This is a genomic window from Microbaculum marinum, assembly GCF_037855135.1.
GTDB classification, from domain to species: Bacteria; Pseudomonadota; Alphaproteobacteria; order Rhizobiales; family Tepidamorphaceae; genus Microbaculum; species Microbaculum marinum.
The window spans coordinates 1-56,564 of sequence record NZ_JAZHOF010000002.1 but is presented as its reverse complement, the minus strand read 5'-3'; the positions used below and the strand labels follow the sequence as shown (position 1 = coordinate 56,564).

Sequence of the window (56,564 nt, the reverse complement as noted above, 5' to 3'; positions counted from 1 at the left end):
CATGGGTGTCGAGCCGCCGGGCGTCACCGTTAGGATCGTCGACGACAATGACGTCGACGTTCCGGTCGGCGTGGCGGGCGAGGCGCTGATCGGTGGACCGGACCTCTATGCCGGCTACCTGAACCGGCCCGAGGTGACGGCCGAGGCGAACCGCGGCGGCTGGTACCATTCCGGCGACGTGGTGCGCCGCGACGAGCGTGGACTGCTCTACTTCGTCGGCCGCAAGAAGGAAATCATCCGCCGCTCCGGCGAGAACATTTCCGCCGCCGAGGTGGAGGGCGTGCTGTGCGCCCACCCGGCCATATTGGAGGCGGCCGTCTTGCCGGTTCCCGACGACCTGCGCGGCGAGGAGGTCAAGGCCTACGTCCAGCTCAGGGCGGGCGAAAGCCCGGAGACGCTGCCGCCGGAAGCGATCCTGGCGCACTGCAAGGCCAATCTCGCCGCCTTCAAGGTGCCGCGCTTCATCGAGTACCGGCTGACCGACTTCGAAAGGACACCGTCCATGCGTGTCCAGAAACAAAGCCTTCTGAAAGAGAAACCGGACCTGCGTACGGGGGCATGGGACAGCGAAACCGGCACAGTGGGGGAATGACCGGCCCCTCACAGGGCGGACCGGCGGCAGCCGACGGCGCGCCGGAGCCCTGCGACCTGCTGATCGTGAACGGCTGCGTCCTGACCATGGACGGCGACCGGACGATCTACCGGGACGGCGCCATCGCGATCCGCGGCAGGGACATCGTTGCGGTCGGCCCCAGACGCGAGATCGAGGCCGCCTGGACGGCGGAGCGGCGCCTAGACGCCCGCGGCGGCACCGTGCATCCCGGCTTCATCGACGGGCACTACCACGCCGGCCTGCACCTGTGCCGCGGCTCGATCACCGACGACCCGAATCCTCCCAAGGAACTGACGGCGGGCGGCAACCTGTTCGCCCGCTGGATCAACGCACTCACCGACGAGGACGAGTACGCCAGCGCCCTGATGGCCTCCAGCGAACTGGTGCTGAACGGCTACACCGGCTTCGTCGACGCCGCGACAAGCTTTTCGCCCGACGCGATCGTCGCCGGCGCCGAGGCGGTCGGCATCCGCAGCTCGGTTTCGGACTGCATGCTTTGGGACCTGGTCGGCGGCGAGCCGATGGCGGCCGAAGTGCCCCGGGCGCCCTGCGACGGCGAACGCTGCCGCAGGGAAATGGGCGGCCAGCTCCATCGCAACGCCGACCCCGACGCGCTGGCGCGCGGGCACGTCGCGCTCTACGGAGCCGGCAGCGCTACCGAGGAACTGATGCGCGAGGCGAAAACGCTGGCAGACCGCGAGGGCGTCGTCTTTCACCAGCACCAGAGCATCGTTCCGGAAGATGCCGCCTACGACCGGGAGCGCTTCGGCGGCCCGCCGCTCGTACGCATGCTGGAGCGCGGCCTGATCGGCGAGAACAGCGTCTTCACGCACATGAACATCCTTGACCCGGCCGAGGTCGACGCCGTCGCCGAGAGCGGCATGGCACTGGTCTGGCACCCCGGCAACCTCATGTACTATTCGATCTCGCAATCGGCGAAGAGCGCGTTCCCGACGCTGTACCGGCGCGGCACCTCGGTCGCATTCGGCACCGACATCGCCAAGGCCTGGGCATTCGGCGACCTCGGCTTCATTGCCTATCTCGTCAGCCGGGAATGGAACGACTACCTGCCGAGCGAGGCGATCCTGGAGATGTTCACGCTCGGCGGGGCGCAGGCCATCGGCATGGCCGACCGGCTGGGCGCAATTGCGCCGGGACGGCGGGCCGATATCGTCATCCGCACCAGCGAGCTGCCCGACGCACAGCCCAATATGGACGTGGTGCGGCAGCTGATGCAGATCTCGCGCACCAAAGGCGTCCACACGGTGCTGTGCAACGGCGAAGTGGTGGTGCGCGGCGGCCGGCTGGTGCGAACTGACGAATCCGAGATCTACGCGATCGCACGACGGTCGGCGGAACGAATGGCCGAACGCGCCGGCACGATGCCGATCGTGCGCTGGCCGACGGTCGACTGACGCGATGGCAGCGCTGACACCAGCCAGTGACCGGCGAGGCCTGAGCCCATGACCGAAGTGCGGTTCACCGGCGTGACCAAGGCATACGGGTCGATCAAGGCGATCGACGACGTGACGGTGTCGGTCCGCTCCGGCGAATTCGCGACCGTGCTCGGGCCGAGCGGATCCGGCAAGACGACGATGCTGTCGCTGATTGCAGGCATCTCGCGGCCGACATCTGGCCGGATCGATCTCGGCGACCGGGAGATCACCAACGTTCCCGCGGCAAACCGCAACGTCGGGCTGGTGTTTCAGAGCTACGCGCTGTTTCCGCACATGTCGATCTTCGACAACGTCGCGTTCCCGCTTCGCGTCCGCAGGATCGGCGCGGCGCGGCTGCGCGACATGGTGATGGACGCGCTGCGGCTGGTGCGCCTCGACGGGCTCGAAAAACGGCGGCCGCACCAGCTCTCCGGGGGACAGCAGCAGCGCGTCGCCCTCGCCCGGGCGATCGTCTTCGAACCCGAGATCCTGCTGCTCGACGAGCCGCTCGCCGCCCTCGACCGCAAGCTTCGCGAGGAGGTGCGCTTCGAGATCCGCGCGCTGCAGCGCAAGCTCGGCATCACCACCATCATGGTCACTCATGACCAGGAGGAGGCGCTGTCGCTGTCGGACCGGGTCGTGCTGCTGTCCTGGGGCCGGGTCGTCCAGGTCGGCACCCCGGAGGAGATCTACCACCGGCCGCGGACGCGCTTCGCGGCCGATTTTCTCGGCATCGCGAACTTCGTCGACGGCACCTACGCCGACGGCCACATCACCGATGCGACCGGACAGCGGTTCGCCTGCGGACCGCGCGAGGAGCGCGACGGCGAGACCGTCTGCGCCATGCTGCGGCCGGAGGACATCCGCATCGGCCTCGAAGGCGGCTTTCTCAAGGGCGTCATCTGCGACGTGGTCTTCCTCGGCGAGCTGGTGCGCTACGTCATCGAACTGCCGGGCGGCCGGCGGCTCACGGCCAACACCTCCGGCGCCTTCGGCCTGCACGAGACAGGCGCCGAAGTGATGCTGTCCTGGACTCCCGAACGGATCTGGATCGTACCAGACGGCGCGGCGGACGCCTGAGGCGAGAAATGCCGCCGTGGCAGAGCGGCGGTCGCAAGGAACACTCTGCCGAATAAGAAAGGAAGGTGCTCCAATGAAGATACGAACAGGCAAGGCGGTGCTGCTGTTTGCCGCGTCAGTGGCCGTGGCCGCCTGGGCCGGCAGCGCCCAGGCCGAAGGCGAACTCCACGTCATGAACTCCGGCGGCGAATATGGCGATGCGCTCGACAAGTGCGTGAACGAGCCGCTGCTCGCCGACGAGGGCATCAAGGTGATCACGGAATCGCCTGGCGGCTTCGCCAAGCTGCAGGCACAGGCGAAATCGGGCGTGATCACCAACACGACGACCGACGGCTCGACCGGCGACCTCTACCGGATGATCGCCGCCGACCTGATCGAGCCGATCGACTGGACGAAGCTGGACCCCGAGCCGATGTTCGACGAGGCCAGGAACGAACACGGCTTCGGCGCGCAGTACTACTCGACGATCATGGCCTGGCGGTCCGACGCCAAGGCGCCCAAGGACTTCGCCGAGTTCTTCGACACCGAGAACTTTCCCGGCCGCCGTGCGCTGCCCGACTACCCCGAGTTCGTGCTGGCGTTTGCCGCGATGGGCGGCGGCATGACTGCCGACGAGGTCGCCGAGGGGATCGACCTCGACAAGGCCTTCGAGACGCTCGAGCGGATCAAGGGCGACACGATCTGGTGGCAGTCCGGCGCGCAGCCCGCCCAGCTCCTGAAGGACAACGAGGCGCAGTACGCGATCGCGTGGTCGGGACGCGTGATCGACCAGGAAGGCGTTGAGCACAGCTTCAACGACGGCATGCTCGACATCTCGTGGTGGGTGGTGGCCAAGGGCATCACCGACGAGGAGCGCGACATGCTGTACAAGTGGATGGCGGCGCAATCGAACGCCGAAAAGCAGGCCTGCCTCGTCGAGGCGATCCCGTACCCGGGGCCGAGCCCCGACCTGGCCAGCCTCGTATCGGAGGATGTCGCGAAGAACTTTCCGACCTATCCTGCCAACAAGGACGTGCAGTGGCTGATCAACGGCCAGTGGTGGCATGACAACGCTGCCGAAGTGGAGCGTCGCTGGAACGACTTCAAGCTGAACCAGTAGTCGTCGGCGGCTGAGCGAATGCAGGGCCGATGAGAGTTGAGGCGACATCGACGCAGGACGCCGCGGCACGGGTTGCCGCGGCGTCCTCGCGTCCGCGCCGCGCGGAGCGGCGCTGGGAGCTGCTGGTGCTCCTCATGCCGATGCTGCTGCTCGCGCTGTTCGTTTTCGACCTGCCGATCCTGAACACCGCCTACTGGAGCATCACCGATCCCGCGACCGGGGGGATCACATGGCGGCGCTTCGGCGACTTCCTGGCCACGAGTTCCTACGGGCGGGTGATCTGGCGGACGTTTCTGATCTCCCTGGAGGTCACCCTGATCTGCGTCGTCCTCGGCTATCCGCTGGCCTACTGGGCGACGAAACTCGGGCCACGCGGACGGATGGTGGTCCTCGGCCTGGTGGTGACGACGTTCTGGGTGTCGATCCTGGTCAGGACATACGCCTGGATCGTCATCCTTGGCAGCGCCGGGCTGGTGAACCGAAGCCTGCAGTGGGCAGGCCTCATCGAGACACCGATCGCGTTCCTCTACAACGAACTCGGCATACTGATCGGCATGGCGAACGTGCTGCTGCCGTTCCTGATACTGCCGGTGTTCGCGATGATGATGAGCGTCGACAAGCGCCTGCTGCAGGTTGCCGAAACGCTCGGCGCGAGCCGCATGCGGATCTTCTGGACGGTGTTCTTTCCGCTCACCGTCCCGACGCTCGCCGCTTCGGCGATCCTCGTCTTCATACTGAGCCTCGGCTTCTACATCACGCCTGCCGTGCTTGGCGGCGGCCGGGTACCGATGATCGCCAACATGATGGACCTGCTGATCAACCGGTTCGCGCGCTGGGAGATGGCAGCCGTCGTCTCTGTGGTGCTGATGGCGATCACCCTGTCGCTCTATGCCGTCTACCAGGCCCTGCGGGAGCGGCGGCAATGAACCCGCTCCGGCACCTCGCGCGTTCCTGGCTTCCCGTATACGGCCTCCTGGTGCTGACCTTCCTGTTCCTGCCGGTGCTGATCGTCGCGCCGATGTCGTTCTCGGACGCCAAGTCGCTGGAGTTTCCGCCGCCCGGCTTCTCGCTGCGCTGGTACCAGTCGCTGTTCGGGACGTCGGTCTGGGTGGATGCCGGCATCAACTCGCTCGTGCTTGCCACCCTGTCGAGCAGCATCGCCCTGATCTGCGGCACGCTGGCGGCCTACGTGCTGGTACGCGGCCGCTTCTTCGGCCGGCGGCTGCTGGAGGCCAATTTCGTGGCGCCGATGATCGTCCCGGGCATCATCACCGCCGTGGCGCTCTACATCTTCTTTGCCCGCATCGGCCTGCTCGGAACCTTTCCCGGTCTGGTGCTGGGCCACACGATCCTGGCCGTGCCCTACGTGGTCCTGCTGATGCAGGCGGCCATCCGCGGCTTCGACATCCGCATCGAGCAGGTCGCCGCCACGCTCGGTGCCTCGCAGTTCCGGATCCTGACGAACGTGGTCCTGCCCAACCTGTGGCCGAGCGCCGCGGCCGCCTGGATATTCTCGTTCGTGCTGAGCTTCGACGAGGTGGTGGTGACGCTGTTCATCTCCGGCGCACACCTGACCGTCCCCAAGCGCATGTTCAACGAACTGATCATCCAGGTGAATCCGACCATCACGGCGGTGGCGACGCTGCTGATCGCGTTCAACCTGCTGGCGCTCGTGATCCTGCTCGTGGTCGCGCGGCGCGGTCGGCTCTTCGAGCAGGCTGCGTGATGCCCAGGGTCGGAGAGATCCTGGGGACCTGGGACTGCCGTGTCGAGGCTGGCAAGCTCCGCGAGTTCGCCCGCGCCGTCGGCGACACGTCATGGCGGGACGACACGGTCACCGCACCGCCGACCTTCACCGTCGCCTGTTCCGCCGAGTTCGTCGAGAGGCTGGTGACGGAGATCCTGCCGGTCGACCGGTCGCGAACGGTGCATGGCTCGCAGAGCTACGAGTATCTCGCACCGATCCGCGCCGGAGACAGGCTGCATGGCGAGGCGAGGCTGCTGTCCGACGAGATCAAGACGGGGCGACGCGGCGGCACGATGCGCGTCATCCGGGTCGCCATCGAGTACCGCAACGCCGACACCAGCGCGCCGGTCTGCCGCGAAATCATGACCACGATCGAGACGGAGGCGGCGGGGCGATGAACGCCAGCGACCTCGAGCCCGTCGAGTTCGCCGCGCTGACGCGGACGGACTTCGTACGCTACGCGGGGGCCTCCGGCGATTTCAACCCGCTCCACCACGACGCCGAGTTCGCCCGAGAAGCAGGCCTTCCCGACGTCATGGGACACGGGATGCTGTCGGCGGGGCTGCTGGCGACGGCGCTGACGAGATGGTTCGGGCATGGCGCGATCCGGGCCTATGCGGTGCGTTTCCAGACGCCGGTCTGGCCGGGCGACCGGCTGGTCGCGCACGGCACCATCACCGGCGACACCCGCGACCACGCGGATTGCACCGTTGCGGATGTCGAACTGGTCCTGTCCAGAGCCTCCGGTGACATCGTCATAACCGGCACGGCGCGTGTCTTGCGCGCAGGCGGTCAGGACCGGTCGGAAGATGAGGGAGAACGTACGTGACGGCAGATCCAAGCCCGGTCCGCGCCGCGCGCCAGGAAGATCGGGCCGCCTTCCTGGCAATGTGGGAGGACTTCATTTCTCTCGACCCCGGCGAGCCGGGCAATCGCGCGATGGGGGACGTGAACTGGGCGCGCCTGATCGACCCCGGCCATCCGCTGCGGTGCCTGATCGGCGTGGACGAGGACAACGTGCCGCGCGGCTTCGTGCTCTACCTCGCCCTGCCCTTCACCTGGAGCGCCGGCGACATCTGCTATCTGCAGGACCTCTACGTTCATCCGGATGCCCGCGGAACGGGGCTCGCCCGGGCGATCGTCGACGCGCTGACGGCGATCGGCCGCGAGCAGGGGTGGTACAAGGTCTTCTGGATGACGCAGCACCACAACGTCGCTGCCCAGCGCTTCTACGACAAGTTCGCCGAGCGCAAGGACTACGTCAGGTACGACCTGACGATCGGCACGCCTTGAGACGGCCGTTGTTCACGCCATGCAGCCCGCCAGTTCGCCGGTGCGGGCGCCGTCCCTTTCAACGGTCGGGACAGGACGTCGTGCCCAGCCGCCGTCCGGCGCCTTGCCTGCGGTAACGTCGCAGACGCCGGGCATCACCTGAAGGCGCGCGACGAAGGTCGCAGGATCGAGGTGACCGGCGGTCCGGTAAACGACCTCGATCGACGACAGGTCGGAGTCGATTGAATCCATCACCACGCGGTGCACCTCGAAGCCCATGCGCCGAAGCGTATCGAGCATCCGGGGCATGTGATCGCAGGGCGGCGACGACCGGAAACGGGCAAAATGCATAATGGCCTCCATTTCCCGAAACCATATCCCGGATTGCGGATCATATCCTTTTGAATCTCTTCATTGTATGTCGGATTGGCAGATCACCCTTTTGCATTTCGGTGGAGAGGCAGTATGATCTTTCCTTACTCAAACGGATTGGAGCCGACTATGCCGAAGCCGCCTGACCGGATCGACCGTCGCATTCTCCAGGCGCTGGTCGCCGATGGACGGCTGACCAACAACGAACTGGCGGAGCGGGTCGGGCTCTCGGCCAGCCCCTGCTGGCAGCGGGTGCGCCGCCTGGAGCGTGACGGGTTCATCCAGGGCTACACGGCGGTGCTCGACCAGAGCCTGCTCGGCGCGACGGAAACCGTAATCATCGAAGTCACGCTGGAACGCCACGACGACGAGATCCTCGAGGTCTTCGGCCGCGCCATGGCCGAGATGCCGGAGGTGCTGGAGGTTTATCTGACGACCGGCGAGTACGACTATTTCGTCAAGGTCGCGGTGAACGGGACCGCCGGCTACGAGGCATTCCTGCGCACCAAGCTGTACAAGGTTCCCGGTATACGCCACTCGCGGTCGAGCTTCGCCCTGCGGTGCCTGAAACGGACCCACTCGATCGTGCCCGACGAGGAGTGATGCTCTCCCATCTGACAGGGACGAGTGGACCCATCGCCGTGGGTGCGGGACCGGGATCTGCCGCCAAATTGACGGGCCCGGACGGTATTAGTAAATAACCGGTTAGTGAATCCGGGACGCCGATGGCAAAACGACAACCAGAACAGACCTATGAGCGGATACTGAACGCTGCGGCGTTCGAGTTCGCAGACAAGGGCCTCAGCGGTGCCCGGGTCGACGCCATCGCGGAGCGGGCCGGCGCCAACAAGCGCATGCTCTATCACTATTTCGGCAACAAGGAAGCGCTGTACCTCGTCGTGATGGAGCATGCCTACGAGGCTATCCGCACCGCCGAACAGGAGCTCGAACTGGAAAGTCGCGAGCCAGTCGACGCGATCCGGGAACTGGTGCGGTTCACCTTCAACTATTTCGTCGAGCATCCCGAGTTCATGCGGCTGCTCAACAACGAGAACCTCTACAACGCCCAGTACATCCGGCAGTCGAACAGGATCAAGGCGCTGCACTTTCCGCTGGTCGGCTATATCGGCGAGGTTCTCGAGCGCGGCGAGCGCCAGGGACTGTTCCGCAGCGGCGTGGACCCGGTCCAGCTCTACATCTCGATCGCCGGCATCGGGTACTTCTACCTCTCGAATTCGGCCACGTTGGAGACCATCTTCGACCGCGACCTGCACAGCGAGCAGGCGCTGCAGGTTCGCCTGGACCACATCACGGCGATCATAGTCGACTATCTGACGACGACGTCAGGCGACCGCCGCGACACCTCCGAGGCCAGCCCTCTCCCCGGGATAGCCGCCTCCCCCGCCTGATGACGATACGACTGGTCCGGCCGCAGAAATGGGCTTGACTCGGGTAGTAACCAACCAGTTAGTTATTAGCGTCGTTACCCATCAAAAACGCGGACGCCCTCATGATCCGCAACGGGAGGAAACACATGATCCTGAAATCCATCGTCACCGGCGTGGCGGCGCTTCTGCTCGCCGGCAGCGTCCATGCCCCGGCTCAGGCGCAGTGGCAGCCTGAAAAGCCGCTTCGCATCATCGTTCCGTGGGGCGCCGGCGGCTCGACCGACCAGGTCGTCCGCCTGCTTGCTGCGGACATCGAGGATGCGCTCGGACAGACCGTGGTCGTCGTCAACCAGCCCGGTGGCGCCGGCGCGGTCGGCACCAAGGCCGCCCTCGACGCCGATCACGACGGCTATACCTGGACTGCCGGCGCCGCCAAGGACCTCGGCACCTACGGGGTCACCGGCGCGATCGATACGCACCTGAAGGACTGGAATCTCTACCTGGCCCTGGTGAACTTCACGGTGATGTCGGCCAATCCGGACTCAAAGTTCAAGTCGGTGGAAGACGTCGTCGCGGCGATGAAGGACGATCCGGACAGCGTCACGATCGCAACCGGCGGAATCAACTCGGCAAGCGGCGCCGCGGCCGAAGCGCTGAAGGCGGCGACCGGCGGTGAGTACAAGATGGTCACCTACGACGGCGGCAATCCCGCGGTCATGGCGACGGTCGCCGGCGAATCCCAGATCACCACGCAGCTCATCTCCGAGCAGTTCGAGATGCTGCGCGCCAAGAAGCTGACGCCTCTGGCGGCCTTCACCAACGAAGCCGTGACCCTGGAGGGAATCGGCACGATCCCCTCGATCAAGGATGCGGTGCCGGATGCCAAGGTCGGCCCGGTCTACTTCGGCATCTGGATTCCGAAGGACGGCACCCCGGAGGACGTGATCGCGACGATGGACCAGATCTGGGACGACAAGATCGCCAACTCGCAGAAGCTCAAGGAATACGCGGATTCCAAGGGTCTGTCGCTGAACGTGAAGCACGGCGAGGAAGCCTACGAACAGGCGTTTCCGAGCACGCAGATCAATGCCTGGCAGATCCACGACGGCGGCAAGTCGAAGGTCAGCCCGGACACGATCGGCATCCCGAGGCCCTGACCCGACCTCCAACCGCAGGGGGCCGCGGCGGCGGCGCCCGCCCGGGTCTCCTGCGGGACCGTCTCGCGCGCACATTTTCCATCGGGTAGCATGTGATGGCCACATCGCGGATGCACGCTGCCGATTTCTGGGCATCGATCTGCTTTTTCATCGTCGGCGTCTACATGGCCGTCTCCGGCCTGGGGATGCCCGGCGCCGGCGGCTTCATCGAGGATGGCGGCGAGCCCGGCCGCGTCCCGATACTGCTGGGCGTCGTCATCGCGCTGCTCGCCCTGACGCTGCTGGTGCGTTCGGCTCTCGCGGGGGGCTTCCGGCCGTCGGCGATCCGCACCGAAGATCCCGCCGAGCGCGCGGGTCTGTGGAGATGCGGGGTCACCGCGGCAGGCTGCAGCGTCTATGCCGTTGGCCTGGTCGGGGCCCGGATCGGCGGCTGGCACGTCCCCTATGACGCCGCGACCGCCCTGTTCGTTTTCCTGTTCGTCGTCATCGCCGAATGGCCGCTGGCCACGGAGCACGGCGCCCGCCGCTGGCAGCGGCTCAGCGAACGATGGCCGGGCATTGCGGCCGTGGTCGCAGGAATCGGCGCGCCGTTGCCCGCCGCCTGGCGGCCGCGGGCATGGCTCGTGGTCAATGCCGCGCTGATGGCGGTCATCGTCAGCGCGCTCGTGACGATCGTCTTCGAGCGCTACTTCTTCGTCGCCTTGCCGTGACAGGGGAGCGGGCATGAACGCGATCAGCGCCATCCTCGACTACCTGGCGACGACGCTCGGCTACATCGGATCGGCGATGGCCGGGTTCGGCGAGCCGATCATCCTGCTCTACGTCGTCGGCGGGACCCTGCTGGGCATGTGCATCGGCATGCTGCCGGGCCTGACCGCGACGATGGGCGTCGCCCTTCTGACGACTCTGACCTACCGAATGGACCGCGACGCGGCGCTGATGATCCTGATCTGCCTCTATGTGGGGGCGATCTACGGCGGCAGCCGCAGCGCCATCCTGCTCAACATTCCGGGCACGCCGGCGAACGCCGCGACCACGCTGGACGGCTATCCGCTGGCCAGGATGGGCAAGGCCGGGCCCGCCATGGGCATCGCAACGTCCGGATCCTTCCTCGGCACGCTGATCGGCATGTTCTTCCTGGCCACCATCGCGCCGCTGCTTGCCGACTACGCGCTCAAGTTCCAGACGCACGAGTTCTTCTGGCTCGCGATCTTCGGCATCCTGATCTCGGGCCAGCTGACCGCGCTGGACGATCCGATCAAGGGATGGATCGCCGGCTTCCTGGGGCTCGGCGTGGCGATGATCGGCCAGGAAGGCCTCTACATGACCGACCGCTTCACCTTCGGCTACACGGAGATGCAGGGAGGCATCGCCCTGATCCCGGCGATGGTCGGCGCCTTCGGCTTCTCGGAGGTGATCATGGTGATGTTCAACCGGCGCGCCGAGATCATCAAGGCGACGACGACGCTGCGCGACGTCATCCCCGATCCGCGCGACATCTTCCGCTATCGCCGCACCATCGGGCGGTCCGGCATTCTCGGCACGCTGATCGGGGTCATTCCCGGCGTCGGCGAGGACATCGGCGCCTGGGTCTCCTATGCCGCGGCGCGGCGCGCCTCGAAGGAGAAGGCAAAGTTCGGCAAGGGCTCGGTCGAAGGCCTGATGGCGGCGGAGACCGGCAACAGCGCCGCCCCGCCCGGCGCCCTGATCCCGGTGCTGACGCTCGGCGTGCCCGGCTCGGCGCCGGCCGCCGTGCTGCTGGCCGCCATGGTGCTGCACGGCGTGCGGCCCGGCCCGATGATCATGATCGAGTCGCCCGAGTTCGTGTATCAGGTCGTGGTGATGATGCTGTTTGCGGCGATCGCCATCGTCGTCCTGGGAATCCTGCTGACGCCGGTGCTGCTCAAGGTGCTGTCGATCCCGCGCGAGCGGCTGATGCCCGTCGTCTTCGTGCTGTGCGTGATCGGCTCCTACGCGATTTCCCAGCGCATGTTCGACGTGTGGGTGATGGTGGTGTTCGGCATCCTCGGCTTCGTCCTGCGCCGCATGAACTATCCGATGGCGCCGCTGGTGCTGGGCATCGTGCTCGGCGACATCTTCGACAAGAGCTTCCGCCGCTCGCTGGTGATCACTGGCGGCGACTTCGGCTTCTACTTCACCCGGCCGATCTGCGTTGTGCTGATGCTCCTGTGCCTGGGCACGCTGATCATGAGCTTCGGCCCGACGCGGCGGCTGGCGATGCGTCCGTTCAGCATGCTCGGCCACGCATTGCGACGACCAAAGGGAGAAGCGGGTCGATGACCGCGGGCATGATAGGCGGCATAGGCCTGACCCACCTCAAGGTCTACGACCAGCGCCCCGGACCGGACGGCATGATGGCGGGCTGCGCGCACGTGCACGCGCTCACCGAGGAAGCCTATCTGTGCATCGCCGGCGAGGGCGCAATCGAGCTGCACGACCGCAGGCACGGCTTCCGCACGATCCCGCTGAAGAAGGGCGACTACGTCCAGTTCCCGCCCGGCACCCTGCACCGCTCCGTCAGCACCGACGCAGTCGAGGTGATTGCGGTGATGGGCAATTCGGGCCTGCCCGAGCGCGGCGACGCGCGGATCTATTTCGGCCCCGAGGTCGATGCCGACCCGGCGGAGTTCCGGCGGCTCAAGGGCCTCGTCTCGACCGGGCTCGACGGCGCGCTTGACCGCCGCGACGCCTCGGCGCGCGCCTACATGCGGCTGCTCGACCTGTGGGAGCGCGACCGCAGCGGCTACGAGGCCGAACTCGACCGGTTCCTTTCCGTGCATCGCGCCGACCTTGCCGGGCGCAAGGAGGCGTTTGCCGATGCCGTACTGCACGGAGCCGCCGAGTGGGCGAAGCGCGACGCCGCACGGCTCGCCGCCCTTCCCGACGCGGTCGACGAGGCCGATCCGGTGCTCGCAGGGGAGGCCGGATCGCGCGGCATCGTCTACGGCATGTGCGGCGTGCTGCGGCAGGTCGACCATCTGGCGGCGGGTCTGTGAGCGCCATGCGGATATCGCTGTGCAACGAGGTCATTCGCGAGAAGCCGTTCGCCGAGCAATGCGCGTTCGCCGTCGCACTCGGCTATGACGGCCTGGAGGTCGCACCGTTCACGCTTGGCGAGGCGCCGCACCGGCTGTCCGCCGCCGAGCGCGGGGAAGTCAGGAACATCGCCGAGGACGCCGGGCTGCGGATCACCGGACTGCACTGGCTGCTGGTGACTCCGGAGGGCCTATCGATCACCAGCGAGGACGGCGCGGTCCGCCGGAAAACCCTCGACGTGCTGCTCGCGCTGGTCGACCTGTGCGCCGATCTCGGCGGCTCGGTGATGGTGCACGGCTCGCCGAAACAGCGGGACGTCACCGGCCTGGATCCGGAGGAAGCATTCAGGCGTGTGGTCGACCTCATGGGCCCGATCGCCGAGGCGGCCGAATCGGCCGGCGTCACCTACTGTTTCGAGCCGCTGGCGCGCAACGAGACGACCTTCGTCAACACGGTCGAGGATGCCGTCCGCCTCGCCGACGCTGTCGGCAATCCGCATTTCCGCACGATGATCGACACGTCGGCTGCGGCCCAGACCGAAGCAGAACCCGTCGCCGGACTGATCCGCCGATGGGTGCCGACGGGCAAGATCGGCCACGTCCAGGTCAACGACCGCAACCGCCGGGGGCCGGGCGAGGGAAGCGACGAGTTCGCGCCGATCCTGCGGGCCCTGCGCGACACCGGCTACGACAGGGTCGTCGCGGTCGAGCCGTTCGTCTACGCGCCAGATGGCGCCGCTGTGGCCGCGCGGGCCATCGGCTATCTGCGCGGGCTTCTGGAGGCGTGATGAGCGTGGCGCCGAAAATTTGGCTGGAGGAAGCCCGGCTCTACGAGCGCGACGTCAGGCTGCGCCTGCCGTTCCGGTTCGGCGTCGTGACGCTGGACACCGCACCGCAGGTCTTCCTGCGGGTGCGGATCCGCACCGACGACGGCCGGGAAGGCTGGGGCACGACGGCCGAACTGATGGTGCCGAAGTGGTTCGACAAGGACCCGTCCCTGTCGAACGAGGACAATTTCGAGCAGCTGCGGCGGTCGATCCGGCGCGCCGTCGAGGCCTACCGGGCGGCCGGACCGGCGACCGCGTTCGGCCTGGCGGCGGCGACCTGCCGCGATCTCGCCGGGGTCGACGACATGCCGCCGCTGGCCGCCGCCTTCGGCGGGGCGGAGGTCGACAAGGCGGTTCTCGACGCGCTGTGCCGGATCGAGGGAGCGAGCTTCGCCGACGCGATCCGGGTCAACCTGCCCGGCCTCGACGCGTCCCTGACGCCGGACCTGCAGGGCTTCGACATCGCCGGCTTCCTGGGCCGGCGGGACATGCAGAACTCGATCGCAGCGCGCCACACCGTCGGCATGCTCGATCCGCTCGCGACGGCCGAAATGCCGCAGGGCGCGCGCCTGCACGACGGACTGCCGCAGTCCCTGGAGGAGGTGATCTCCGCCTACGGCCAGACCTACTTCAAGCTGAAGATCGGCGGCAACCTGTCGGCCGACCTCGACCGCCTGATCCGGATCGCCGAAGTGCTCGACCCGGTCGACTACCGGGCGACCCTCGACGGCAACGAGCAGTATGCGGACGCCGACGGCATCGTCGAGCTGTGGCGGGCGATCCTCGCCGAGCCGCGCCTCCGGAAGCTCGCCTCCCGCGTCCTGTTCATCGAGCAGCCGGTGACCCGGGCGACGGCGCTGTCGCGCGACATCTCGGCCCTGGCGACGCTCAAACCCGTCATCATCGACGAATCCGACGCGACCCTCGATGCCTTCCGCTGGGCGCGCGACCTCGGCTATGCGGGCGTCTCCAGCAAGGCGTGCAAGGGGCTGTACAAGTCGTTGCTCAACGCGGCCCGCTGCAGCGCCTGGCGGGCGGCCGATCCGGCGGCCGGCTTCTTCCTGTCCGGCGAGGACCTCACCTGCCAGGCCGGCCTCGCCGTCCAGCAGGATCTCGCCCTGGTCTCGCTGCTCGGCATCGGCCACGTCGAACGCAACGGCCACCACTACGTGCTCGGCATGGCCGGCGCGCCGCCGGACGAGCAGGCCGCCTTCCGCGACGCGCACCCGGATCTCTACCGCGACGTCTATGGCAGTACCTGCCTGACGATCGCGGCCGGCAGGATCGCGCTGGGCTCGATCGACAGACCGGGCTTCGCCTCCTCCGCCCTACCCGATTTCGCCGCGATGCGGCCCGTTTCCCTCACAGCGACACGAACATCCCTACCAGGAGAATAATCGATGGCAGTTCAGCGGCTCGGCATCGTCATGCACGGCGTGACCGGCAGGATGGGTATGAACCAGCACCTGATCCGGTCGATCCTGGCGATCCGCGAGGATGGCGGCGTCGTGCTGCCGAACGGCGACCGCGTGATGCCGGACCCGATCCTGGTCGGGCGCAATGCCGAGAAGGTCGCCGAGCTGGCCAGACGCTACAACGTCGCCCGGCACACGGCCGATCTCGACGCCGCCCTGGCCGATCGCAACGACACGATCTTCTTCGATGCCGGCTCGACGCAGATGCGTGCCGGTCTGCTGCGCAAGGCGATCGACGCGGGCAAGCATGTCTACTGCGAGAAGCCGATCGCCGAGACGCTGGACGCCGCATTGGAAATCGCCCGCTACGCCGCCTCGAAAGGCGTCAAGAACGGCGTCGTGCACGACAAGATCTACCTGCCCGGCCTGATCAAGCTGAAGATGTTGCGCGACGCCGGCTTCTTCGGCCGCATCCTGTCGGTGCGCGGCGAATTCGGCTACTGGGTGTTCGAGGGCGACTGGCAGAGCGCGCAGCGGCCGAGCTGGAACTATCGCAAGGCCGACGGCGGCGGCATCATCATCGACATGCTGTGCCACTGGCGCTACGTGCTCGACAACACGATCGCGCCGGTCAGGGCGGTAAGTTGTCTCGGCGCCAACCACATTCCCGCTCGCTGGGACGAAGCCGGCGAGGAGTATGCCGCCGATTCAGACGACGCGGCCTACGCGACCTTCGAACTGGAAGGCGGCATCGTCGCCCAGATGAACTCGTCCTGGTGCACGCGGGTGCGCCGCGACGACCTCGTCACCTTCCATGTCGACGGCACCCACGGCTCGGCGGTCGCCGGACTGCACAAGTGCCTGACTCAGCATCGCGTCAACACGCCGAAGCCGGTCTGGAACCCCGACGTGCCGCAAGCCATGGACTTCTTCGACGACTGGGAGGAGGTCCCCGACAACTTCGCCTTCGAGAACGGCTTCCGGTCGCAGTGGGAAGAGTTCATCCGCCACGTCTGCGCGGACACGCCGTGGAGGTACACGCTGCTGGAAGGTGCCAAGGGCGTCCAGCTTGCCGAGCTGGGGCTGAAGAGCTGGGCGGAGCGCCGCTGGCTCGACGTTCCCGATCTGACCCTTTGACCTGCCCGGGAGGCATGCGATGACCGGTCTTTCCCTTCCCACGTCCGATGGCGGCGTCGAGCGCTATTCGCTGTCGGATCCGCGCAGCTTCCCGGCCGTCGACGGCACGCCGCTGCCGCGCATCGCCTATGGCGCCGCCCACGTGGTGCGCGACCCGATGGCAGACAACGATCCCTGGCTCGACGAGGCCATCGACTGGGATGCCACGCTCGCCTTCCGCCGCCATCTGTGGAGCCTCGGGCTCGGCGTCGCCGAATCGATGGATACCGCGCAGCGCGGCATGGGCCTGTCGTGGCCGAACGCGCTGGAGCTGATCCGCCGGTCGGTCGACTGCGCCCGCGACTTCGGTCCCGAGGCGGTCATCGCCTGCGGCGCCGGAACAGACCATCTTCCGGTCACGCCGGGCGTAACCATCGATGACGTCATCGCGGCCTACGAGGAACAGTGCTCGGCGGTCGAGGCCGCCGGCGGGCGGATCATCCTGATGGCGAGCCGGGCGCTGGCCGCCTGCGCCAGCTCTCCCGACGATTACGCACGGGTCTACGGCCGCATACTGTCCCAGGTTCGCGAGCCGGTGATCCTGCACTGGCTCGGCGAGATGTTCGACCCCGCACTTGCCGGCTACTGGGGACACGACGACCACATGGCGGCGATGGAGGTCTGCCTGAAGGTGATCGCCGACAACGCCGACAAGGTCGACGGCATCAAGATCTCGCTGCTGAGCAGCGAGAAGGAGATCGCCATGCGCCGCCGGCTGCCCTCCGGAGTCCGGATGTATACCGGCGACGACTTCAACTATGCCGACCTGATCGAGGGCGACTCGGAAGGATTTTCGCACGCCCTCCTCGGCATATTCGACGCGATCGCCCCGGCGGCGAGCGCTGCGCTGGTGGCGCTGAGACGCAACGACACCGCGCTCTACCACGACACGTTCGCACCGACCGTGCCGCTGTCGCGCCACATCTTCAAGGCGCCCACACGGTTCTACAAGACCGGCATCGTGTTCATGGCCTATCTGAACGGCCACCAGGACCACTTCACCATGCTCGGCGGCCAGGAGAGCGCGCGCTCGGCGGTACATCTGGCCGAGATCGTGCGGCTTGCCGACAAGGCCGGGCTGCTGCGCGATCCTTCCCAGGCGGCCGACAGGGCCGCCCGTGTCATGGCGACCCACGGAATCGGAGTCTGAACGACATGGCGGATTCTTCGAAGGCCTCGCTCAACAGCGCGACGGTGGAGGGCTGCGACCTGCGGCAATGCGTCGAGGGCTGCGTCCGGCACGGCTTTGCCGGCATCTCGCCCTGGCGCGATCTGGTGCAGGCGGCCGGCATCGGTGAATCGGCGCGGATGATCCGCGACTCCGGGCTGGAGGTCACCGGCCTGTGTCGGGCCGGGATGTTCACCGCGCCGACGCCGGCCGGGCGCCAGGCGGCGCTCGACGACAACCGGCGGGCGGTCGACGAGGCGGTGGCGATCGGCGCCAACTGCCTGGTTCTCGTCGCGGGCGGGCTGCCGGAGGGATCGAAGGACCTTGCCGACGCTCGGGCCCAGATCGAGGACGGCCTCGGCGCGCTGCTCGACCATGCCCGGCCGGCCGGCATGCCGCTGGCGATCGAGCCGTTGCACCCGATGTACGCGGCCGACCGGGCGTCGGTGAACACGCTGGGGCAGGCCAATGACCTGTGCGACCGGCTCGGCGACGGCGTCGGGCTGGCCGTCGACGTGTACCACCTGTGGTGGGATCCCGAACTCGAGGCGCAGATCCGGCGCGCGGGCAAGGAGCGGATCCTCGCCTTCCATGTCTGCGACTGGCTGGTGCCGACGAGGCATCTTCTCACCGACCGCGGCATGATGGGCGACGGCGTCATCGATATCCCGAAGATCCGCTCCTGGGTGGAGGGCGTCGGCTACGACGGTCTCTACGAGGTCGAGATCTTCTCCGAGCTCGACTGGTGGACGCGTGATCGCGACGAGGTCATGGCAACCGTCAGGAGCCGGATCGAATCCGCGGTGTAGCAGGCGGCGATTTTGGCGGCCGCCCTCCACAGGCTGTCACCGTTTCGCAATCAAACTGCAATCGGTCCGTCAGGCGGCGGTGATAACGCCTGCCTCCTTGGGGCGTCGAGCGGGACGCCGACCCGAAGGAGGATCTCCATGAACATTTTCCGGACCGCCGGAAGCATCGCGCTGACGGGCGCCGCGCTGGCCGGTGTGGCGCTCGGTTCCAGCGCCGCCCATGCGGCCACCGAAGTCGTATGGTGGCACGCGATGGGCGGCGAACTCGGCCAGAAGGTCGAGAAGATCGCAAGCGACTTCAACGCCACCCAGTCCGACTACCAGGTCGTGCCGGTCTACAAGGGCAACTACACCGAGACGATGACGGCGGCGATCGCGGCGTTCCGCGCCAGGGAGCATCCGACCATCGTCCAGGTCTTCGAGGTCGGCACCGGAACGATGATGGCCGCCAAGGGCGCGATCTATCCGGTCTACGAGCTGATGGAGAAGTCCGGCGAGCCGTTCGACCCGAACGCCTATCTGCAGGCCGTCGTCGGCTACTACACCGACACCGACGGCAACATGCTGTCGATGCCGTTCAACTCCTCGACGCCGATCCTCTACTACAACAAGAACGTCTTCGAGAAGGCAGGGCTCGATGCGAACACGCCGCCGAAGACCTGGGGCGACGTCGAAGAGTTCTCCAGGAAGATCATCGATGCCGGCGCGGCACCGTGCGGCTTCACCACCGGCTGGCAGTCCTGGGTGCAGCTCGAGAACTTCTCGTCCCTGCACAATGTGCCCTTCGCCTCCAACGCCAACGGCTTCGGCGGTATCGACACCGTTCTGGAGTTCAACGGCCCGCTGCAGAAGCGGCACATCGCCAACATGGCGGAGTGGCAGAAGTCGAAGATATTCGACTACGGCGGCCGCCGCTCGGATTCGGCGCCGAAGTTCTATTCGGGCGAATGCGCCATGTACATGAACTCGTCCGCCGCGCTCGCCGGCATTCGCACCAACGCCAAGGACTTCGACGTCGGCGTCGGCATGCTGCCCTACTACGAGGACGTCGACGGCGCGCCCCAGAACTCGATCATCGGCGGCGCCACCCTGTGGGTCCTGTCCGGCCACGGCGACGAGGAATACAAGGGCGCGGCGAAGTTCTTCACCTACCTGTCCTCGCCGGAAGTGCAGTCCTGGTGGCACGAGGAGACCGGCTACCTGCCGATCACAACCGCCGCCTACGACCTCACCAGGGAGCAGGGCTACTACAAGGAGAACCCGGGCGCCGACACCTCGGTTCTGCAGATGAACCTGAACCCGCCGACCGAGAACTCCAAGGGCTTGCGCCTGGGCAACTTCGTCCAGATCCGCGACGTCATCAACGAGGAGCTCGAGGAGGTCTGGTCCGGCGCGAAGTCCGCCGAGCAGGGGCTCGACGACGCCGTCGAGCGCGGCAACCGGCTGCTGCGCGAGTTCGAAGACCAGAACGCGTCCTGAGGCGGTTCCAGCTCCGGACGGCGGGCCGGTGCCGGTCCGCCGTCCAGGGTCCCTGCAATGACGGACAAGCGCGTCAGTTTCGCCGGCGTCTGGCTGCCCGCCGCGCTGCTCGCCCCGCAGCTTGCAATCACCGGCGTGTTCTTCCTGTGGCCGGCAAGCCAGGCGATCTATCAGTCGGTGCTGCGTCAGGACGCCTTCGGCCTGTCGGTGAAGTTTGTGGGCCTCGACAATTTCGTCCGGCTGTTCGAGGACCCGAATTATCTCGCCGTCGTCCGGGTAACCGTGGTGTTCTCCGCGGCAACGGCCATCCTGTCGATGGGTCTCGCGCTGCTGCTGGCGGTCGCCGCCGACCGGGTGCTGCGCGGATCGACCGTCTACAAGACCCTGGTGATCTGGCCCTATGCCGTCGCGCCGGTCCTGGCCGGGGTGCTGTGGTGGCTGATGTTCAATCCTTCGATCGGAATCATCGCCTATCTCCTGAGGGGTCTCGGCGTCTCCTGGAACCACGTGCTCGACGGCGAGCAGGCGATGATCCTGATCATCGTCGCGGCCGCCTGGAAGCAGGTTTCCTACAACTTTGTCTTCTTTCTCGCCGGCCTGCAGTCGATCCCGCGCTCGCTGCTGGAAGCCGGTGCCATCGACGGGGCGGGGCCGGTGAAGCGATTTTTCACGATCACGCTGCCGCTGTTGTCGCCGACAACGTTCTTCCTCGTCGTGGTGAACCTCGTCTACGCCTTCTTCGATACCTTCGGCATCGTCCACGCGACCACAAATGGCGGGCCGGGCCAAGCGACCACGATCCTCGTGTACAAGGTGTTCCGCGACGGCTTCATCGGCCTCAACCTCGGCTCCTCGGCGGCCCAGTCGGTGATACTGATGATCGTCGTCATCGCGCTCACGGTCATCCAGTTCCGCTTCATCGAGCGGCGCGTGCACTACTGAGCGCCGGAATGGTTGAACGCCGCCCGCTACTGACCGTCCTGACGCACCTGACGCTGGTGCTGGGCGCCGGGTTCGTGGCGCTGCCGGTGTGGATCGCCTTCGTCGCCTCGACGCACGGGCCGAGCGACTTCCTCTCCGGGCTGATGCCGATGTGGCCCGGCGACCGGCTGCTTGAGAACTACTGGCAGGTGCTGTCCCGGGGCGAGTCGACCGCCGGGGCACCGCCAATCGGCCTGATGCTGGTCAACAGCACGATCATGGCGCTCGGCATCGCGGCCGGCAAGATCACGGTGTCCCTCCTCTCGGCATTCGCCATCGTCTACTTCCGGTTCCCGTTCCGGCTGGCGGCCTTCTGGATCATCTTCCTGACGCTGATGCTGCCCGTCGAGGTGCGGATCCTGCCGACCTACGAGGTCGCAGCCTCGCTCGGCCTGCTGAACAGCTATGCGGGCCTCATCATGCCGCTGGTCGCCTCTGCCACCGCCACCTTCCTGTTCCGTCAGGTCTTCCTGACGATCCCGGACGAACTGACGGAAGCGGCGCGCATCGACGGCGCCGGGCCGATGAAGTTCTTCCGCGACATCCTGCTGCCGTTGTCGCGCACCAACATCGCAGCGCTGTTCGTGATCCTCTTCATCTACGGCTGGAACCAGTACCTGTGGCCGCTGCTGGTGACCACGGACGCCAGCTACTACACCGCCGTCATGGGTATCCAGCGGATGGTTGCGGTGCCCGATTCCGAGCCGCTCTGGCACCTGATCATGGCGACCGCGATCCTCGCCATGCTGCCGCCGGTCGTCGTGATCCTGCTGATGCAGCGGCTGTTCGTGCAGGGCCTCATCGAACAGGAGAAATAGCATGGCCGAGGTTGGCCTCAGCGGCGTCCGCAAGGTCTATCCGGGTGGCTTCGAAGCGGTGAAGTCGGTCGACCTCCGGATCGGGGATGGCAAGCTCTGCGTCCTGGTCGGGCCGTCCGGCTGCGGAAAGTCGACGCTGTTGCGGATGATTGCCGGGCTCGAGGCCGTCACGGCCGGCGAGATCTCGATCGGCGGACAGATCGTCAACGACCGCGAGCCGGCCGAACGCGACATCGCCATGGTGTTCCAGAACTACGCGCTTTATCCGCACATGTCGGTCTACGACAACATGGCCTACGGCCTCCGCAACCGGCGAGTGCCGAAGCCCGAGATCGACCGCAAGGTGCGCGAAGCTGCAACCGCTCTTTCCATCGAGGCGATGCTGTCGCGCAAGCCGCACCAGCTGTCGGGCGGTCAGCGCCAGCGCGTCGCAATGGGCCGCGCCATCGTCCGCGATCCGAAGGTTTTCCTCTTCGACGAGCCTCTGTCGAACCTGGACGCCAAGCTGCGCGTCCAGATGCGGATCGAACTGAGGCGCCTGCAGCGCCACCTGGGCACCACCAGCGTCTACGTGACCCATGACCAGCTCGAGGCGATGACGCTGGCCGACGAACTGGTGGTCATGAACGCCGGGAGGCTGGAGCAGATCGGAACGCCGATGGAGGTCTACGAGAAGCCGGCAAGCGCCTTCGTGGCGGGCTTCATCGGCTCGCCGCCGATGAACCTGATTCCGGCGCAGGCGGGACCCGACGGTTTGCGCTTGTCCGGGGCCGCCCGGCCGATTGCGATGCCTATTCACGGAGACATCGTCCGGCCGTCCCTGCTGATCGGCGTCCGGCCGGAGGAACTGCAGCCGGGCACCGGAGGCCCGGGAGCCGTCGCGTTCGATCTCACCGTCTCCGGCGTGGAGCCGATCGGGGCGGAATCGCTGATCCACGGACAGGTCGGCGACGGCCACGATGCGACCGTTCGCGCGGCGGGCTATGTCGAGCACGAGGCCGGCGCGGTGCTGCCGGTCCATACCCGCCGCGGGTCAGTCCACCTGTTCGACGCCGAAACCGGCCAGCGCATCTGATCATCGGGTGCGTCTCCCGGCAGTGCGGCGGGTGCCTGCATCGGGCCGGTTCGACGACATTCTGCGCGACATGAATCCGCGCCAGGACCAGCCTGTTCCGGACTTTGGCCAGGCCACGCGCCGTGCGGCCTGCGGTCTGCGACCGGCCCCTCGCCATCGCTTGAACGCCTGCCTGAGCAGCACCATATCGTAGTCAACCGGAGGACCGAAGGTCGCCGGGACCGGGTGCCGGATGGGCCCGCCACAAGGTCGCTTGATCACGAGGACTTTGCACGAAATGACACGCGTACCTACCTTGAACAGCCCGTATCTGCTCGGTTTCGACGGCATCGAGCGCCTGATCGACCGCGCGTCCAGGAGTGCGGGGGACGGTTACCCGCCCTACAACATCGAACGGCTGCGAAACGGCGACGGCGGACCTGCGATGCTTCGCATCACGCTTGCAGTCGCCGGCTTTTCCCGCGACGAACTGGACGTGACGCTTGAGGAAAGCCAACTCGCCATCCGCGGTCGCCAGAACGACGATCCCGAACGCGAGTACCTCCACCGCGGCATTGCGGCCCGTCAGTTCCAGCGCACGTTCGTTCTGGCAGACGGCATGGAGGTGACCGGCGCATCGCTGGAAAACGGACTTCTGACCATAGATCTCGAACGGCCGGAGCCCGAGCGGGTTATCCGCACCATCGAGATCCGAAGCGCCCCGTAGGGAGCACTCGATACAGGGAGGTAAGCGCCCGCACGCTCGGATGCGGGACGGCAATCGAGCCGAGTAACAGCAAGAGGTACGAGTAGGATGGAACACAACACCAATCACCGGGACGACCACAAGCCCACCATCTCGCCGGAGATGCTGGCAAAGATCGGCGGCGGGCGGATCGCCTATGTGCGTCCGATCATGTCGGAAGTCCTGAAGGACCTGTTTCCCGAGGCGCCCGAGATGGCGCCGGGCATCCGGTTGTTCATGCTGAGCGCCGCCGACGGCACCCCGATCATGCTGACCGACAGCGAGGATGCGGCACGCGCCGGTGCCGTCGAGCACGAATTGCAGACCGTCAGCCTGCACTGACGCCATGCGGCAGGACCAGAACGCAAACGCCGGGCTGTTGCCCGGCGTTTGGTTTGTCTGGTGATACCATACGACTCTTCCGGCTCAACCTGCGGCAATAACCTCGATTTCAACGAACCAGTCGGGTGACAGTGTTTCGGCAACGATTCCGGTCGTCGGAACGACGCGCCCGCCGAGCGCGGCGACCCGTGCCGATGCGTTGGCCTGAGCAAAGGCGCCATCCCTCAGATAGCTGGTCACCCGGACGATATTGTCCACGCTCATGGCGGCGCTTGCCAGTATCGTGCGGATGTTGGCCCAGATCAGGTCGAGTTGCTCCTCGAGCGTCCTGCCGGCTGCCCCGTCCGCATCGAGCCCCATAGTACCGCTTACAAAGAGGAAGCGTTCGGGATTGCGGACCTCCATGGCATGCACATAGTCGTCAGTTGCTGCATAGATGCCGGAAATCGGGTTATGCGATATCGTTTCCATTTCCGATCCCTTCGTTCGAATACAGAAGAGCCCGCCGGCCTAAGCGGCGCTGGTCATCGTCGCACGGAGGCGACGGCGGCATCTGGCGATGAAAAAATCGGTGACGCAGACAGAACGCCGCCGGGACGCGGTACTCAGGCCGCGTTCGGCTCGGCAGCGCGGTTGAGCACCGCGTAGATCGCCGCGGCGTCGCGCGAGGCGCGCAGCTTCTGGGCCATGCCCGGCTCGCGCATGCGCCGGGCGATGCGCGCCAGCGCCTTCAGATGATCCGCACCGGCACTTTCGGGCGCCAGCAGCAGGAAAACGAGATCGACGGGCTCGTCGTCGATGGCGTCGAAGTCGATTGGCTTGTCGAGACGGGCGAACATGCCGAACAGACCGTCGATCTTCGAAAGTTTGGCATGCGGAATGGCGACTCCCTGACCGATGCCGGTCGAGCCGAGCCTTTCGCGCTGCAGGAGATGATCGAAGATGTCCCGGGCCGGGAGGTCGAGCAGTGTCCCCGCACGCTCGGCAAGTTCCTGAATGACCTGCTTCTTCGAGTTCGCCTTCAGCCCAGGAACGATTGCGTCCTGCTGAATGAGATCACTAAGGTCCATATCTCACCGTCACGGGCCTGCGGCCGGGCCGAACTTGGCCCGGGGCCGTTATCCCCGTGCCTTATGTTCACCGGATTCGGTCGGGTCGATCCAGCCGATGTTGCCGTCCCCCCGCCGATATACAACATTCATGCGGCCGCTGGCGATATTGCGGAACATGACGACAGGCGCTTCGGACAGGTCGAGCGCCATGACCGCCATGCCGACCGTCATCCGCCGTACCTTCGTTTCGGTTTCGGCGATGACGACGGGATTGTCGTCGGTCGACTGCGCTTCGGCCGGTTCCTCGTCCGAGGTCGCGGCGATCACGTAGCTGGTCGCGGCCAGCGCCTCTTCGACGTTGTGCTCCAGATGGTGGTCCTTCAGCCGCCTCTTGTAGCGGCGCAGCCGCTTCTCGAGCCGCTCGGCGGACTGATCGAAACTCTGATAGGCGTCCTGGGCCTTGCCCCGGCTCTGCAGGTCGATGCCGGAATCCAGATGAATCCGGCATTCCGTGCGGAAGCCGGAGCCCTCCCGCTCGACCGTTACCTGGCCCGACCAGCCGCCGTCGAAGTACTTCTCCAGGGCCGCGCCGAGACGCTCCGTGATCTGGTCACGAAGTGCGTCGCCAACATCGATGTTCTTTCCGGTGACCCGAAGCTGCATGATCTCTTATTCGTTCGGACTGATAACAAGAAACAGACCTAGTCCGGGCATCGTGTCTTGCGCCAACTGCAGGTCCCGCGTCGTCCTGTTTGCGACGCCGCCATGCCGCGCCAATGGTGTCATCGACAAATCCCCTCGCGGCGGTCGGAACCTAAGGAGGCGATTGCGCCAAGTCAATCGCCTGCCGACATCGCGCGATCACAATCCGGCCCGCTTCTCCCGACGCCTTTGAACGGATGAGGGAATTTTCATCCACTCCCGGTACTTGGCCACCGTCCGCCGGGCGATATCCACACCCGAGGCCCGCAGCACCCGCACGATCGCGTCGTCCGACAGAATGTCCTGAGCCGATTCGGCATCGATCAGTTCCTTGATGCGATAGCGCACGGCCTCGGCCGAGTGGGCGTCGCCGCCTTCGGTTGCGGCGATGGCGGTGGTGAAGAAGTACTTCAGCTCGAAAATGCCGCGCGGCGTCGCCATGTACTTGTTCGAAGTGACCCGGCTGACCGTCGACTCGTGCATGCGGATGGCGTCGGCGACCGTGCGCAGGTTGAGCGGCCGCAGCGACTGGACCCCCTGCGAGAGAAAGGCGTCCTGCTGGCGGACGATCTCGGTCGACACCTTCAGGATCGTCCGGGCGCGCTGATCGAGACTGCGCACCAGCCAGTTGGCCTGCTGCAGGCAGTCCGAAAGGTAGGCGCGGTCGGACTCGGAGCGGGCGCTGCGCGATACCGTCGAATAGTAAGTCTGGTCGATGAGCACGCGCGGCAGCGTGTCGCCGTTCAGCTCGATCTGCCAGCCCCCGTCCGGACCCGGCCGCACGAAGACGTCCGGCACCACCGGCTGTACCGGTTCCGCGCCGAAGGCCTGCCCGGGTTTGGGGTCGAGGCGGCGCAATTCGCCGATCATGTCGGCAACGTCCTCGTCGTCGACGCCGCAAACTCGCTTGAGGGCGGGGATATCGCGTCGGGCGAGCAGGTCGAGGTTGTCGACCAGCGCCCGCATGGCCGGATCGTAGCGGTTTCGCTCGCGAAGCTGGATCGCCAGGCAGTCGGCAAGATCGCGCGCGCAGACGCCGGCCGGGTCGAAGGTCTGGAGAACGGCCAGCACGCCGTTCACCTGCGCCTCGTCGATGCCGAGCCGCTCCGCCGTCACCGCCGGCGCTTCGGTCAGATAGCCGTTCTCATCGACCAAATCGATGAGATGACGGCCGATCAGGCGGGCCTTCGGTTCGGCAATGGCGACCGAGAGCTGGTCGATCAGGTGATCCTGCAGGCTCGTGCCGGTGGCGAGCGCCGATTCCAGGAAGTCGGCATCGCCGTCGACCGGCTGGCGGTCGCCGCGCACCGTGCTCCAGCCGGAGTCGGTCGCAGGCCCGCCGGCCGCCGTGCCGTTCGCCGGAGCCACGGTCTCCGGGTCGAAGACGTTGTCGAAATCGGTGTCCAGCGTCGCGGAAATGGATGATACGTCGCCACTTCGGGCCGCCTCGAACAGATCCCCCGGGGTTTCCGCGCCGGCGCCCTCGCGGTCGGGTTCTCCGGCAGCGCCGTCGCCGCTCCCCCGGTCGCCGGCTCCCGCCTCGCCATCGAAGCCCTCCGGGGTGGCGTGGCCGTCGCCGGCGCCATCGTCGCTGCCGCCGTCGTCCTCGCGCTCCAGCAGCGGATTGCGCTCCAGTTCGGCATCGACATAGGCGAGGAGATCGATGTTGGAGAGCTGGAGCAGCTTGATCGCCTGCATCAGCTGCGGCGTCATGATCAACGACTGGGACTGCCGCAACTCCAGCTTCGGTGAAAGTGCCATTGCCCCCCGGCCCGTCTACATCCGGAATTCGTCGCCAAGGTAGAACCGGCGGACGTCGACATTGGCGACAACCTCGGCCGGTGAGCCCTGCATCAGAACCTGACCGTCGTGGATGATGTACGCCCGGTCGATCAGGCCCAGCGTCTCGCGCACGTTGTGATCGGTGATCAGCACGCCGATGCCGCGTGCCGACAGGTGGCGGACCAGCGCCCGGATATCGCCGACCGCGATCGGATCGATGCCGGCGAAGGGCTCGTCGAGCAGCATGAAGGCCGGTCGCGAGGCCAGCGCGCGGGCGATCTCCACGCGGCGCCGCTCGCCGCCCGACAGCGCGATCGCCGGGGAATGGCGCAGCCGTGTGATGGCGAATTCCTCGAGCAGCGATTCCAGCTCCTCCTTGCGCTTCGCCTTGTTGCGCTCGGTTATCTCGAGGACGGCGCGAATGTTCTGCTCGACGGTCAGTCCGCGGAAGATCGACGGCTCCTGCGGCAGATAGCCGATGCCGAGCCGGGCGCGGCGGTACATCGGCAGTCGTGTGATGTCGCGGCCGTCGAAGGCGATCCGCCCGGTGTCTGCCGCGATCAGGCCGGTGATCATGTAGAAGACCGTCGTCTTGCCCGCCCCGTTCGGTCCGAGCAGCCCGACCACCTCGCCGCGCTGCACCCCGAGGCTGACGCCCTTGACCACCGGACGGCTCTTGAAGCTCTTGAAGACGCCGTGCACCTCGAGCCAGCCCTCGCCATGGGCGGGTTCTACATTTCCCGGCGCGATCGACTGGATGGCTTCGGGAACCGGCGCGGGACTATCGCCCCTTGCCGGGGGCAGCGGGACGTCGGCAACGCGCCGTTCGAGCGCCTCCCAGTCGAGATCGCTCCTCTCGATGACCTCCTGCTGCGCAACGGAGGGATAGAGGGGATCGGAATCGCCCAGATCGGGAGGCCGCTGCGGGTAATCTTCGGCGGGAGGTTGGTCGCCGGCCGGCGCCTGCGCCGGATAGGCTCCGGCGGCGTCCGCAGCGGCCTCGTACTCCGCGCCAGGTTCCGCATCCAGGTCGGCTGCGTCAAAATCGATCGGTCCGAGGTCGTGCGGCCGGATATCGCCTTGCGGCGGCCCGTCTGTGCGGAATCCGCGCGCAGCCGGCCTGCCGGAGGCGCCGTTGCGGCCGAATACGTTCTGGGGCAGACGCGGCCGGCGAAGCCGGCGCGGCAGTGTCAGAAGACGGCCCAAAGTGGCTGATACTCCCATGAAACGGCTCGTCCGACGGGCTTGGCGTCGATCCGGGCGGCAGGCGGAACGACCTCAGTTGGTCTGATCCGCGGGCGCGTCCCGATCTTGGCTCTTTTCTTGCTTCTGCCCCATCGCGCCGGGAATGAAAAGCCCCTGAACCCGGCCGGTGCCCCCGGTCGTCTGCTCGGCAGAGACCAGCTTCGATTGGCCGGTTTCCAGATTGACCACCAGTTCGGTGCCACGAAGGACGTTCTGGCCCTGGGTCAGAACCACCTTGCCGCCAAGCCGCACCTCCTGCGTCGCCATCTCGAACACGGCCCAGTCGCCGGTCGCCTTCTGGCCCTCGGCGATCACCACGACCTCGCCGGTCGCCTCGAGCTTGGACACCCGCTGGCCGGTCGCGTCTTCGGTCGCGGCGCCTTCGCCCTGGTAGTAGACCTTGAGCTCCGAGGTGCGCATGGTCGTGTTGCCCTGCCGGACGATGACGTTGCCGCTGAACACGGCGGCCTTCTGGTCGTCGAACACCTCCAGCTGGTCGGCCTCGATCTTCACCGGCTTGTCGGATTCGACCGAGAGATTCGAAAACGCGTCGCTGACGGCCTGCGCCTGCGCGGCCGGTACGGGAGCGATGGACAGCGCCGCAACCGCTACCGGGATCGCCAGGCGCGAGAGGAGGCGGAAAAGCTCAATTCGCATTCTGGGCGGCTCCCACGGCACCGGTCACGTCGACGTCGGGTCCGTTCGTGCCGGTCCCGGTTTCGCTCCCCTGTCCGGCGTCGCCGGCCTCGGCGACGCCGCCCGACGCACCCCGGACCTTGCCGCCGTCCAGCCGCAGCACGACGACGACGCCGCCCTTGAACAGAAGATGCGAGCCGCGGTCGGTGATTTCCATGGAATTGGCGGTTATGCGGCCGCTCTTGGTTTCTGCCTCGACGGGATCCTCGCTGCGGATCAGGCCCGCCCCCATGTCGACATGGGCGGAGTTCAGATAGGCATTCTCGCCGTTCTTGGTCCGCACGACGATCTCCTCGGTGAGATCGAGCTTCTGGGCGTCGGCATCGTAGACGCCGTTGCGCGCGGTGATATGCACGTCGTTGCCGTCCGGCTGCGTCATGGTGCCGTCGATCTGCTCCAGAGTGACCACGCGCGGATTCGTCACGTCCTGCAATGCCTTTGCTGCCGTCACCTGGTAGGACGTGCCGTTCTCGTTGAAGCCGGACAGCTTCGGATTCTGCATCGTCAGCGTGGTCCCCTGGAGCCCGACCTCGCCGAGGTCGATGTCGCCGAAGCTCGTCGAGACGGTTCGCATCGTGATGAACATCGAGGCCACGACAAGGATCGAGACTGCCGGCAGCGCGATGCGCAGCACCGCGACGAAGCGGCTGTGCCGGCGGGCGGCCCGCCAGCTCGCGTCGAACTTGCGGCGCGAGCCTTCGCCGAGCCGGGAACTGGAGCCCGACGGCGGACCAAAGCTCCAGCTGCCGGTCAGCGTCCTGACGTTAATCGACATCCGCTCGTCTGTCGTTGTTCTGCACGGGCCCCCGTGTCTGCCGGCGTCATGGGCGAACAATACGGTGAAATAGCGGCGTCCGGCCAGCCTTCGCCCTCGCGCAGATCCTCCGTGCCGCAAGATGGCGGCGGCGAATCACCCGCGCCCGCCTACGAGTGGGCGAAGATATCTTCGTCCGCCCATCCGGCGATGTCCAGCAGCGCCCGGGCCGGCAGGAAGCCGAAACACGCCTCGGCAAGGTGGACGCGGTTCTCGCGGGCAAGCAGCACCTCGAACCGCTCCTTCAAGGCATGCAGGTACAGGACGTCCGAGGCGGCGTACTCGAGCTGTGCGTCGCTGAGCGTCTCCGCGCCCCAGTCTGAGCTCTGCTGCTGCTTGGACAGATCGATGCCCAGCAGCTCCCGGCACAGGTCCTTGAGGCCATGCCTGTCGGTATATGTGCGGGTCAGCTTCGAGGCGATCTTGGTGCAGAACACCGGCTCGGTGAGCACGCCGAGATGGCGGGCGATCATGGCGACGTCGAACCGGGCGTAGTGGAAGATCTTGGTGACGGAGGTATCCGCCAGCAGCCGCTTGAGGTTGGGGCAGTCGTAGGTGGCACGATCGGGCTGCACCAGGTGGCTCGTCCCGTCGCCCGACGACAGCTGCACCAGGCAGAGACGGTCCCGGGACAGGTTGAGGCCGAGCGTCTCGGTGTCGACGGCGACGGCTGCGCCAAGGTCGAGGTCGTCCGGCAGGTCGCCGCGGTGCAGAGTGATCGTCATCGTAGTGTCCCCCCTCTCGGGTCTGGCGCGACCGGAATGGGCGCGACTTCCGGGAACCTGCAACGGAGCCCGTGGTCCCTCTGCATTGAAAAATAAGGGATTTCCGACGCGTTCCAGAGGCGCTGTTTAACAGCTGCCCGGTGCCGCCGCAACGACATGCCCCGGTCTGCATCCGCAGCGCTGTACCCGCGCTAGCGGCCCGCCGAATGGCCTCGGGGGCCCCGTCTAAAAGACCATCCCGGAGAGGATGGTGCCCAGGAGAAGACTCGAACTTCCACGCCCTTTCGGGCACTAGCACCTGAAGCTAGCGCGTCTACCAATTCCGCCACCTGGGCAATTGTTCAGACAGTTATTGGCCGCCTGACGCCTTGTCAATGCGCTCGCGGGCGCGACCGGAGAATTGCCGGCGGGACCACCGCCCCCGCCGCGCTGCGGCCCCTCTCACGTTTCCTCTTCGTCCTCGATGTCGCCGTCGATCAGGACACCGACGTCGTCGCCGTCCTCCTCGTCGTCCTCGAGGAAATCATCGTCGTCGTCGTCGCCGATCGCCTTGTCGTCGTCATCGTCGACGTCGGGAATGTCGTCGTCCACCTCGATGGCATCCACATCGGAATCGGCGCGCCCGGTATCTTCCTCCTCGGCGTCGGCGTCCTCCAGCGGCACCAGTGCCTCGTCGGCCTCGTCTTCCGTCTCATCGTCCGGGGCCGGCTCCGCGGGCGCCTTGGCCTTGGCGGGCTTCGCCTTCGCAGACGTCGCCGCCGCCGTGGCGGCGACGACGAACTCCGTTCCGCATTTCGGGCAGATAATCGGATCGCGCATGAGATCGTAAAAGCGCGTGCCGCATTCGCCGCAAGTCCGTTTCGTGCCGAGCTCGGGTCTTGCCATCGCTCTAAAACCTGTCCTGAATCTCGCTGTCGAATTGAGGGGGCCGGGATGGCCGCATCCCTGAAAATCGGGGCCTCCCATAAACGCAAAGCCGGAACCGTGTCAAAGCCAAATACAGCGATCGGGATGACGGCCCGCCGGCCCTGTGCTAGGAGGCCGTCGAAACGGCCGCGTGGCGAGGCGCCTCGTCCGCAGGCGGCAACCATCCGGAATCAGACCCCATGACCGCCTCGCCAGCCCCGCACCGTTCCGATCGCGGGCAGACTTCAGAGTTGCCGAACGCCCGCCTCCAGGGCCGCAGCGGCGGCCCGCTGAGGGGCCGTGTACGGGTGCCGGGCGACAAGTCGATCTCCCACCGGGCGCTGCTGTTCGGCGCGCTTTCGGCCGGCCGCACGACCATCTCCGGGCTCCTGGAGGGTCACGACGTCATTGCGACGGCCGACGCGATGCGCGCTTTCGGCGCCGTCGTGGAACGCACGGGCGAGGGAACATGGACCGTCGACGGCGTCGGCGTCGGTGCCCTGCTCGAGCCGGCAGCCCCCCTCGATTTCGGCAATTCCGGCACCGGCGCCCGGCTGATCCTCGGCGTCGTCGCCGGCCACGGCATCACTGCCCGCTTCGACGGCGACGCCTCGCTGCGCAAGCGGCCGATGGGGCGGGTGCTGACGCCGCTGCAGGCGATGGGCGCGCGCATCGTCGACTCCAGTGACGGCCGGCTGCCGCTGACACTGCGGGGCACGCGGGATCCGATCCCGTTCGAATACCGGCTGCCGGTGCCTTCCGCACAGGTCAAGTCCGCCGTGCTGCTCGCCGGACTCAATTCCCCCGGGACGACGACGGTGATCGAGCCAGAGCCGACCCGCGACCACACCGAGCGGATGCTGTCGCATTTCGGCGCGCATCTGGACATTTCGACGGATCCCGACGGCGCCAGACGGATCGCGCTTGCCGGACGGCCGAGGCTGTCCGGCCGGGAGGTGACGGTGCCCGGGGATCCGTCGTCGGCGGCGTTCCCGCTCGTCGCCGCCCTGGTCGTGCCGGGGTCGTCGGTGACGATCGAGAACGTCATGATCAACCCGACCCGGGCCGGGCTGATCACGACGCTGCAGGAGATGGGCGCACGCATCGAACTGGCCAATCGCCGGGACCATGGCGGCGAGCCCGTCGCCGACCTGATCGTCGCGGCAGGGCCCCTGAAGGCCGTCGAGGTGCCGCCGGAACGGGCGCCGTCGATGATCGACGAGTATCCCGTGCTCGCCGTCGCCGCGTCGTTTGCGGAAGGTACGACCGTGATGCGCGGGCTCGCCGAGCTGAAGGTCAAGGAGTCCGACCGGCTCGCCGCCGTCGCGGCCGGACTTGCGGCAAACGGCGTAGACGTCCGCATCGACGGCGACGACCTGATCGTAGCCGGAGGCAACGGATCCGCGCCGGGTGGCGGTATCGTTGCGACCCACATGGATCACCGCATTGCCATGGCGTTCCTGGTCATGGGCCTCGCCAGCCAGCGCCCGGTCGCCGTCGACGACGGATCGATGATCGCCACCAGCTTCCCCGATTTCGTGCCCCTGATGAGCGGCCTTGGTGCAGAGATCGGCACGGCGGACGGGGACGAGCCGACGGGATCGGCGACGTGATCATCGCAATCGACGGCCCGGCCGCGTCCGGCAAGGGAACCCTGGCGAAACGGATTGCAGCCCATTTCGGCCTGCGCCGGCTCGACACCGGCTTGCTCTATCGGGCCGTGGCGCGGGCCGTGCTGGAGTCCGGCGGCGACGTCGAGGATCCCGGACACAGACGCGACGCGGCGAAACGGCTCGATGCGGCCGCGCTCCGTGACGAGGCGGCCCTGCGCCAGCCGGGGGTCGGAGAGGCGGCCTCGATCGTCGCGGCGGATCCGGAGGTGCGCAGCGCCGTTCTCGCGTTCCAGCGCGACTTCGCTGCCGTGCCGCCGGGCGCGGTCCTCGACGGGCGCGACATCGGCACCGTGGTCTGCCCGTGCGCCGATGCCAAGCTGTTCGTCACCGCCTCGGCAGAGGCCCGGGCCGAGCGTCGCTGGCGGGAAATGGTGGCCGGCGGATCGGACGCAGCCCCCGAACAGGTGCTCGCCGACATCCGCCGACGCGACGCCCGCGACACGTCCCGCGCCGTGTCGCCTTTGCGGCCCGCGGACGACGCGCACTTGCTCGATACCACCGACTTGGATATAGAAGCCGCGTTCCGGGCGGCTGTGGACTTGATCAGCGGCTCGCAAGCGGCGATATGAGGGTGCGTCTTCAGGGCCTGTCCCTGCCGCGCCCCTATACGTGCTTCCGGCAGGGTTTTCATTCGCTGCCGGACGCCGGTTCGCCCGCATCCCCCGGAAGACAGGTTCATCGCCAGCCGTGAATGTCTCGGTCGTGACGCGCACTGGTGCGCGGGTCGGGTGCGGCGGGTGCCAACACACATTTTCGGGATCGGCCGGTACGGTCGGACGGCCCCGAACAGGAGCAGGAAAACACCGTGGCCATAGCCAGCATGGAAAATACCCCTTCACGTGAAGATTTCGCAGCTCTCCTCGAAGAGAGCTTCACCCAGAACACTCTCGAGGAAGGCTCTGTCGTAAAGGGCACCGTCGTCGCCATCGAGAAGGACATGGCGGTCATCGACGTCGGTCTGAAGACGGAAGGCCGCGTGCCGGTTCGCGAGTTCGGCGCGCCGGGCCGCGAGTCGAGCCTGAAGGTCGGCGACGAGGTGGAAGTCTATCTGGAGCGCGTCGAGAACGCGCTCGGAGAGGCGGTCATCAGCCGCGACAAGGCACGCCGCGAGGAGAGCTGGGAGAAGCTCGAGAAGGCCTACGCCGCCAACGAGAAGGTCGAGGGAATGATCTTCAACTCGGTCAAGGGCGGCTTCACCGTCGATCTCGACGGCGCCGTCGCCTTCCTGCCGAGGAGCCAGGTCGACATCCGGCCGGTGCGCGACGTCGGTCCGCTGATGAACACTCCGCAGCCCTTCCAGATCCTCAAGATGGACCGGCGCCGCGGCAACATCGTCGTCTCCCGCCGCACCGTCCTGGAAGAGACCCGCGCCGAGCAGCGTTCGGAACTGGTCCAGAGCCTCGAGGAAGGCCAGGTCATCGAGGGCGTCGTCAAGAACATCACCGACTACGGTGCGTTCGTCGACCTCGGCGGCATCGACGGACTGCTGCACGTCACCGATATCGCGTGGCGGCGCATCAATCATCCCACCGAGGTTCTCGCCGTCGGCCAGACGGTCAAGGTGCGGATCATCAAGATCAACCACGAGACCCAGCGCATCAGCCTCGGCATGAAGCAGCTTGAGGCCGATCCGTGGGAGGGCGTGGAGGCCAAGTACCCGGTCGATGCGCGCTTCAAGGGCCGCGTCACCAACATCACCGACTACGGCGCCTTCGTGGAGCTGGAGCCCGGTGTCGAGGGTCTGATCCACGTCTCCGAGATGAGCTGGACCAAGAAGAACGTCCATCCGGGCAAGATCGTCTCCACCTCCCAGGAGGTCGAGGTGCAGGTGCTCGAGGTCGATCCGGTCAAGCGGCGCATCTCGCTCGGCCTGAAGCAGACCATGGACAATCCGTGGGACAGCTTCGCCGAGAAGTACCCGGTCGGCTCGGTCATCGAGGGCGAGGTCAAGAACAAGACCGAGTTCGGCCTGTTCATCGGCCTCGACGGCGACGTCGACGGCATGGTGCACCTCTCCGACCTCGACTGGAACCGCCCGGGCGAACAGGTCATCGAGGAGTTCAACCGCGGCGACATGGTCAAGGCGCAGGTGCTCGACATCGACGTCGACAAGGAGCGCATCAGCCTCGGCATCAAGCAACTCGAGGGCGATCCGTTCGTGTCCGCCGAGGCCTCCGACATCCGCAAGGGCGCGGTGGTCACCTGCGAGGTCACCGACGTCAAGGACAACGGCATCGAGGTGAAGATCGCCGGCACCGACCTGACGTCGTTCATCCGGCGTTCGGATCTGGCCCGCGACCGCTCCGAGCAGCGGCCAGAGCGCTTCGCCACCGGCGAGAAGGTCGACGCCCGCGTCACCCAGTTCGACCGCAAGACCCGCAAGGTCTCGGTGTCGATCAAGGCGCTCGAGATCGCCGAAGAGAAGGAAGCCGTCGCCCAGTACGGGTCGACCGACTCCGGTGCCTCGCTCGGGGACATCCTCGGCGCGGCGCTCAGCCGTGCCCAGGAACAGGCCCCGGCCGACGAGTCCGACGACGACGCGGAGAAGTAGGACGGCCATCCGGCCGGTCCGACACCGCGCAGCGTCACACCAATTCCGGTCGCGGCCCCGTGCCGCGACCGTCATTTCGAAGACAGGTTCGACCTGAGGAGCGCCTGGGGCAATGTCGTTGGACGCAGATCAGCTCGTCGACCGCCGCCGCCTGCGGCGGAAACTGTCCTTCTGGCGCGTCGCCGCCTTCGTCCTTGCCGTCGTCGCCATCCTAGGGGTCGCCGCGGCGAGCATGCAGAACGGGCTGTTCGGCCCCCGCAGTTCCCACGTCGCCCGGGTCAACCTGACAGGCATCATCGTCGAGGACCGCAAGGTCGAGCAGATGTTCGACAAGATCGCCAATTCCAGCGCCGCCAAGGCGCTGATCGTGGCGATCGACAGTCCGGGCGGCACCACGGCCGGCGCCGAATCCGTCTTCGATGCGATCCGCAAGGTCGCCGCCCGCAAGCCCGTCGTCGCCCAGATCGGCACCGTCGCGGCGTCGGGCGGCTATGCCGCAGCGATCGCCGCCGACCACATCGTCGCGCGTCGCACCTCGATCACCGGCTCGATCGGCGTCCTGTTCCAGTGGGCGGACGTGCACCGGATGCTCGGCGACATCGGCATCGATTTCGAGACCATCAAGAGCGGCCCGCTGAAGGCCGAGCCGAACCCGTTCGAGCCGACCAGCGAAGACGCCAAGGCGGCGATCCGCTCGCTGGTCATGGATTCCTACGACTGGTTCGTCGGACTGGTCGCCGACCGCCGCAAGCTCGACCCCGTCGAGGCGCGCAGGATCGCCGACGGCCGGGTCTACAGCGGCGGCCAGGCGCTGAAGCTCGATCTGATCGATGCGATCGGCGGCGAGGACGCGGTGCGCGACTGGCTTGCGACCGAGTACCGCATCGACCGCGATCTCGACATCCGCGAATGGAAGCCGGAGAGCGGGCTGAGCGGAATCGGCATTGCCGGCGCGGCCGCGTCGTTGGCGCGCGGCCTGGGATGGGACACGCTGGCCCTCGTCATCGAACGCAGTGCGCGTAGCAGCGTCGGCAGCCTTGACGGGCTGGTATCCGTCTGGCAGCCTCAAGACCTTGAACAATAAGAATTTCGCCAAGATCTTCGAGGGGGCGAGATGATCAAATCCGAGCTGGTGCAGCGGATTGCCCAGGCAAATCCGCATCTATACCAGCGACACGTCGAAATGATCGTGAATACGATACTCGACGAGATCACCGCAGCGCTCGCACGCGGCGACCGGGTCGAGCTTCGCGGCTTCGGCGCGTTCTCGGTGAAGCACCGCCCCGCCCGCACCGGACGCAATCCGCGGACCGGCGCCAAAGTTTCCGTCGAGCAGAAGAACGTGCCTTTCTTCAAGACCGGCAAGGAAATGCGCGAACGGTTGAACGGCGGCAGCGTTTAGGCGATATCGTTTCGACGATCCCGTCTAGAAGCCCGCTCCAGGAGGCGATTGAGCCGCGATGATCCGCCGCCTCGTCCAGTTTCTGATCTATCTGCCGCTCGCCGTGATCCTGATCGTGCTGTCGGTCGCCAACCGGCATCCGGTCACCATCTCGCTCGACCCGTTCAACGGCACAGATCCCGCCGTTTCCGTCACCCTGCCGCTGTTTCTGATCATCTTCGCCGCGCTGCTCGTCGGCGTAGTCGTCGGTGGCACCGCCGCCTGGCTCAGCCAGGGCAAGTGGCGCCGGCGGGCGCGTGTCCATCGCCAGGAAGCCGCACGGGCCCGCTACCGCCTCGACGAGACCCGGCGCAAGCAGGCCGACGAGGCGGGCGCACCGGGACTGCCCGTGCTCAGGCGCACCTGAAGCCGGGCCCCGGAAGGTCGAGGCCCCGCCGGAGCCCCCTCTCCGCATGGACTCCCGCCGCACTTTCGTGGCACCTATCGCCTCAATCAAGGATACAGACATGCGGGAGGTCCAAGGGCCGGTGCCCGAACCGTACTCCATCCAGGTGAAGATCTGCGGCCTGACCGACGAGGCCGCCGTTGCCGCGACGCTCCAGGCCGGGGCCGATCTGGCCGGCTTCGTGTTCTTTCCGCCGAGCCCGCGCCATCTGGCGACGGGCCGGGCCGCCGAACTGGCGAAGCCGTTGCGCGGCCGCGCCAGGATCGTCGCCCTGACGGTGGACGCCGACGACCGGGCCTTCGACGACATCTGCACGACGCTGTGCCCCGATCTCCTGCAGCTGCACGGCGACGAAAGCCCCAAACGGGTCGCTGCGCTGAAGGCACGCTACCGGCTGCCGGTGATGAAGATGATCGCCGTGCGGGACGTCGCGGACATCGAGCGCGCACGCGCCTATTTCGATGTCGCCGACCGAATCCTGTTCGACGCCAAGGCCCCTCCCGGGGCATCCCGGCCCGGCGGGTTGGGCCTCTCGTTCGACTGGCGGCTGCTCGCCGGGCTTGACCTGCCCCTGCCATTCATGCTGTCGGGTGGGCTGGATCCCGACACCGTCGCCACGGCCATCCGCATTGCGCGGCCCGGCGCCGTCGACGTGTCGTCCGGGGTCGAATCCGCGCCCGGCCGCAAGGATCCCGCCGCGATCCGCAGCTTCGTCGACGCCGTTCGCGCCGTCGGGCGGGAAACCGTTACGGCGGGCGGCGGCGCACTCGAAAGGATACCGACGTGACCATCGCATCGCCCAACACCTATCGCGCAGGTCCAGACGAGCGCGGCCATTTCGGCATGTTCGGAGGTCGTTTCGTCGCCGAAACGCTGATGCCGCTGATCCTCGATCTGGAGACGGCGTGGAACGAGGCCAAGGAAGATCCGGAGTTCCAGGCACAGCTGGCCCACCTCAACACGCACTACACCGGCCGGCCGAGCCCGCTCTACTTCGCCGAGCGGCTGACCGACCATCTCGGCGGCGCGAAGGTCTACTTCAAGCGCGACGAGCTGAATCACACCGGCAGCCACAAGATCAACAACTGCCTCGGCCAGATCCTGCTGGCGCGGCGCATGGGCAAGACCCGCATCATCGCCGAGACCGGCGCCGGCCAGCACGGCGTCGCCGCGGCCACCGTCGCCGCGCGGTTCGGCCATCCCTGCGTCGTCTACATGGGCGCCACGGACGTCGAGCGGCAGAAGCCCAACGTGTTCCGCATGAAGTTGCTCGGCGCCGAGGTGAACCCGGTGACCTCCGGGGCCGGCACGCTGAAGGACGCGATGAACGAGGCGCTGCGCGACTGGGTCGCCAACGTCGAGTCGACCTACTACATCATCGGCACCGCCGCCGGACCGCACCCCTACCCGGAGCTCGTGCGCGACTTCCAGTCGGTGATCGGCAAGGAGGTGCGCGAGCAGATCATGCAGGCCGAGGGCCGGCTTCCCGACGTGCTGGTCGCCGCCGTCGGCGGGGGGTCCAACGCGATCGGCCTGTTCCATCCCTTCCTCGACGACGCCGACGTCGAGATCTACGGCGTCGAGGCCGGCGGCCACGGTCTCCAGGGCGAGGAACACTGCGCCTCGCTGAGCGCCGGGCGACCCGGCGTGCTACACGGCAACCGAACATACCTGCTGCAGAACGACGACGGGCAGATCCTCGAGGGCCACTCCATCTCGGCCGGCCTCGACTATCCCGGCATCGGTCCGGAGCACTCCTGGCTGCACGACACCGGCCGGGTCGCCTACGTCCCGATCACCGACGAGGAGGCGCTGGAGGCCTTCCAGCTCTGCACCAAGCTCGAAGGCATCATCCCCGCGCTCGAGCCCTCGCACGCGCTCGCCCAGGTGATGAAGATCGCCCCGTCGATGCCGAAGGACAAAATCATCGTCATGAACATGTGCGGCCGCGGCGACAAGGACGTCTTCGCCGTCGGTAAGATCCTGGGGTACGACCTGTGAGGGATACGGCAACGTCCGCTCCCCGTCACCCGGCGCCAAAGGCGCCGACCTCTCCCCGCCGGGGAGAGGTGGGAGTTCGTTGTGCTGGTCTTCCAAACGATCGAAGACCCCATCTGGGGCACCTTACTGACAGCTTGCTCCATCACCTCTCCCCGGCGGGGAGAGGTCGGGACTGGCAAAGCCAGGCCCGGGTGAGGGGGCTCTACCGGCGCGATAGGGTGAGTTCCTCAAAGATCATCGCAAGAACGCCGTCGAGGTTTTCGTACACGTCGGTGTTCGAGACCCGGACGACGCGAAAGCCGAGCGACTCGAGGATGCGTGTCCGTTCGTCGTCCTTTGCACGTTCCTCGCCGGTCACATGCGTCACGCCGTCCACTTCGACGATCAGCTTCCCGCCGATCGTCACGAAGTCGACGACATACCGGTCGATCGGGTGCTGTCTACGGAACTTCCACTCCGCCAGCCTGCGATTCCTCAGAGCACTCCACAGGCGTGCCTCGGCCCTGGTCTGCCGACTCCGCAGTTCAGCCGATCGCTTCCTGAATTGCTCCATGCCCCACGAAAACACGGCCTGCGCACCATGACCACCTCCCGCATCGACCGGCGCTTCGCGGCCCTGCATTCGGAAGGCCGAGCGGCCTTCGTGACCTTCGTGATGGCCGGCGACCCCGATCCCGACACGTCGCTGGAAATCCTGAAGGCATTGCCGGCCGCCGGCGCCGACGTGATCGAGATCGGCATGCCGTTCTCCGATCCGATGGCCGACGGACCGGCCGTCCAGGCTGCGGGCCTGCGCGCGCTGAAGGCCGGCCAGACGCTGCGCCGGACGCTCGAACTCGTCCGCGGCTTCCGGTCCGGCGACGACGACACCCCGATCGTCCTGATGGGCTACTACAACCCGATCTATTCCTACGGCAGCGAAACCTTCCTGGACGACGCCAGGGAAGCCGGCGTCGACGGGCTGATCATCGTCGACCTGCCGCCGGAGGCCGACGACGAGCTGTGCCTGCCGTCGATCGAGCGGGGGATCAACTTCATCCGTCTGGCGACGCCGACGACCGACGAGAGGCGCCTGCCGTTCGTCCTGGCCAACACCTCCGGCTTCGTCTACTACGTCTCGATCACCGGCATCACCGGCACGCGGGCGCCCGATATCGGCGCGGTCACGTCAGCGGTCGGGCGCATCAAGCGCCACACCGAACTGCCCGTCGTCGTCGGCTTCGGCGTCAAGACGCCCGATCAGGCCGCGGCGATCGCGGCCGGCGCCGACGGCGTCGTCGTCGGCTCCGCCCTGGTCGAGGCCGTACGCGGCTCGCTCGATGCCGACGGACATGCTACCGGTGGAACCGTCGAGGCGGTCTCCGGCCTGGTGTCGCAGCTTGCGGACGGCGTGCGCGCGGGCCGCCCCAAAGCCGCCGAATAGCTGCGATACTGCAACCGTACCCCGACCGCCGGTATTCGCCCGTGGCGGGGGTGCGACAAAGCGAGGCTTATGTGAACTGGATCAACAGCGTCGTCCGACCCAAGATCCGCAGCTTCCTGGAAAAGAAGGAAGTGCCGGACAATCTCTGGGTCAAGTGCCCGGAAACGGGCGAGATGGTGTTTCACCGCGATCTGGAGGCCAATCTCTACGTCATTCCCGGGTCCGGCCATCACATGCGGATGCCGGTCGACGCACGGCTGAAGCAGCTGTTCGACAACGGCGAATACGTGACGATCGAGACGCCCGAGGTCTCACCGGACCCGCTGCGGTTCCGCGACGAGCGGCGCTATTCGGACCGGATCAAGGACGCGCGCAACAAGACCGGCGCCCGCGACGCCGTGCGCATCGCCTACGGTACGCTTGACGCCCTGCCGGTGACGGTCGGCATCCAGAACTTCGAGTTCATGGGCGGCTCGCTCGGCATGGCCGCCGGCGAGGCGGTGATCACCGGCCTCGAAACGGCGGCCGAGCGGCAGACGCCCTTCATCATGTTTGCGGCCTCGGGCGGTGCGCGGATGCAGGAAGGCATCCTTTCGCTGATGCAGATGCCGCGGACCACGGTCGCGGTGCAGAAGCTGCGCGAGGCCGGCCAACCCTATATCGTCGTGCTGACCAATCCGACGACGGGCGGCGTCACGGCCTCCTACGCCATGCTCGGCGACATCCATATCGCGGAACCCGGCGCGCTCATCGGCTTTGCCGGACCGCGCGTCATCGAGCAGACGATCCGCGAGAAGCTGCCCGAGGGATTCCAGCGCGCCGAGTACCTGCTCGACCATGGCATGGTCGACATGGTGGTATCGCGGCTGGAGTTGCGCGAGACGCTGAGCCGCGTCTGCCGGCTCCTGTTGAAGGCGCCGTCCTTCTCAGCGGTGCAGGCGGAAACAGAGGCCGCCGATACGAAGACGTCGGCCGACGGCGAGCCCGAGCCGGTACCGGTTCCGCTCGCCGAAGCCGCCGACTGAGGCACCGACCACGGCCCCGAAGAGTCCGGGCGGCTGACTCCGGCCGGTTGCCGTCCTATATACGAACCGAACCTGAATGCCCCACGAACCGGCACAACCGGGGCGCAAGAGATCTCCCATGGCTTCATCCGACCTGATCCTCGAACGGCTCGCCGAGCTGCACCCCCGCAAGATCGACCTGTCGCTGGGGCGGATGCACCGGATTCTCGAACAGCTCGGTCATCCCGAGCGCCGGCTGCCGCCGGTCGTCCATATCGCCGGGACCAACGGCAAGGGCTCGACCGCCGCCTATCTCCGGTCGATGACCGAGGCGGTAGGCTACGGCGCGCACGTCTATACGTCGCCCCACCTGGTGCGGTTCCACGAACGGATCCGGCTGGCCAATGACGGCGGCGAGAAGGGCAGCGGATTCGTCACGGAAAGAGAACTCGCGGCCGCGCTCGCCGAATGCGAGAAGGCCAATGGCGGCGAACCGATCACGATCTTCGAGATCACCACGGCCGCCGCGTTCCTGGTGTTTTCGCGCCATCCCGCCGACCTGCTGCTGCTGGAAGTCGGCCTCGGCGGGCGGCTCGATGCAACCAATGTCGTCGACAGGCCGCTCGCCACCATCATCACCCCGATCTCCATGGATCACGCCCAGTATCTCGGCGACACGATCGAGCTGATCGCGCGCGAGAAGGCGGGTATCCTGAAGAAGGGCGTTCCCTGCATCGTCGCCGCCCAGCCGCGCGAGGTCGAGCGGGTGATAGAGCGGGCAGCGGCGCGGCTCGCCGCACCGTTGTCGATCTCGGGCCAGGACTGGCACGCCACGGAAGAGCGCGGCCGCCTCGTCTTTCAGGACGAACAGGGCCTGATGGATCTGCCGCTGCCGCGTCTGGTCGGTCGCCACCAGCTGGAGAACGCCGGCGCGGCGATCGCGACGTTGCGGCATCTGCCCTACGATGTCGACGAAGCGGCGATCGCGGCGGGCATGCAGAATGTCGAGTGGCCCGCCCGGCTGCAGCCGCTGTCCTACGGACCGATCGTCGAGGCCGCGCCGGAGGGCGCGGAGATCTGGCTCGACGGCGGCCACAATCCGGCCGCCGGCGAGGTGCTGGCCTCGGCGCTGGCCGAGCTCGAGGACCGCAGTCCGCGGCCGCTCTATCTCATTGCAGGCATGCTGACCAGCAAGGACGCCTCCGGCTTCTTTGCCTCATTCGAGGGGCTGGCACGCGAGGTGGTGACGGTGCCGATTCCCGACGTGGAGGCAAGCTTCGGGGCCGCCGAACTGGCAAGCGACGCCGCCCGTGCGGGGCTGACCGCCCGTGTCGCGGGAAGTGTCCAGCAGGCGCTCGCCGGCCTGCCGCGCGGCGAGCCGATCCGCGTCCTGATCTGCGGGTCGCTGTATCTGGCAGGCCATGTCCTGAGGATCCAGGAAACCGTGCCGCAGTAAGGGGTTGCTGCGTGACCTGATCGCGCCGCCATACAGCAACGGCGGCGCCGATGGCGCCGCCGCTTGAAACTCTATCGGATCGCGATCAGATCGATTCGGAAATCCACGACACCAGCCGGCTCTTCGGCTGGACGCCGACCTGGGTGCCGATCGCCTCGCCGCCCTTGAACAGGATCAGCGTCGGGATCGCGCGGACGCCGTAATTCGAGGGAATGCCGGGGTTTTCGTCGACATTGACCTTGGCAATCTTCACCTTGCCGGCCATCTCGGTCTCGATCTCGTCGAGCATCGGCGCGATCTGGCGGCAGGGGCCGCACCATTCCGCCCAGAAGTCGACCAGTACCGGCTCGGAAGACTCCAGCACATCGGCCTGGAATGCGGCGTCGGTGGTGTGGGAAACGGCCATATTGTGTCCTCGCAGGTCGCGAATCGGCCGCGGTGGCGACCGTTCATGGAATCGTTGTGGCCGAAAGTTAGGTAGGTGCCGGGGGACCGTCAAGGCGACGCAGGTCTCTCATGCGTCGCGGTCGGGGCCGGCATGCGCGTCCATCAGGCCGTCGGGAAGCGCCATCAGCGTCGGTCCCGATGTCCACAGCAGGGCCGCGCGGACCGTCCGGTCGGGCCAGATCCGGCGGGCGAGATCGCGGTAGGCGGCGAGCTGGGCGAGATAGCCGTGCGGCACCGCCTCGGCGCTCTCCGGCACCACTCGGTCGCTCTTGTAGTCGACGATCAACACTTCGTCATCGGTGACCGCCAGCCGGTCGATCTGGCCGACGAGCGGCGGCGCGCCGGGTCCGGCACGGCCGGCGATCGACACCTCCGCCTGCGCCCCTGGGACGAAGGCGGCGGCGAAGGCGGGGTCGTCGAGCACTGCCAGGACAGTGTCAAGAACGTGCTGTCGCTGTGCCGTCGGCCAGTCAGGAGCCTGCCATCCGAGTGCCAGCTCGCCGGCGGCCCGCCGCTCGTCCGGCGGAAGGTCCGGCAGGGCCTCGAGCAGCCGGTGCAGGATGGTGCCGCGCCGCATCGCGGCTGCCCTCGCCGGTCCGCCGCCGGCGTCGGGACGACCGTGGCCGGCGAGTTGCGAGGCAGCCTGCGGCCGGACCGCCTGGGCCTCGCGCGGGGCGGGACGGCCGACCCAGTCGGGGACCGCCGCCGCGGCCGGTGCCGGCTGCGCAGGCGCCTCCGGTTCCCTCGGCGTTCCCGGACCGACGTAGCGCCTGACCGGGCCATCGGGGGTCTCGGTCTCGCTGAGCAGGGTCTCGAGCCCGGTCCCGATCAGGTCGTACCAGGTCGGGCCCGACTGCGAGGCCCGCCTGGTGGCGAAGCCGGCGACGTAGAGCCGGTCGCGGGCGCGCGTCATCGCCACGTAGAGCAGCCGGTTCTGCTCCTCGTCGCGGCGGCGCTCGGCGGCCTCGCGCAGGGTCCTGGTGACCGCGCAGTCGGCCTGCTTGCTCTGCGCCCAGACGAGCGGCGCGCCGAAGCTCCCCTCGAAGGGAAACAGCGGTCCGACGCCGCGCCCGCCGACGCCGCGGCAGGTGTCGGGCAGGAAGACGATCGGCGCCTCCAGGCCCTTGGCGCCGTGCACGGTCATCACGCGCACCTCGTCGCGGCCCTTGTCCATGTCGCGCTTGACCTGGGCGGGCGCGGCGTCGAGCCAGGCGAGGAAGCCCGGCAGGCTCGGCGTCTCGGCGCGCTCGTAGGCAAGCGCCAGGCCGAGGAACTCGTCGATCGCCTCGAAGGCCTCCGCGCCGAGCCGGCGATGGAAGGCGGCGCGGCCGCGGTCGGCGCCGAGGATGCGGGCATAGAATTCGTAGGGCCGTTCGAAGCCGGCGCGCCGGCGCCACTCCTCGAGCGTCTCGCGGATCCGGACATGCCGAGGATCCTCCGAGCGCCGGATCGCACCCCACAGCGAGCCGCGCCGGCCGATCGCGATCGCCATCAGCCCGTCCTCGTCCATGCCGACCAGCGGCGATTTCAACAGGGCGGCGAGATTGAGGTCGTCCTCGGGCATCAGCGCGAAGCGGCCGACCGCCATCAGATCCATGACGGCGATGTGGTCGGTCAGCACCAGCCGGTCGGCGCCGGCGACGGGAATGTCGTGGCGCTTGAGGGCGCGGATCATCGGCTCGGCGAACGGGGCGCGGCGGGCCATCAGGATCATGATGTCGCCGGGGCGGATCGGCTTGCCGGTCGCCTCCAGGCAGTCGCCGCCGTCGAGCCATCGCCGGATGGTGACCGCGATCCGCTCGGCGACGCGGTTCTCGGGACTGCCGGCCCGGTCGACGTCGAGCGGCGCATCCCACGGCGTCACGTCGGCGGCCTCGTCCGGCTCCTCGACCGGCCAGATCTCGACGAGGCCCGGCTCGCCGATGCGGATCGCCTCGTGGATCACGGCCTCCGGCACATCCGGCAGCGACAGGCCGGCGCTGGCGGGTGCCTCGCGAAAGACCTCGTCGACGGCCTTCAGCACCGACGGGGTCGACCGGAAGGACAGGCGCAGCGGCACCGAGCGGAACGTCCTCTCGGCGTCCTCGGCGCTGCTCGCGAAATGCCGCTGCATGTCGCCGAAGCGCGCCGGATCGGCGCCCTGGAAGGAATAGATCGACTGCTTGATGTCGCCGACGGCGAAGATCGTCCGGTTGGCATCGCGGGCGCCCTGCCCGGCGAAGAACTCGCCGGCCATCTTCTGGACGATTTCCCACTGGCGCGGGCTGGTGTCCTGGGCCTCGTCGACCAGCACGTGGTCGAGGCCGCCGTCGAGCTTGAACAGCACCCAGCCGGCATCGGCGCGGCCGAGCAGCATGGCGGTGCGCTCGACGAGATCGTCGAAGTCGACGACGCCGCGCGCACCCTTCAGCGCCTGGTAGCGGTCGATGACGGCGTCGGCGACGGTGAACAGGGCGGCGTTGCCGGCGAAGATGCGGGCCGCGGCCAGGCGGTCGCAGAGCCCGACGACGCGCGCCTTCTCGGAGTCGAGCCTGTCGGAGAGGTCGGGGTAGTCCTGCCGGAACGGCTTCGTCAGGAACTGCCTGCGCTCCTTGCCGCTTCTGGTCAGGAAGACCGACAGATAGGCGGTCAGCGCCTGCTCGGCATCCGCGGCGACGACCGCGGCGGCGAGACAATGGCCGAGTTCTCCGACCTTCGACGATCCCGTCCGCAGCGTCTCGGCGACCGCCTGCCACTCGGACCGCGGCAGGTGGGCGCTCGTCAGGATTTCGGTGGCGATGGTCGCTTCGTCCTCGTGCGGGGCGAGCCCCAGCTCGGACTTGAGCACGGCGAGCGCGCCCTGCAGGTCGCCGGCGCCGCGCACCCAGTCGAGGAAGGCGCTGCGCTGCCGGAGCACGGTCTCGACAAGCTCGGCGATGCCGCTGTCGCTGAGCCGGGCGAGCAGGTCGCCGAGCGCCTGCGCCAGCGGGCCGTCGTCGCCCGCCTCGACCAGCACCTCGGCCTGCGCCTCGGCGAGCAGTTCGGCGCTGGCGCGCTCGTCGAGCACCGTGAAGCCGGCGGTGACGCTCGCCTCGAAGGGGAACTGCTGCAGGAGCCGTTCGCAGAAGGCGTGGATCGTCTGGATCTTCAGGCCGCCCGGCGTCTCGACGGCGGCGGCGAACAGCCGGCGGGCCCGGCGCAAAGCAGCGGCATCCGGCCGCCGGCCCTCGATCGCCTCGATCCGCGCGGCGAGGTCGGCATCGCTGGCCGTGGTCCACTCGCTCAGCCACTCAAACACCCGGTTCGACATCTCGGCTGCGGCGGCCTTGGTGTAGGTGATGCAGAGCAGGCGCGAGGGATCGGCGCCCGACAGGAGCAGCCGCAGCACCCGCTGGGCGAGCACGTAGGTCTTGCCGGCGCCGGCATTGGCGCGGACCCAGGCCGAGGCGCGCGGGTCGGCCGCCTCGCGCTGTGCGGCGACGGTCGCTTCGGGAACCTTGCGGACGGTGTCGGCCATCAGTCGCCCCCGCCCGCGCCCCACTCCGGCCAGCGCGACAGGTGGTCGTAGTCGGTGACCTTGCGGGCGAACTGGCTGCGCGGCTTGACGTAGTAGGGCTGCCCGGAATCGGCGAAGCGTTCCAGCAGACGGATCAGGCTCGCCAGAGTGGCCCGGGCGAAATCCGCGACGGTGCCCTCCTCCGGCGCGATCTCCTTCACCTCGCCGGGATTGCGGCCGCCGCGCAGCTCGACATAGGCGAGCCGGTCCGGCTCCAGGCCGGCGACCTGCGGCCCGAAGCCGCCGCCCATCGCCATCGCGGCCTCCAGCGGCAATTGCGGGCTGAGGCCGATGCGCACCTGCTTCTCGGTCGGGGCGGCGCCCGTCTTGTAGTCGACGATGCGCAGCCCCCCGGATGCGGCGACGTCGAAGCGGTCGCCGCGACCGGTCAGGCGAAACGGCCGGCCGGCAACCGGCAACGACAGATCGCCCGTCTGCTCGACGAACCGCGCCTTCAGCCCGGGCCGCTCCGCCCGGTCCCGGGCGACGAACCATTCGGCGATGCGCAGGAACCTCGGCCACCAGAAGGCACGGATCTCCGGAAAGTCGTCGAGACCCTCGAACAGCCGTTCGCCGATGACGATCAGGTCCGCCGCCTCGCCGGCGTCGACCGCCTGGACGTAGTCGGCCAGCGCCTCGTGGATGATGTTGCCGCGCTCGGCGGCGTCCGGCAGTTCGTCCAGGGTCGCCAGCGGTTCCAGCCGCAGGATACGGCGGGCGTAGATGGCGTACGGGTCGCGGATCAGCGTCTCGATCTCGGTGACGCTCAGCCGGTCGGGTCGGTGTTCGAGCGCCGGGCACGGCTTCGGCTCGCCGATCGGTTCGGTCGGCCCGACGTGATGGTCGATGGTGCGGGCAAGGTCGAGACATGGCCGGCCCTTCTCCGCCAGCGCCTGCCAGCGGTCCTTGCCGATCACCGCCTTCATGCGCTGCAGCCAGCGCGAGGCGATGGCGGGCGCACCGCCGATCTTGGTGGCGTGCGACAGCACGACGGAGGGCGCGCACATCGCCTGGGCGACGTCGTGGGCGGCAAGGCCGATGAACCGCTCCGGCGCCTCCAGCCCGACGCCGCGGCGCATCGGCCGGTTGAGGAAGGGATCGGTGCGCGTGTCGGCGGGCCAGACGCCTTCGACGAGGCCGCCGAGGATCAGCAGGTCCGCCGAGATCAGGCGGGCCTCGAGCGGGCCGAGGATCGACAGGCGCGGATGGCCGGGCGCATGCGGGCGCACCGGGATGCCGGACATCAACGCCCGCAGCAGCGCGGGGTATTCCGACAGCTTCGGCTCGAGGCCACCGCGGGCGGCATCCGACAGGTCCTCCACGAAGCGCTGCAGCGCCACCGCGTCGTCGCCGGCGAGCGTCATGCCATGCGGCGTCGCCGCGACGGAGGCCAGTGCCTGCGCATGTGCCGCGACGACGCCGCCGAACGGCAGCGCACCGCGGCCGGCCAGCGCTTCCAGCGGCTCGAGCGCGGCGGCAATGCGCTCGCCCAGGTCGAGAGCCGCGCGCCAGTCGTCTTCGCCAAGCCGGCGGACGGCCGGATGCAGCCGCGCCCCGGCGCGCCGCTCGAAGGCGTGTCGCAGCGTCCGCACCAGTCCGGCCCCGCCGGCCGCAGGCCGCGGACCGCGCAGCGCGACCAGTTCCAGAAGCCGCGCCGCGCGGCGCGCCTCGGCGGGCTCCAGGCCGAAGGCGGCCAGCGGGTGCTGGATCAGGGCGACCAGGGCGACCGGGGCAAGCCGCAGCGCGGCCGCATCGGCGATCAGCCGGAACAGGGTGCCGGCCGCCGTGTCGGCCAGCGGCAGCCCGGCGCTGTCCTCGACCGCGATGTCCCAGCGGCGGAGTTCGGCTGCGACCCTTCGGGCGAGCGCCCGGTCCGGCGTCACCAGCGCCGCCGTGCGGCCGGGCGTCTCGACCGCCTCGCGCATCGACAGCGCGATCGCCAGCGCTTCCTCCTGCTCGCTTGCCGCCTCCAGCACGCGGACCCCGGCCAGCGCGTCGGCCAGGGCGTCGGGTGCGATCGTTCCGGCCACCTCCGCCCAGCGGTCGGTGGTGGCGACCGGACGGAAGGTCTCGCCGACGATCCGCTCGCGGGCGGGGAGCTGCGGCGCCACCAGCCTGTCGACACCGCCGCGCACCGCGCCGAGCCGGCCGAGCAGGCGCTTCAGCCCGTACTGCGGATGGCCGGGCTGCGGGTCGTCGGCGTGGTCGACCGCCTCCCAGCTCGCGTCGTCCAGGTCGAGATCGAGCCCCGGCAGCACGACGGCGCCGAGCGGCAGGCGCGCGATCGCCGCGAGCAGGTCCGCGGTCGCCGGTATGGTACCGGTCGAACCGGCGGCGACGACCGGCCCGGCGGGCGGGCGGGAGCGCAGCAGCTCCGCCTCGCCGCGCAGCAGCGCGTCGCGCCGGGCGGCGGGATCCACCGCCTGCTCGGCCTCGAGGATGTCCGGCCAGAGCTCGGTGGCGATCCGCAGGAACTCTACGGTCAGCCGCCAGTAGGCGGCATGGTCCTCCGGCACCAGGCCGGACAGCCCGGAGAATTTCCTGCCTTCCGTCTCGAAATCGTCGATGAGGGTGGCGAGATCGCGCGCCAGATAGGCCGCGTCGCCGGGCACGACGGGGATCGCCACCGGTTCGTCGCGGCCCGGCACCATCAGGCTCCGGGCGACGGTGCGGCCCCAGCCGAGCACCAGTTCGGTCAGCAGGACGTGGCGCCTGAGCGGAGCGATCGCCGGCTTCTGCCGCAGCGCCAGCGCCGCGTCGCCCAGCGCGCCGACGCCGGCGAGCGCGAGGTCGACCTCGTCGACGTCGCCGATCGGCCGGATCCTCGGCAGCAGAACGGCCTCGCCCCCGGCGCGGGCGGCGAGGATCTCGGCAAGCGCCCGGCAGGCGCGCCGGGTCGGCAGCAGCACCAGGTGGTCGGACAGCGGATACGGTGCGCCGCCGGGGGCAAAGGGCACCAGCGTGCCGGCGAGCAGCGCGTCAGCCAGCCGCTCCAGGAACGGCGCGGACGGCGGGATCGTCCACAGCCGCGGCCCGGCGGCGGCGCCGCTCCGTTCGGTCCCGGTGGCGTCTGCGGAGGCGCCCATGGCGCCTCACATGGCGCTTTCGGAGATCATCATCTCGGCTTCGGCGATCGCCGCAGGCGCGCCGACATGCATCCACAGCCCGTCGAGCCGGAGGCCGAACAGCCGTTCCGCCTCGATCGCCTCGTCGAACAGGACGTTGAGGGAGAACCTGCCCTCCGGCGCAGCAGCGAACAGCCGCGGCGACAGGATGCCGCTGCCGGTATAGACGAACGGGGCCATCAGCCGCTCCGGGCGGCGGCTGAGCCGGCCGTCGGGTCCGAGCATGAAGTCGCCGTCGCCGGAATAGCCCGAACTCGCGACGACCGGCGCGACGACCAGCAGCGCGTCCATGCGGGCGTCGTCCCAGGCCTCGGCCAGCCGGTCGAGCAGCGGGCGGGCGCTCTCGATCCACAGCGAATCGGTATTGAGCAGGTAGAACGGGTCCGGGCCGAGCGCAGGCAACGCCCTGGCGATGCCGCCGCCGGTCTCCAGCAGTTCGTCGCGCTCGTCGGAGATCGTGATGGCGGGCGCCGCGCGGTCGCGAAGATGGGCCTCGATCTGGTCGGCGAGGTAATGCACGTTGACGACGGCGCGGCCGACCCGTGCCTCCGCCAGCCGGTCGAGGACGTGGTCGATCAGCGGCTTGCCGGCCACCTCGACGAGCGGCTTGGGCTTCGTCTCGGTGATCGGCCGCATGCGCGTGCCAAGCCCGGCCGCCAGAACCATCGCCGCATCAGGCCGCAAGCGCCCGCTTCCGTTGGCGTTTCCGTCGCCGGCACCGTTCGTTGACCCGTTCGTCGCCATGTCGTCCTAGCCTGCCGCCCGTCTGCGCAGTTCGTCGGGAAGGTGGGTGTCGTACCAGACCTTGAGGCGCGCGAGAACCGGATGGTCGAGCGCATGCTCCAGATAGGTGGATATCCGGGGGATGTGGGCGAGATAGGCCGGCTTGCCGTCGCGCAGGAACAGCCGCGCGAAGATGCCGAGGATCTTGGTGTTGCGCTGGGCGGCGAGAATCGCCAGGTCGCGGTCGAAGGCCGCCGCGTCGAAGCCGGGATCGGCCTGCCGCCGGCAGGCAACGTAGCGGGCGCGCAGGTCGTCCCGCAACGGCGCCGGCACGTCGACGCGCGCGTCGAAGACCAGCGAGGCGACGTCGTAGGCTGCCGGGCCGATCACCGCGTCCTGGAAATCGAGCAGGCCGACCCGGCGGATGCCGTCGCGCTCCGGCAGCCACATCAGGTTGGGCGAATGGTAGTCGCGCATCACCCAGGCGCGGTGGGCGGCCGGATCGGCGATGCCGGGCAGCAGGTCGGCCCAGATCGCATCGAACTCGGCGAGCGCGGCCTCCGACAGCGGCGCGCCGGTGGCGAACGGGGCGAACCAGTCCGCCAGCAGGCCGAGCTCGATACGGAACGCCGCCTCGTCGTAGCGCGGCAGCCGGTGGACGATCCCCGGCGCGGCCTCGACCGCGTCGGGCATGGCCAGGCCGTGGAACTCGGCCAGCAGCTCGACGGCGGCGGCATATCGCTCCGCGACCGGCCTGCCGGCGTCGTCGAGCACGGTCAGGGCGCCGAGGTCCTCGATCACCAGCACGCCGCGGTCGAGGTCGGCGGCATGGATCCGCGGCGCCGAGAAACCGCGCTCGCCGAGCGCCCGGGCGACGGCGACGAAGGGCGTCACGGACTCGGCGAGATGGGCGATCCGGCTGTAGGGCACCGGGCCGGTGCCGGGATCCGGCGCCGCAGGGGAATCCATCATCACGGCGCTCATCACGGCGCTGCGGCCGTCCCGCGACAGGCGCTCGTAGCGCCGGCTCGAGGCGTCGCCCTTGAGGAAGCGCCGGCGCCAGCCGCCGTAGCCGAGCCGTGCCAGGACGTCGCGGACCTCGGCGATGCGGGCCAGCCGATCGGTCCAGTCGCCGTGGGCGGTGAGCCGCGCGGTGCGGGCGCCGGGATCCTCCGCGTCGACCTCGAGACGGACCTCGAGGCGGTCGGCGGGGAATCGGTCCGGCGCCCGCTCCGGCCATTCGGCCAGGATCAGGCCGGCATGCTCGTCGAGGCCCAGTTCGTCGAGCTCGGCCGGATCGCCGAGCCGGTAGAGATCGACATGGGCGATCGCCAGCCGCGGCAGGTCGTAGGTCTGGACCAGCGTGAAGGTCGGGCTCGGCACCTCCAGGCCGGCATCGTCGGCGACGGCGCGGATCAGGGCGCGGGCGAAGGCGGTCTTGCCGGCGCCGAGATCGCCGGCGAGCAGGACGACGTCGCCGGCGCCCGCCGCCGCCGCGACCGCCTCGGCGAGGCGCTGCGTGGCGGATTCGTCCGGCAGCTCGATCACGACGCTGCGGGATGGCGCGGGAGCCTGGTGCAGGGGATGCGACACGGAACCGGGTTCGCTGTCTCTGTCGTCCTCGACCGGCGGCGCTAGCGCTCGCGCGCGGCGGATCCGGCCGCGGCGGCGTCGGCGCCGGCGGCGCCGGCGGATGTCTCGCTGCCCGGATCCCGCGGCCGGGCCGGCAGGTCCAGCTCGTGGATGGTCGCGCCGGGCGCGCCGTCCTCGCTGCGCGCCGCCGCGCGGAGCGGCTGGCGCGCCGGCAGCACGCAGGCCACCGTGGTGCCGCGGCCGGGCGAGGAGTCCAGCCGCACCTCGCCGCCGTGCAGCTCGACGAAGCTCTTGACGATCGACAGCCCCAGCCCCGCGCCGCGGTGGCGGGTGCCGAGCGAATAGCTCTCGAAGCGGTCGAAGACGGCGCGGCGGACGTCGTCGGGGATGCCCGGACCCTCGTCGCGCACCGCGAAGGTGACCCGGCCGGTGCGGTCGCGGCTGACGCCGAGCGCCACCGCGTGGCCCGGGTCGCTGAAGCCGATGGCGTTGGACAGGAGGTTGAACAGGATCTGCCGGATGCGCTTCTCGTCGGCCTGCATGGTGCCGATGTCCTCCGGCACGTCGAGGTCGAGGGTGATCCCCGAGGACGCCAGCCGGTCGTTGAGGCTCTCGGCGGCGGCGGTGACGGCGGCGCGGATGTCGACCTCGCCGATGTCGAGCTCCATCACGCCGGCGTCGACGGTGGCGAGATCCAGGATGTCGTTGATGATCGCCAGGAGCGCGCTCGAGGACGACAGGATGTGGCCGGCATACTCGCGCTGCCGCTCGCTCATCGCGCCGGGCTCGCCGTCGCTCATCAGCTGGGCGAAGCCGATGATGTTGGTCAGCGGCGCGCGCAGCTCGTAGGAGACCTTGTGGACGAACTCGTTCTTGATGCGCGAGGCGGTGATCAGCGCCTCGTTGCGGTCGCGCAGCGCCTTCTCGATGCGGGCGGAATCGCTGACGTCGGTGAACACCACCAGCGTCGCCCCGTCGGGCAGCGGCACGGCGCGCAGGTCGATGACGCTGCGGTCGGGACGCTCCAGCCGCCGCGACAGCGCCTCGCGGCTGTCCTGCAGGCTGGTGACGACGGCGCGCAGCGACGCCCAGACCGCCGTGTCGTCGTACAGGTCGCGGCACCAGCCGATCACCGCCTCGACATGCGGCTGGCTGCCGAGCCGGTCGCCCGACAGCCTCCAGATCTCGCTGAAGGCGGGATTGTAGAGCTTCAGCAGGCCGTCCGTGCCGAACACGGCGATGCCCTCGTCGAGGCTGTCGAGCGTCTCGCGCTGCACCTCGGTCAGCGCCACCACCCGGCTTTCCAGGTCGAGCGACTGGGTGACGTCCTCGAACAGGGCGGACACCGAGCCATCCGCCTGGCGGGTCATCACGACGGAGACGGTGCGCCCGTCCGGCAGGTGCCAGAGGGTGCGCCTGGCCGCGTCGACGGTGTCGGCCGAGGTGAAGACGGAGAGCTGGTCGGCGCGCCAGTCGCGATAGTCGACCGGCTCCTGGATGCGGCCGGCGGCGCGCAGCCGATCGAGGATCTCGTCGAAGCCGGGCCCGGCGTTCAGGAAGGCCGCGTCGAGCCCCCACAGCTGGCCGAACATCCGGTTGTAGTAGTTGAGCCGCTGGTCCGGGCCGAAGGCGGCGACCGCGGTGGCGACCAGGTCGAGCGTGCGGGCATGGGTGTCGTCGCGCCGGGCAAGCTGGCGGCGCAGGGTCTCGGCGTCGGCGATGTCGATGGCGATGCCGGCCCGGTAGCGCTCGCCGTCGACGTCCCAGACGTCGTGCATGCGCTGGGCGCGGCCGACCGCCAGCGACATCTGCCGGTGCGCCACGCCGTCGTCCCGTCGGTCGGCATCCAGCTGGTTGCGTTCGGTGGCGTCGAGCAGCTCGATGCCGGCATCGACCGCCGCGGCGCCGGAGTCCGCGCCGACCGCCCGGGCATAGGCGCGGTTCGCCCAGGACAGCCGGCCCTCCGCATCGCACAGCCAGGCCGGCATCGGCACGGTGTCGAGCAGCGCCCGCAGCGCCTCGACGTCCCGCGCCAGCCGCTTGTGGCGGTCGGAGATGTCGGCCAGCTCGCGGCGCTGCCCGGCGAGGTCGCGGATGCGCAGCACCGCCCGGCCGGCCGCCGACCGGCCGTCGGCCTCGACGAATCCGGCCTCGGCGGCGGTCTCGCCGCGCCGGATCCGGGTCCGCAGGGTGAGGTTGAAGCTCTCGCCGCGCGAGCGCAGCGCGACGATCTGCTTTTCCAGGTCGAGCGCCGATTCCGGGTCCAGCCACTTGCCGAACGCCAGCACGTCGCCGCGCCGCGACGGCAGCACCCGGGAGGGGCCGGGATCGCAGTGGATCTCCGGTTCGCCGCCGTCGAGCGGCCAGACCACGAGGACGTTCTGGTCGACGGCGAGCAGCCCCTCGGCGCGCTCGACGCGGGCGCTGAGCTCGCCGATGCGTTCCTGCGCGGCCCGCTCGGCAAGCTGCAGCCGGGCGCGGGTGCGGACGTAGAGAATGGCTGCCAGGACGGCGAAGAACAGGATGCCGAGGAACAGGCTGAGCGCCGCCAGTTCCTCCTGCGAGACGGAAGTGTGGACGTCGGTGATCTGGCGGCGCAGCTCCGTGCCGAGATCGAGCGATCCGCCGCCGGCCTGGGCCCAGGCGACGGCCGGCAGCAGCAGGGTCACCGCGGCGAGGGGCAGGATCCGGGCGACAGTGGAGAGGGCGCCATTACACAGGGCGGCAGTGGAGATGGCGACCGCGGACAGGGGTGGGACAAGGCCGCCCTTGCCCGGTTGCCGCCAATCGATCCGCATCTGGCCCGTTCCCAAGCTGCGCCCGCCACCGCGCGCCCGACCGCCTCCAAAGCGCATCCTGCGCGCGTGATCCCCCGCGCGAATTAAACGAATCATCCCGCAGCCAATCTAATCCGTCGGGCGGAGTCTGTCATGGCCGCAACACGCGCGCACGGCGATTAAAGACGGGCCGGCCGCAACGGTCGGTCCCGCCGGTGCCCGCACCGTGCGCCAGCGCCTCGTGGTTCGAGACAGCCGCTGGCGCGGCTTCCTTGTAACTTGAACTCCGCCGTTTCTGGCATACTGCTGGAAGCGGTGGCGGGCGGGAGACCGTCGCTCCTCAGGGACGCCAAGCCCGTTGGTGAGCCAGGGTCCTTGCCCGCCGTTCCATCGACCCCGAACAGTCGCTTGGGCCGCTCGAAGCGAAGCCCGCTTGCGCAAGGATGGGACAGG

General features: G+C 68.3%; 54 protein-coding genes and 1 tRNA gene (1 of these 55 running past the window's edge). 37 read left to right on the top strand and 18 right to left on the bottom strand.

Annotated features, from left to right (window positions below):
• From V3328_RS03755 to V3328_RS03715, 9 genes are all read left to right on the top strand, one after another.
• Nucleotides 1–592: the 3' end of a class I adenylate-forming enzyme family protein gene (locus V3328_RS03755; RefSeq protein WP_340328319.1), read on the top strand. It extends 1,097 nt beyond the left edge of the window; the window shows 592 of its 1,689 coding nt (coding positions 1,098–1,689); its start codon lies off the left edge, out of view; its stop codon occupies nt 590–592.
• On the top strand, nt 589–2,028 hold the full coding sequence (locus tag V3328_RS03750; protein ID WP_340328318.1) for an amidohydrolase family protein: 1,440 nt from the start codon (nt 589–591) through the stop codon (nt 2,026–2,028). The genes V3328_RS03755 and V3328_RS03750 overlap by 4 nt, the downstream gene beginning before the upstream one ends.
• A gap of 48 nt (nt 2,029–2,076) precedes the next feature.
• Entirely contained in the window at nt 2,077–3,129 is a 1,053-nt protein-coding gene (locus V3328_RS03745; protein ID WP_340328317.1) for an ABC transporter ATP-binding protein, read from the top strand.
• A 73-nt stretch (nt 3,130–3,202) separates the two neighbouring features.
• Nucleotides 3,203–4,228: an extracellular solute-binding protein gene (locus V3328_RS03740; RefSeq protein WP_340328316.1), complete on the top strand. Its 1,026-nt coding sequence runs from the start codon at nt 3,203–3,205 to the stop codon at nt 4,226–4,228.
• A 29-nt stretch (nt 4,229–4,257) separates the two neighbouring features.
• Nucleotides 4,258–5,154, top strand: a complete 897-nt coding sequence (locus V3328_RS03735; RefSeq protein ID WP_340328315.1) for an ABC transporter permease — start codon at nt 4,258–4,260, stop codon at nt 5,152–5,154.
• Nucleotides 5,151–5,954, top strand: a complete 804-nt coding sequence (locus V3328_RS03730) for an ABC transporter permease (protein ID WP_340328314.1) — start codon at nt 5,151–5,153, stop codon at nt 5,952–5,954. Before V3328_RS03735 ends, V3328_RS03730 begins: the two co-directional genes overlap by 4 nt.
• Nucleotides 5,954–6,373 (top strand): FAS1-like dehydratase domain-containing protein, encoded by a 420-nt coding sequence (locus V3328_RS03725; protein WP_340328313.1) that lies wholly within the window; start codon nt 5,954–5,956, stop codon nt 6,371–6,373. The genes V3328_RS03730 and V3328_RS03725 overlap by 1 nt, the downstream gene beginning before the upstream one ends.
• On the top strand, nt 6,370–6,804 hold the full coding sequence (locus V3328_RS03720) for a MaoC/PaaZ C-terminal domain-containing protein (protein WP_340328312.1): 435 nt from the start codon (nt 6,370–6,372) through the stop codon (nt 6,802–6,804). Before V3328_RS03725 ends, V3328_RS03720 begins: the two co-directional genes overlap by 4 nt.
• A complete protein-coding gene (locus tag V3328_RS03715) occupies nt 6,801–7,268 on the top strand; it encodes a GNAT family N-acetyltransferase (RefSeq protein ID WP_340328311.1) in 468 nt (155 codons plus the stop codon). The genes V3328_RS03720 and V3328_RS03715 overlap by 4 nt, the downstream gene beginning before the upstream one ends.
• Before the next feature lie 12 nt (nt 7,269–7,280).
• Here V3328_RS03715 and V3328_RS03710 read toward each other — a convergent pair whose 3' ends face one another.
• A complete protein-coding gene (locus V3328_RS03710) occupies nt 7,281–7,598 on the bottom strand; it encodes a hypothetical protein (protein WP_340328310.1) in 318 nt (105 codons plus the stop codon).
• 150 nt (nt 7,599–7,748) lie between these two features.
• Between V3328_RS03710 and V3328_RS03705 the strand changes: the two genes are divergently transcribed.
• The 17 genes from V3328_RS03705 to V3328_RS03625 all read left to right on the top strand — a co-directional run bounded on the left by V3328_RS03705 (nt 7,749) and on the right by V3328_RS03625 (nt 24,034).
• A complete protein-coding gene (locus tag V3328_RS03705; RefSeq protein WP_340328309.1) occupies nt 7,749–8,222 on the top strand; it encodes an Lrp/AsnC family transcriptional regulator in 474 nt (157 codons plus the stop codon).
• A 122-nt stretch (nt 8,223–8,344) separates the two neighbouring features.
• Entirely contained in the window at nt 8,345–9,028 is a 684-nt protein-coding gene (locus V3328_RS03700; protein WP_340328308.1) for a TetR family transcriptional regulator, read from the top strand.
• A gap of 125 nt (nt 9,029–9,153) precedes the next feature.
• Nucleotides 9,154–10,164, top strand: coding sequence for a Bug family tripartite tricarboxylate transporter substrate binding protein (locus V3328_RS03695; protein ID WP_340328307.1), 1,011 nt, complete (start codon nt 9,154–9,156; stop codon nt 10,162–10,164).
• 95 nt (nt 10,165–10,259) lie between these two features.
• Nucleotides 10,260–10,874, top strand: a complete 615-nt coding sequence (locus tag V3328_RS03690; protein ID WP_340328306.1) for a hypothetical protein — start codon at nt 10,260–10,262, stop codon at nt 10,872–10,874.
• Nucleotides 10,875–10,887: 13 nt separating this feature from the next.
• A complete protein-coding gene (locus V3328_RS03685; RefSeq protein WP_340328305.1) occupies nt 10,888–12,465 on the top strand; it encodes a tripartite tricarboxylate transporter permease in 1,578 nt (525 codons plus the stop codon).
• Nucleotides 12,462–13,181 carry a cupin domain-containing protein gene (locus V3328_RS03680; RefSeq protein ID WP_340328304.1) on the top strand — a complete coding sequence of 240 codons (720 nt, stop codon included), beginning with the start codon at nt 12,462–12,464 and terminating at the stop codon, nt 13,179–13,181. The genes V3328_RS03685 and V3328_RS03680 overlap by 4 nt, the downstream gene beginning before the upstream one ends.
• Before the next feature lie 5 nt (nt 13,182–13,186).
• Nucleotides 13,187–14,008: a sugar phosphate isomerase/epimerase family protein gene (locus V3328_RS03675; RefSeq protein ID WP_340328303.1), complete on the top strand. Its 822-nt coding sequence runs from the start codon at nt 13,187–13,189 to the stop codon at nt 14,006–14,008.
• Nucleotides 14,008–15,444, top strand: coding sequence for an enolase C-terminal domain-like protein (locus V3328_RS03670; protein ID WP_340328302.1), 1,437 nt, complete (start codon nt 14,008–14,010; stop codon nt 15,442–15,444). Before V3328_RS03675 ends, V3328_RS03670 begins: the two co-directional genes overlap by 1 nt.
• A 3-nt stretch (nt 15,445–15,447) precedes the next feature.
• Nucleotides 15,448–16,599: a Gfo/Idh/MocA family protein gene (locus V3328_RS03665; RefSeq protein WP_340328301.1), complete on the top strand. Its 1,152-nt coding sequence runs from the start codon at nt 15,448–15,450 to the stop codon at nt 16,597–16,599.
• Between the two features lie 19 nt (nt 16,600–16,618).
• The gene (locus V3328_RS03660) at nt 16,619–17,788 is read left to right on the top strand and encodes a dihydrodipicolinate synthase family protein (protein WP_340328300.1); all 1,170 of its coding nucleotides are present in this window, start codon (nt 16,619–16,621) and stop codon (nt 17,786–17,788) included.
• Between the two features lie 5 nt (nt 17,789–17,793).
• Nucleotides 17,794–18,615, top strand: a complete 822-nt coding sequence (locus V3328_RS03655) for a sugar phosphate isomerase/epimerase family protein (protein WP_340328299.1) — start codon at nt 17,794–17,796, stop codon at nt 18,613–18,615.
• A gap of 138 nt (nt 18,616–18,753) precedes the next feature.
• Nucleotides 18,754–20,094, top strand: coding sequence for a sn-glycerol-3-phosphate ABC transporter substrate-binding protein UgpB (gene ugpB / locus V3328_RS03650; protein ID WP_340328298.1), 1,341 nt, complete (start codon nt 18,754–18,756; stop codon nt 20,092–20,094).
• A 57-nt stretch (nt 20,095–20,151) separates the two neighbouring features.
• Nucleotides 20,152–21,036 carry a sn-glycerol-3-phosphate ABC transporter permease UgpA gene (gene ugpA, locus V3328_RS03645; protein WP_340328297.1) on the top strand — a complete coding sequence of 295 codons (885 nt, stop codon included), beginning with the start codon at nt 20,152–20,154 and terminating at the stop codon, nt 21,034–21,036.
• A gap of 8 nt (nt 21,037–21,044) precedes the next feature.
• Nucleotides 21,045–21,893: a sn-glycerol-3-phosphate ABC transporter permease UgpE gene (ugpE, locus tag V3328_RS03640; RefSeq protein ID WP_340328296.1), complete on the top strand. Its 849-nt coding sequence runs from the start codon at nt 21,045–21,047 to the stop codon at nt 21,891–21,893.
• A 1-nt stretch (nt 21,894) separates the two neighbouring features.
• Entirely contained in the window at nt 21,895–22,968 is a 1,074-nt protein-coding gene (locus tag V3328_RS03635; RefSeq protein ID WP_340328295.1) for a sn-glycerol-3-phosphate import ATP-binding protein UgpC, read from the top strand.
• A 277-nt stretch (nt 22,969–23,245) separates the two neighbouring features.
• The gene (locus tag V3328_RS03630; RefSeq protein WP_340328294.1) at nt 23,246–23,674 is read left to right on the top strand and encodes an Hsp20 family protein; all 429 of its coding nucleotides are present in this window, start codon (nt 23,246–23,248) and stop codon (nt 23,672–23,674) included.
• An 87-nt stretch (nt 23,675–23,761) separates the two neighbouring features.
• Entirely contained in the window at nt 23,762–24,034 is a 273-nt protein-coding gene (locus V3328_RS03625; protein WP_340328293.1) for a BQ00720 family protein, read from the top strand.
• Between the two features lie 84 nt (nt 24,035–24,118).
• On the opposite strand, the gene V3328_RS03620 is transcribed toward V3328_RS03625, so the two are convergent.
• The 10 genes from V3328_RS03620 to V3328_RS03575 all read right to left on the bottom strand — a co-directional run bounded on the left by V3328_RS03620 (nt 24,119) and on the right by V3328_RS03575 (nt 31,935).
• Entirely contained in the window at nt 24,119–24,505 is a 387-nt protein-coding gene (locus V3328_RS03620; RefSeq protein ID WP_340328292.1) for a RidA family protein, read from the bottom strand.
• A gap of 134 nt (nt 24,506–24,639) precedes the next feature.
• Nucleotides 24,640–25,104, bottom strand: coding sequence for a PTS IIA-like nitrogen regulatory protein PtsN (gene ptsN / locus V3328_RS03615; protein WP_340328291.1), 465 nt, complete (start codon nt 25,102–25,104; stop codon nt 24,640–24,642).
• Nucleotides 25,105–25,152: 48 nt separating this feature from the next.
• Nucleotides 25,153–25,749, bottom strand: a complete 597-nt coding sequence (gene hpf / locus V3328_RS03610; RefSeq protein WP_340328290.1) for a ribosome hibernation-promoting factor, HPF/YfiA family — start codon at nt 25,747–25,749, stop codon at nt 25,153–25,155.
• A gap of 198 nt (nt 25,750–25,947) precedes the next feature.
• Nucleotides 25,948–27,549, bottom strand: coding sequence for an RNA polymerase factor sigma-54 (gene rpoN, locus V3328_RS03605; RefSeq protein WP_340328289.1), 1,602 nt, complete (start codon nt 27,547–27,549; stop codon nt 25,948–25,950).
• Nucleotides 27,550–27,564: 15 nt separating this feature from the next.
• Nucleotides 27,565–28,479: an LPS export ABC transporter ATP-binding protein gene (lptB, locus tag V3328_RS03600; protein WP_422732921.1), complete on the bottom strand. Its 915-nt coding sequence runs from the start codon at nt 28,477–28,479 to the stop codon at nt 27,565–27,567.
• A 369-nt stretch (nt 28,480–28,848) separates the two neighbouring features.
• Complete coding sequence (locus tag V3328_RS03595) at nt 28,849–29,472, bottom strand: LptA/OstA family protein (protein ID WP_340328287.1); 624 nt, start codon at nt 29,470–29,472, stop codon at nt 28,849–28,851.
• Complete coding sequence (gene lptC, locus V3328_RS03590; RefSeq protein WP_340328286.1) at nt 29,462–30,286, bottom strand: LPS export ABC transporter periplasmic protein LptC; 825 nt, start codon at nt 30,284–30,286, stop codon at nt 29,462–29,464. The genes V3328_RS03595 and lptC overlap by 11 nt, the downstream gene beginning before the upstream one ends.
• A 149-nt stretch (nt 30,287–30,435) precedes the next feature.
• Nucleotides 30,436–31,050: a ribonuclease D gene (locus V3328_RS03585; protein WP_340328285.1), complete on the bottom strand. Its 615-nt coding sequence runs from the start codon at nt 31,048–31,050 to the stop codon at nt 30,436–30,438.
• 248 nt (nt 31,051–31,298) lie between these two features.
• Nucleotides 31,299–31,385 (bottom strand) — tRNA-Leu (locus V3328_RS03580).
• A gap of 106 nt (nt 31,386–31,491) precedes the next feature.
• A complete protein-coding gene (locus tag V3328_RS03575; RefSeq protein ID WP_340328284.1) occupies nt 31,492–31,935 on the bottom strand; it encodes a TIGR02300 family protein in 444 nt (147 codons plus the stop codon).
• A 221-nt stretch (nt 31,936–32,156) separates the two neighbouring features.
• On the opposite strand from V3328_RS03575, the gene aroA reads away from it, so the two are divergent.
• From aroA to trpB, 8 genes are all read left to right on the top strand, one after another.
• Nucleotides 32,157–33,569: a 3-phosphoshikimate 1-carboxyvinyltransferase gene (aroA, locus tag V3328_RS03570; protein ID WP_340328283.1), complete on the top strand. Its 1,413-nt coding sequence runs from the start codon at nt 32,157–32,159 to the stop codon at nt 33,567–33,569.
• Nucleotides 33,566–34,198 carry a (d)CMP kinase gene (gene cmk / locus V3328_RS03565; RefSeq protein ID WP_340328282.1) on the top strand — a complete coding sequence of 211 codons (633 nt, stop codon included), beginning with the start codon at nt 33,566–33,568 and terminating at the stop codon, nt 34,196–34,198. The genes aroA and cmk overlap by 4 nt, the downstream gene beginning before the upstream one ends.
• Before the next feature lie 146 nt (nt 34,199–34,344).
• Nucleotides 34,345–36,180 carry a 30S ribosomal protein S1 gene (gene rpsA, locus V3328_RS03560; protein WP_340328281.1) on the top strand — a complete coding sequence of 612 codons (1,836 nt, stop codon included), beginning with the start codon at nt 34,345–34,347 and terminating at the stop codon, nt 36,178–36,180.
• A 112-nt stretch (nt 36,181–36,292) separates the two neighbouring features.
• Nucleotides 36,293–37,264 carry a signal peptide peptidase SppA gene (gene sppA / locus V3328_RS03555; RefSeq protein WP_340328280.1) on the top strand — a complete coding sequence of 324 codons (972 nt, stop codon included), beginning with the start codon at nt 36,293–36,295 and terminating at the stop codon, nt 37,262–37,264.
• A 30-nt stretch (nt 37,265–37,294) separates the two neighbouring features.
• Nucleotides 37,295–37,582: an integration host factor subunit beta gene (locus V3328_RS03550; RefSeq protein ID WP_340328279.1), complete on the top strand. Its 288-nt coding sequence runs from the start codon at nt 37,295–37,297 to the stop codon at nt 37,580–37,582.
• A 58-nt stretch (nt 37,583–37,640) separates the two neighbouring features.
• Nucleotides 37,641–37,988, top strand: coding sequence for a LapA family protein (locus V3328_RS03545; RefSeq protein ID WP_340328278.1), 348 nt, complete (start codon nt 37,641–37,643; stop codon nt 37,986–37,988).
• 100 nt (nt 37,989–38,088) lie between these two features.
• The gene (locus V3328_RS03540) at nt 38,089–38,814 is read left to right on the top strand and encodes a phosphoribosylanthranilate isomerase (protein WP_340328277.1); all 726 of its coding nucleotides are present in this window, start codon (nt 38,089–38,091) and stop codon (nt 38,812–38,814) included.
• 56 nt (nt 38,815–38,870) lie between these two features.
• Nucleotides 38,871–40,028 (top strand): tryptophan synthase subunit beta, encoded by a 1,158-nt coding sequence (gene trpB, locus V3328_RS03535; protein ID WP_340328878.1) that lies wholly within the window; start codon nt 38,871–38,873, stop codon nt 40,026–40,028.
• Between the two features lie 202 nt (nt 40,029–40,230).
• On the opposite strand, the gene V3328_RS03530 is transcribed toward trpB, so the two are convergent.
• A complete protein-coding gene (locus V3328_RS03530) occupies nt 40,231–40,650 on the bottom strand; it encodes an endonuclease domain-containing protein (RefSeq protein ID WP_340328276.1) in 420 nt (139 codons plus the stop codon).
• Here V3328_RS03530 and trpA point away from each other — a divergent pair.
• The 3 genes from trpA (at nt 40,609) to V3328_RS03515 (ending at nt 43,911) form a co-directional block, all read left to right on the top strand.
• A complete protein-coding gene (gene trpA / locus V3328_RS03525) occupies nt 40,609–41,451 on the top strand; it encodes a tryptophan synthase subunit alpha (RefSeq protein ID WP_340328275.1) in 843 nt (280 codons plus the stop codon). The two genes, V3328_RS03530 and trpA, sit on opposite strands and share 42 nt — an antisense overlap.
• Nucleotides 41,452–41,522: 71 nt before the next feature.
• Complete coding sequence (gene accD / locus V3328_RS03520) at nt 41,523–42,476, top strand: acetyl-CoA carboxylase, carboxyltransferase subunit beta (protein ID WP_340328274.1); 954 nt, start codon at nt 41,523–41,525, stop codon at nt 42,474–42,476.
• Between the two features lie 118 nt (nt 42,477–42,594).
• On the top strand, nt 42,595–43,911 hold the full coding sequence (locus tag V3328_RS03515) for a bifunctional folylpolyglutamate synthase/dihydrofolate synthase (RefSeq protein ID WP_340328273.1): 1,317 nt from the start codon (nt 42,595–42,597) through the stop codon (nt 43,909–43,911).
• A gap of 85 nt (nt 43,912–43,996) precedes the next feature.
• On the opposite strand, the gene trxA is transcribed toward V3328_RS03515, so the two are convergent.
• The 6 genes from trxA to V3328_RS03485 form a co-directional block, all read right to left on the bottom strand.
• On the bottom strand, nt 43,997–44,317 hold the full coding sequence (gene trxA / locus V3328_RS03510) for a thioredoxin (protein WP_340328272.1): 321 nt from the start codon (nt 44,315–44,317) through the stop codon (nt 43,997–43,999).
• Nucleotides 44,318–44,425: 108 nt separating this feature from the next.
• Nucleotides 44,426–47,854, bottom strand: a complete 3,429-nt coding sequence (gene addA / locus V3328_RS03505) for a double-strand break repair helicase AddA (RefSeq protein WP_340328271.1) — start codon at nt 47,852–47,854, stop codon at nt 44,426–44,428.
• Complete coding sequence (gene addB, locus V3328_RS03500) at nt 47,854–50,979, bottom strand: double-strand break repair protein AddB (RefSeq protein WP_340328270.1); 3,126 nt, start codon at nt 50,977–50,979, stop codon at nt 47,854–47,856. The genes addA and addB overlap by 1 nt, the downstream gene beginning before the upstream one ends.
• A 6-nt stretch (nt 50,980–50,985) precedes the next feature.
• Entirely contained in the window at nt 50,986–51,684 is a 699-nt protein-coding gene (locus tag V3328_RS03495; protein WP_340328877.1) for a nucleotidyltransferase family protein, read from the bottom strand.
• Nucleotides 51,685–51,768: 84 nt separating this feature from the next.
• Nucleotides 51,769–53,334 carry a tRNA (adenosine(37)-N6)-threonylcarbamoyltransferase complex ATPase subunit type 1 TsaE gene (gene tsaE, locus V3328_RS03490; RefSeq protein ID WP_340328269.1) on the bottom strand — a complete coding sequence of 522 codons (1,566 nt, stop codon included), beginning with the start codon at nt 53,332–53,334 and terminating at the stop codon, nt 51,769–51,771.
• Between the two features lie 41 nt (nt 53,335–53,375).
• Nucleotides 53,376–56,132, bottom strand: coding sequence for an ATP-binding protein (locus V3328_RS03485; protein ID WP_340328268.1), 2,757 nt, complete (start codon nt 56,130–56,132; stop codon nt 53,376–53,378).
• Between the last annotated feature and the right edge of the window lie 432 nt (nt 56,133–56,564).

Bases quoted from the DNA above. Each gene is read 5' to 3' on its own strand.
- V3328_RS03750 (WP_340328318.1), top strand. From the start codon at position 589: ATGACCGGCCCCTCACAGGGCGGACCGGCGGCAGCCGACGGCGCGCCG.
- V3328_RS03745 (WP_340328317.1), top strand. From the start codon at position 2,077: ATGACCGAAGTGCGGTTCACCGGCGTGACCAAGGCATACGGGTCGATC.
- V3328_RS03740 (WP_340328316.1), top strand. From the start codon at position 3,203: ATGAAGATACGAACAGGCAAGGCGGTGCTGCTGTTTGCCGCGTCAGTG.
- V3328_RS03735 (WP_340328315.1), top strand. From the start codon at position 4,258: ATGAGAGTTGAGGCGACATCGACGCAGGACGCCGCGGCACGGGTTGCC.
- V3328_RS03730 (WP_340328314.1), top strand. From the start codon at position 5,151: ATGAACCCGCTCCGGCACCTCGCGCGTTCCTGGCTTCCCGTATACGGC.
- V3328_RS03725 (WP_340328313.1), top strand. From the start codon at position 5,954: ATGCCCAGGGTCGGAGAGATCCTGGGGACCTGGGACTGCCGTGTCGAG.
- V3328_RS03720 (WP_340328312.1), top strand. From the start codon at position 6,370: ATGAACGCCAGCGACCTCGAGCCCGTCGAGTTCGCCGCGCTGACGCGG.
- V3328_RS03710 (WP_340328310.1), bottom strand. From the start codon at position 7,598: ATGCATTTTGCCCGTTTCCGGTCGTCGCCGCCCTGCGATCACATGCCC.
- V3328_RS03705 (WP_340328309.1), top strand. From the start codon at position 7,749: ATGCCGAAGCCGCCTGACCGGATCGACCGTCGCATTCTCCAGGCGCTG.
- V3328_RS03700 (WP_340328308.1), top strand. From the start codon at position 8,345: ATGGCAAAACGACAACCAGAACAGACCTATGAGCGGATACTGAACGCT.
- V3328_RS03695 (WP_340328307.1), top strand. From the start codon at position 9,154: ATGATCCTGAAATCCATCGTCACCGGCGTGGCGGCGCTTCTGCTCGCC.
- V3328_RS03690 (WP_340328306.1), top strand. From the start codon at position 10,260: ATGGCCACATCGCGGATGCACGCTGCCGATTTCTGGGCATCGATCTGC.
- V3328_RS03685 (WP_340328305.1), top strand. From the start codon at position 10,888: ATGAACGCGATCAGCGCCATCCTCGACTACCTGGCGACGACGCTCGGC.
- V3328_RS03680 (WP_340328304.1), top strand. From the start codon at position 12,462: ATGACCGCGGGCATGATAGGCGGCATAGGCCTGACCCACCTCAAGGTC.
- V3328_RS03675 (WP_340328303.1), top strand. From the start codon at position 13,187: ATGCGGATATCGCTGTGCAACGAGGTCATTCGCGAGAAGCCGTTCGCC.
- V3328_RS03670 (WP_340328302.1), top strand. From the start codon at position 14,008: ATGAGCGTGGCGCCGAAAATTTGGCTGGAGGAAGCCCGGCTCTACGAG.
- V3328_RS03665 (WP_340328301.1), top strand. From the start codon at position 15,448: ATGGCAGTTCAGCGGCTCGGCATCGTCATGCACGGCGTGACCGGCAGG.
- V3328_RS03660 (WP_340328300.1), top strand. From the start codon at position 16,619: ATGACCGGTCTTTCCCTTCCCACGTCCGATGGCGGCGTCGAGCGCTAT.
- V3328_RS03655 (WP_340328299.1), top strand. From the start codon at position 17,794: ATGGCGGATTCTTCGAAGGCCTCGCTCAACAGCGCGACGGTGGAGGGC.
- ugpB (WP_340328298.1), top strand. From the start codon at position 18,754: ATGAACATTTTCCGGACCGCCGGAAGCATCGCGCTGACGGGCGCCGCG.
- ugpA (WP_340328297.1), top strand. From the start codon at position 20,152: ATGACGGACAAGCGCGTCAGTTTCGCCGGCGTCTGGCTGCCCGCCGCG.
- ugpE (WP_340328296.1), top strand. From the start codon at position 21,045: ATGGTTGAACGCCGCCCGCTACTGACCGTCCTGACGCACCTGACGCTG.
- V3328_RS03635 (WP_340328295.1), top strand. From the start codon at position 21,895: ATGGCCGAGGTTGGCCTCAGCGGCGTCCGCAAGGTCTATCCGGGTGGC.
- V3328_RS03630 (WP_340328294.1), top strand. From the start codon at position 23,246: ATGACACGCGTACCTACCTTGAACAGCCCGTATCTGCTCGGTTTCGAC.
- V3328_RS03625 (WP_340328293.1), top strand. From the start codon at position 23,762: ATGGAACACAACACCAATCACCGGGACGACCACAAGCCCACCATCTCG.
- V3328_RS03620 (WP_340328292.1), bottom strand. From the start codon at position 24,505: ATGGAAACGATATCGCATAACCCGATTTCCGGCATCTATGCAGCAACT.
- ptsN (WP_340328291.1), bottom strand. From the start codon at position 25,104: ATGGACCTTAGTGATCTCATTCAGCAGGACGCAATCGTTCCTGGGCTG.
- hpf (WP_340328290.1), bottom strand. From the start codon at position 25,749: ATGCAGCTTCGGGTCACCGGAAAGAACATCGATGTTGGCGACGCACTT.
- rpoN (WP_340328289.1), bottom strand. From the start codon at position 27,549: ATGGCACTTTCACCGAAGCTGGAGTTGCGGCAGTCCCAGTCGTTGATC.
- V3328_RS03595 (WP_340328287.1), bottom strand. From the start codon at position 29,472: ATGCGAATTGAGCTTTTCCGCCTCCTCTCGCGCCTGGCGATCCCGGTA.
- lptC (WP_340328286.1), bottom strand. From the start codon at position 30,286: ATGTCGATTAACGTCAGGACGCTGACCGGCAGCTGGAGCTTTGGTCCG.
- V3328_RS03585 (WP_340328285.1), bottom strand. From the start codon at position 31,050: ATGACGATCACTCTGCACCGCGGCGACCTGCCGGACGACCTCGACCTT.
- V3328_RS03575 (WP_340328284.1), bottom strand. From the start codon at position 31,935: ATGGCAAGACCCGAGCTCGGCACGAAACGGACTTGCGGCGAATGCGGC.
- aroA (WP_340328283.1), top strand. From the start codon at position 32,157: ATGACCGCCTCGCCAGCCCCGCACCGTTCCGATCGCGGGCAGACTTCA.
- sppA (WP_340328280.1), top strand. From the start codon at position 36,293: ATGTCGTTGGACGCAGATCAGCTCGTCGACCGCCGCCGCCTGCGGCGG.
- V3328_RS03550 (WP_340328279.1), top strand. From the start codon at position 37,295: ATGATCAAATCCGAGCTGGTGCAGCGGATTGCCCAGGCAAATCCGCAT.
- V3328_RS03545 (WP_340328278.1), top strand. From the start codon at position 37,641: ATGATCCGCCGCCTCGTCCAGTTTCTGATCTATCTGCCGCTCGCCGTG.
- V3328_RS03540 (WP_340328277.1), top strand. From the start codon at position 38,089: ATGCGGGAGGTCCAAGGGCCGGTGCCCGAACCGTACTCCATCCAGGTG.
- trpB (WP_340328878.1), top strand. From the start codon at position 38,871: ATGTTCGGAGGTCGTTTCGTCGCCGAAACGCTGATGCCGCTGATCCTC.
- trpA (WP_340328275.1), top strand. From the start codon at position 40,609: ATGACCACCTCCCGCATCGACCGGCGCTTCGCGGCCCTGCATTCGGAA.
- V3328_RS03530 (WP_340328276.1), bottom strand. From the start codon at position 40,650: ATGCAGGGCCGCGAAGCGCCGGTCGATGCGGGAGGTGGTCATGGTGCG.
- V3328_RS03515 (WP_340328273.1), top strand. From the start codon at position 42,595: ATGGCTTCATCCGACCTGATCCTCGAACGGCTCGCCGAGCTGCACCCC.
- trxA (WP_340328272.1), bottom strand. From the start codon at position 44,317: ATGGCCGTTTCCCACACCACCGACGCCGCATTCCAGGCCGATGTGCTG.
- addA (WP_340328271.1), bottom strand. From the start codon at position 47,854: ATGGCCGACACCGTCCGCAAGGTTCCCGAAGCGACCGTCGCCGCACAG.
- addB (WP_340328270.1), bottom strand. From the start codon at position 50,979: ATGGGCGCCTCCGCAGACGCCACCGGGACCGAACGGAGCGGCGCCGCC.
- V3328_RS03495 (WP_340328877.1), bottom strand. From the start codon at position 51,684: ATGGTTCTGGCGGCCGGGCTTGGCACGCGCATGCGGCCGATCACCGAG.
- V3328_RS03485 (WP_340328268.1), bottom strand. From the start codon at position 56,132: ATGCGGATCGATTGGCGGCAACCGGGCAAGGGCGGCCTTGTCCCACCC.